The organism is Rhizorhapis sp. (assembly GCF_035276005.1).
GTDB lineage: Bacteria > Pseudomonadota > Alphaproteobacteria > Sphingomonadales > Sphingomonadaceae > Rhizorhapis.
Window position 1 is genome coordinate 1 of sequence record NZ_DATEMB010000004.1, and the last position, 57,671, is coordinate 57,671.

At 61.5% G+C, this 57,671-nt stretch carries 47 protein-coding genes and 2 riboswitches (1 of these 49 running past the window's edge); of the genes, 22 read left to right on the forward strand and 25 right to left on the reverse strand.

Features of this window, described 5'->3' with window-relative positions; all coding sequences use genetic code 11:
* The 3 genes from cas9 to cas2 all read left to right on the forward strand — a co-directional run.
* Positions 1-1,134, forward strand: a 1,134-nt coding sequence (cas9, locus tag VJS46_RS00715) for a type II CRISPR RNA-guided endonuclease Cas9 (protein ID WP_332844081.1), incomplete at its 5' end; no start/stop codon positions are given.
* The gene (gene cas1, locus VJS46_RS00720) at positions 1,092-1,994 is read left to right on the forward strand and encodes a type II CRISPR-associated endonuclease Cas1 (RefSeq protein ID WP_324057421.1); all 903 of its coding nucleotides are present in this window, start codon (positions 1,092-1,094) and stop codon (positions 1,992-1,994) included. The genes cas9 and cas1, both read left to right, overlap by 43 nt.
* 2 nt (positions 1,995-1,996) lie before the next feature.
* The gene (gene cas2, locus VJS46_RS00725) at positions 1,997-2,326 is read left to right on the forward strand and encodes a CRISPR-associated endonuclease Cas2 (RefSeq protein ID WP_324057422.1); all 330 of its coding nucleotides are present in this window, start codon (positions 1,997-1,999) and stop codon (positions 2,324-2,326) included.
* A 559-nt stretch (positions 2,327-2,885) separates the two neighbouring features.
* Here cas2 and VJS46_RS00730 read toward each other — a convergent pair.
* From VJS46_RS00730 to VJS46_RS00740, 3 genes are read right to left on the reverse strand one after another with little or no spacing between them, the layout of a single operon-like run.
* Complete coding sequence (locus tag VJS46_RS00730; RefSeq protein ID WP_324057423.1) at positions 2,886-5,510, reverse strand: AAA family ATPase; 2,625 nt, start codon at positions 5,508-5,510, stop codon at positions 2,886-2,888.
* Positions 5,507-6,631, reverse strand: a complete 1,125-nt coding sequence (locus VJS46_RS00735) for a DNA repair exonuclease (protein ID WP_324057424.1) — start codon at positions 6,629-6,631, stop codon at positions 5,507-5,509. The genes VJS46_RS00730 and VJS46_RS00735 overlap by 4 nt, the downstream gene beginning before the upstream one ends.
* Positions 6,632-6,633: 2 nt before the next feature.
* A complete protein-coding gene (locus VJS46_RS00740) occupies positions 6,634-12,630 on the reverse strand; it encodes a DUF3320 domain-containing protein (protein ID WP_324057425.1) in 5,997 nt (1,998 codons plus the stop codon).
* Between the two features lie 624 nt (positions 12,631-13,254).
* Positions 13,255-13,445, forward strand: a riboswitch (cobalamin riboswitch).
* Positions 13,446-13,503: 58 nt separating this feature from the next.
* Between VJS46_RS00740 and VJS46_RS00745 the strand changes: the two genes are divergently transcribed.
* Positions 13,504-14,157, forward strand: coding sequence for an energy-coupling factor ABC transporter permease (locus VJS46_RS00745; RefSeq protein WP_324057426.1), 654 nt, complete (start codon positions 13,504-13,506; stop codon positions 14,155-14,157).
* 35 nt (positions 14,158-14,192) lie between these two features.
* On the opposite strand, the gene VJS46_RS00750 is transcribed toward VJS46_RS00745, so the two are convergent.
* Positions 14,193-15,509, reverse strand: a complete 1,317-nt coding sequence (locus tag VJS46_RS00750) for a cobyrinate a,c-diamide synthase (RefSeq protein WP_324057427.1) — start codon at positions 15,507-15,509, stop codon at positions 14,193-14,195.
* Positions 15,510-15,562: 53 nt separating this feature from the next.
* Here VJS46_RS00750 and VJS46_RS00755 point away from each other — a divergent pair, with 53 nt between their 5' ends.
* Positions 15,563-16,687 (forward strand): cobalt-precorrin-5B (C(1))-methyltransferase, encoded by a 1,125-nt coding sequence (locus tag VJS46_RS00755; RefSeq protein ID WP_324057428.1) that lies wholly within the window; start codon positions 15,563-15,565, stop codon positions 16,685-16,687.
* Here the strand turns inward: VJS46_RS00755 and cobM are convergent.
* The 3 genes from cobM to cbiE are packed head-to-tail and all read right to left on the reverse strand — an operon-like array spanning position 16,654 to position 19,045.
* On the reverse strand, positions 16,654-17,418 hold the full coding sequence (cobM, locus tag VJS46_RS00760) for a precorrin-4 C(11)-methyltransferase (protein WP_324057429.1): 765 nt from the start codon (positions 17,416-17,418) through the stop codon (positions 16,654-16,656). The two genes, VJS46_RS00755 and cobM, sit on opposite strands and share 34 nt — an antisense overlap.
* Positions 17,415-17,798 (reverse strand): cobalamin biosynthesis protein, encoded by a 384-nt coding sequence (locus VJS46_RS00765; RefSeq protein WP_324057430.1) that lies wholly within the window; start codon positions 17,796-17,798, stop codon positions 17,415-17,417. Before VJS46_RS00765 ends, cobM begins: the two co-directional genes overlap by 4 nt.
* Complete coding sequence (gene cbiE / locus VJS46_RS00770) at positions 17,795-19,045, reverse strand: precorrin-6y C5,15-methyltransferase (decarboxylating) subunit CbiE (RefSeq protein WP_324057431.1); 1,251 nt, start codon at positions 19,043-19,045, stop codon at positions 17,795-17,797. Before cbiE ends, VJS46_RS00765 begins: the two co-directional genes overlap by 4 nt.
* Here cbiE and VJS46_RS00775 point away from each other — a divergent pair.
* A complete protein-coding gene (locus VJS46_RS00775) occupies positions 19,044-19,805 on the forward strand; it encodes a cobalt-precorrin-6A reductase (RefSeq protein WP_324057432.1) in 762 nt (253 codons plus the stop codon). The two genes, cbiE and VJS46_RS00775, sit on opposite strands and share 2 nt — an antisense overlap.
* Here VJS46_RS00775 and VJS46_RS00780 read toward each other — a convergent pair.
* The 12 genes from VJS46_RS00780 to VJS46_RS00835 all read right to left on the reverse strand — a co-directional run bounded on the left by VJS46_RS00780 (position 19,772) and on the right by VJS46_RS00835 (position 31,547).
* A complete protein-coding gene (locus tag VJS46_RS00780) occupies positions 19,772-20,533 on the reverse strand; it encodes a precorrin-3B C(17)-methyltransferase (protein WP_324057433.1) in 762 nt (253 codons plus the stop codon). The genes VJS46_RS00775 and VJS46_RS00780 overlap by 34 nt on opposite strands.
* Entirely contained in the window at positions 20,530-21,270 is a 741-nt protein-coding gene (locus VJS46_RS00785; protein WP_324057434.1) for a precorrin-2 C(20)-methyltransferase, read from the reverse strand. Before VJS46_RS00785 ends, VJS46_RS00780 begins: the two co-directional genes overlap by 4 nt.
* Complete coding sequence (locus VJS46_RS00790; RefSeq protein WP_349254905.1) at positions 21,267-21,893, reverse strand: precorrin-8X methylmutase; 627 nt, start codon at positions 21,891-21,893, stop codon at positions 21,267-21,269. Before VJS46_RS00790 ends, VJS46_RS00785 begins: the two co-directional genes overlap by 4 nt.
* Positions 21,893-23,107 (reverse strand): precorrin-3B synthase, encoded by a 1,215-nt coding sequence (gene cobG, locus VJS46_RS00795; RefSeq protein ID WP_324057436.1) that lies wholly within the window; start codon positions 23,105-23,107, stop codon positions 21,893-21,895. Before cobG ends, VJS46_RS00790 begins: the two co-directional genes overlap by 1 nt.
* Positions 23,104-26,358, reverse strand: a complete 3,255-nt coding sequence (cobN, locus tag VJS46_RS00800; RefSeq protein ID WP_324057437.1) for a cobaltochelatase subunit CobN — start codon at positions 26,356-26,358, stop codon at positions 23,104-23,106. The genes cobG and cobN overlap by 4 nt, the downstream gene beginning before the upstream one ends.
* Before the next feature lie 17 nt (positions 26,359-26,375).
* Complete coding sequence (cobW, locus tag VJS46_RS00805; RefSeq protein WP_324057438.1) at positions 26,376-27,410, reverse strand: cobalamin biosynthesis protein CobW; 1,035 nt, start codon at positions 27,408-27,410, stop codon at positions 26,376-26,378.
* Positions 27,407-27,766 (reverse strand): DUF1636 family protein, encoded by a 360-nt coding sequence (locus tag VJS46_RS00810; RefSeq protein WP_324057439.1) that lies wholly within the window; start codon positions 27,764-27,766, stop codon positions 27,407-27,409. Before VJS46_RS00810 ends, cobW begins: the two co-directional genes overlap by 4 nt.
* 96 nt (positions 27,767-27,862) lie before the next feature.
* Positions 27,863-28,069, reverse strand: a riboswitch (cobalamin riboswitch).
* Between the two features lie 50 nt (positions 28,070-28,119).
* On the reverse strand, positions 28,120-28,401 hold the full coding sequence (locus VJS46_RS00815; protein ID WP_324057440.1) for a zf-TFIIB domain-containing protein: 282 nt from the start codon (positions 28,399-28,401) through the stop codon (positions 28,120-28,122).
* 109 nt (positions 28,402-28,510) lie between these two features.
* Positions 28,511-28,942, reverse strand: coding sequence for a DUF488 domain-containing protein (locus tag VJS46_RS00820; RefSeq protein ID WP_324057479.1), 432 nt, complete (start codon positions 28,940-28,942; stop codon positions 28,511-28,513).
* Positions 28,943-28,967: 25 nt separating this feature from the next.
* Entirely contained in the window at positions 28,968-29,876 is a 909-nt protein-coding gene (gene yghU, locus VJS46_RS00825; protein ID WP_324057441.1) for a glutathione-dependent disulfide-bond oxidoreductase, read from the reverse strand.
* Positions 29,877-29,943: 67 nt separating this feature from the next.
* Positions 29,944-30,822: a TIGR00730 family Rossman fold protein gene (locus VJS46_RS00830; RefSeq protein WP_324057442.1), complete on the reverse strand. Its 879-nt coding sequence runs from the start codon at positions 30,820-30,822 to the stop codon at positions 29,944-29,946.
* 71 nt (positions 30,823-30,893) lie between these two features.
* A complete protein-coding gene (locus tag VJS46_RS00835) occupies positions 30,894-31,547 on the reverse strand; it encodes an extensin family protein (protein ID WP_324057443.1) in 654 nt (217 codons plus the stop codon).
* Positions 31,548-32,077: 530 nt separating this feature from the next.
* Between VJS46_RS00835 and VJS46_RS00840 the strand changes: the two genes are divergently transcribed.
* The 5 genes from VJS46_RS00840 to VJS46_RS00860 all read left to right on the forward strand — a co-directional run bounded on the left by VJS46_RS00840 (position 32,078) and on the right by VJS46_RS00860 (position 36,978).
* Positions 32,078-32,539: a phosphatase PAP2 family protein gene (locus VJS46_RS00840; protein ID WP_324057480.1), complete on the forward strand. Its 462-nt coding sequence runs from the start codon at positions 32,078-32,080 to the stop codon at positions 32,537-32,539.
* A 3-nt stretch (positions 32,540-32,542) separates the two neighbouring features.
* Positions 32,543-33,415 (forward strand): diacylglycerol/lipid kinase family protein, encoded by an 873-nt coding sequence (locus tag VJS46_RS00845; RefSeq protein WP_324057444.1) that lies wholly within the window; start codon positions 32,543-32,545, stop codon positions 33,413-33,415.
* A gap of 91 nt (positions 33,416-33,506) precedes the next feature.
* Positions 33,507-35,021: a CpaF family protein gene (locus VJS46_RS00850; protein WP_324057445.1), complete on the forward strand. Its 1,515-nt coding sequence runs from the start codon at positions 33,507-33,509 to the stop codon at positions 35,019-35,021.
* A gap of 144 nt (positions 35,022-35,165) precedes the next feature.
* Positions 35,166-35,981: a methyltransferase type 11 gene (locus tag VJS46_RS00855; protein ID WP_324057446.1), complete on the forward strand. Its 816-nt coding sequence runs from the start codon at positions 35,166-35,168 to the stop codon at positions 35,979-35,981.
* 88 nt (positions 35,982-36,069) lie between these two features.
* The gene (locus tag VJS46_RS00860) at positions 36,070-36,978 is read left to right on the forward strand and encodes a DMT family transporter (protein ID WP_324057481.1); all 909 of its coding nucleotides are present in this window, start codon (positions 36,070-36,072) and stop codon (positions 36,976-36,978) included.
* A gap of 62 nt (positions 36,979-37,040) precedes the next feature.
* On the opposite strand, the gene VJS46_RS00865 is transcribed toward VJS46_RS00860, so the two are convergent.
* The 3 genes from VJS46_RS00865 to VJS46_RS00875 all read right to left on the reverse strand — a co-directional run bounded on the left by VJS46_RS00865 (position 37,041) and on the right by VJS46_RS00875 (position 41,807).
* Entirely contained in the window at positions 37,041-38,306 is a 1,266-nt protein-coding gene (locus VJS46_RS00865) for a glutamate-5-semialdehyde dehydrogenase (protein ID WP_324057447.1), read from the reverse strand.
* Positions 38,307-38,417: 111 nt separating this feature from the next.
* Complete coding sequence (locus VJS46_RS00870; protein ID WP_324057448.1) at positions 38,418-38,900, reverse strand: YbaK/EbsC family protein; 483 nt, start codon at positions 38,898-38,900, stop codon at positions 38,418-38,420.
* Positions 38,901-39,164: 264 nt separating this feature from the next.
* Positions 39,165-41,807: a ribonuclease E/G gene (locus VJS46_RS00875; RefSeq protein ID WP_324057449.1), complete on the reverse strand. Its 2,643-nt coding sequence runs from the start codon at positions 41,805-41,807 to the stop codon at positions 39,165-39,167.
* 523 nt (positions 41,808-42,330) lie between these two features.
* Here VJS46_RS00875 and VJS46_RS00880 point away from each other — a divergent pair.
* The 4 genes from VJS46_RS00880 (at position 42,331) to VJS46_RS00895 (ending at position 48,437) form a co-directional block, all read left to right on the forward strand.
* Complete coding sequence (locus VJS46_RS00880; protein WP_324057450.1) at positions 42,331-43,536, forward strand: N-acetylmuramoyl-L-alanine amidase; 1,206 nt, start codon at positions 42,331-42,333, stop codon at positions 43,534-43,536.
* Between the two features lie 260 nt (positions 43,537-43,796).
* Entirely contained in the window at positions 43,797-46,307 is a 2,511-nt protein-coding gene (locus VJS46_RS00885; protein WP_324057451.1) for a PBP1A family penicillin-binding protein, read from the forward strand.
* Between the two features lie 223 nt (positions 46,308-46,530).
* Positions 46,531-47,658 carry a peptide chain release factor 2 gene (gene prfB, locus VJS46_RS00890; protein ID WP_324057452.1) on the forward strand — a complete coding sequence of 376 codons (1,128 nt, stop codon included), beginning with the start codon at positions 46,531-46,533 and terminating at the stop codon, positions 47,656-47,658.
* Positions 47,658-48,437, forward strand: coding sequence for a class I SAM-dependent methyltransferase (locus tag VJS46_RS00895; protein ID WP_324057453.1), 780 nt, complete (start codon positions 47,658-47,660; stop codon positions 48,435-48,437). Before prfB ends, VJS46_RS00895 begins: the two co-directional genes overlap by 1 nt.
* Here the strand turns inward: VJS46_RS00895 and VJS46_RS00900 are convergent.
* A complete protein-coding gene (locus tag VJS46_RS00900) occupies positions 48,430-49,305 on the reverse strand; it encodes an AraC family transcriptional regulator (protein ID WP_324057454.1) in 876 nt (291 codons plus the stop codon). The two genes, VJS46_RS00895 and VJS46_RS00900, sit on opposite strands and share 8 nt — an antisense overlap.
* Positions 49,306-49,758: 453 nt before the next feature.
* Here VJS46_RS00900 and VJS46_RS00905 point away from each other — a divergent pair, with 453 nt between their 5' ends.
* Positions 49,759-50,271, forward strand: coding sequence for a hypothetical protein (locus VJS46_RS00905; RefSeq protein ID WP_324057455.1), 513 nt, complete (start codon positions 49,759-49,761; stop codon positions 50,269-50,271).
* Positions 50,272-50,341: 70 nt separating this feature from the next.
* On the opposite strand, the gene VJS46_RS00910 is transcribed toward VJS46_RS00905, so the two are convergent.
* A complete protein-coding gene (locus VJS46_RS00910; protein WP_324057456.1) occupies positions 50,342-51,304 on the reverse strand; it encodes an isoaspartyl peptidase/L-asparaginase in 963 nt (320 codons plus the stop codon).
* A 224-nt stretch (positions 51,305-51,528) separates the two neighbouring features.
* Here VJS46_RS00910 and VJS46_RS00915 point away from each other — a divergent pair, with 224 nt between their 5' ends.
* The 3 genes from VJS46_RS00915 (at position 51,529) to hppD (ending at position 55,241) form a co-directional block, all read left to right on the forward strand.
* Positions 51,529-52,827, forward strand: a complete 1,299-nt coding sequence (locus tag VJS46_RS00915) for an OmpP1/FadL family transporter (RefSeq protein ID WP_324057457.1) — start codon at positions 51,529-51,531, stop codon at positions 52,825-52,827.
* Between the two features lie 105 nt (positions 52,828-52,932).
* A complete protein-coding gene (gene ispG, locus VJS46_RS00920; RefSeq protein WP_324057458.1) occupies positions 52,933-54,063 on the forward strand; it encodes a flavodoxin-dependent (E)-4-hydroxy-3-methylbut-2-enyl-diphosphate synthase in 1,131 nt (376 codons plus the stop codon).
* A gap of 92 nt (positions 54,064-54,155) precedes the next feature.
* Positions 54,156-55,241, forward strand: a complete 1,086-nt coding sequence (gene hppD / locus VJS46_RS00925) for a 4-hydroxyphenylpyruvate dioxygenase (RefSeq protein WP_324057482.1) — start codon at positions 54,156-54,158, stop codon at positions 55,239-55,241.
* Positions 55,242-55,344: 103 nt separating this feature from the next.
* Here hppD and VJS46_RS00930 read toward each other — a convergent pair whose 3' ends face one another.
* Positions 55,345-56,046 carry an SAM-dependent methyltransferase gene (locus VJS46_RS00930; protein ID WP_324057459.1) on the reverse strand — a complete coding sequence of 234 codons (702 nt, stop codon included), beginning with the start codon at positions 56,044-56,046 and terminating at the stop codon, positions 55,345-55,347.
* A gap of 151 nt (positions 56,047-56,197) precedes the next feature.
* On the opposite strand from VJS46_RS00930, the gene VJS46_RS00935 reads away from it, so the two are divergent.
* The 3 genes in view from VJS46_RS00935 to VJS46_RS00945 are tightly spaced (at most 13 nt apart) and all read left to right on the forward strand, a layout consistent with a single transcriptional unit that may run on beyond the window.
* Positions 56,198-56,446, forward strand: coding sequence for a hypothetical protein (locus VJS46_RS00935; RefSeq protein WP_324057460.1), 249 nt, complete (start codon positions 56,198-56,200; stop codon positions 56,444-56,446).
* A 13-nt stretch (positions 56,447-56,459) separates the two neighbouring features.
* Positions 56,460-57,329, forward strand: a complete 870-nt coding sequence (gene coxB, locus VJS46_RS00940) for a cytochrome c oxidase subunit II (protein WP_324057461.1) — start codon at positions 56,460-56,462, stop codon at positions 57,327-57,329.
* Positions 57,329-57,671, forward strand: the start of a protein-coding gene (locus VJS46_RS00945; protein WP_324057462.1) for a cbb3-type cytochrome c oxidase subunit I. Its footprint extends 1,376 nt past the window's final position; the window shows 343 of its 1,719 coding nt (coding positions 1-343); the start codon lies at positions 57,329-57,331; its stop codon lies off the right edge, out of view. Before coxB ends, VJS46_RS00945 begins: the two co-directional genes overlap by 1 nt.

The window sequence follows — 57,671 nt, forward strand, 5'->3', positions numbered from 1 at the left end:
GAGGCCGTGAAGCTGTTCTACCCGGAAGGCGAACGACAAGAAAAGGGCGGCAGTCGCCGCGTGTTCACGCGTCCCGGCGGACTGACAGCGGCCCTGCGCCATGCCTGGGGCGTGGAATCGCTGAAAAAGGTTGATGGCAAACGCATCGAAGATGCCCGCCATCATGCCCTCGATGCGCTGGTGGTGGCCGCGATCGGCGAAAGGGAGGTGCAGCGGCTCACGCTTTCCTATCAGGAATGGGAGCAGCAGGGTCTTGCCCGACCGCTGCGACAGGTTGATCCACCGTGGGGTGATCCGGCCAGCTTCCGTCGGGAAGTGCAGCAGGCTTACGACAACGTTTTTGTCGCCCGGCCGGAACGCAGGCGGGCGCGAGGTGAAGGCCACGCCGCGACTATCAGACAGGTGAAGGAGCGGGATGGCGCTCCGGTCGTCTACGAGCGCAAATCAATCATTGAGCTGTCGGAGAAGCGGCTGGAAGACATCAAGGACCCTGAACGCAACCAGGGCGTGATCGAGGCCATTCGGCAATGGATCGCCGAAGGGCGGCCCGCTGACAGACTGCCGCGCTCACCGGCTGGCGATGAAATTCGCAAGGTCCGGCTACGCACGAAGGGCAAGCCGGCAGTTCAGGTTCGCGGCGGCTCGGCAGATCGCGGCGAGATCGTCCGCGTCGATGTGTTCGCCAAATCTAGCAAGCGCGGGAAAGACGAGTTCTACCTTGTGCCAATTTATCCCCATCATGTCATGAATAAGCGCGAATGGTCGGGGCCGCCGATGCGTGCCGTGGTGGCCTATAGGGAGGAAGAAAGTTGGTCCCAGATCGACGATAGCTTTACCTTCAAGTTTTGCCTCTACCCTAGAAGCTACGTCGAGGTGACTAAGCCCACCGGCCAATTGCTGGCAGGATATTTCCAAGGATTGAATAGATCGACTGGCGCTATCAACCTGTCTAGTCACAGGGACTCCCGATCGATGGTCGATGACAACGGAAATTCAACGCAGAGCATTGGCGCAAAGACCTTGTTAACCATAAAGAAATACAATGTGGACCGCTTCGGCGCACGTTCCGAAGTGAATTCCGAGGTCCGCACATGGCATGGCGTGGTCTGCACATCTCCAACCCAGCCCGGCTGACTCACCGCAGCCGTCAGATCGTTGTCGATCCTGAAAATGACGGCGAAGCGCTGACCTTTCCGGTTGAGGACATTGCCTGGATCATCCTCGACACGCCGCAAGTCTCCGTCAGCGGTTCTTTGCTCAGCGCGCTGGCCGAGAATGGTGTCGCTATGGTTGTGCAGGATGCAAAGCACCATCCCGCCGGAATGCTGATGTCATTCCACCAGCATCATGCCCAATCGGCCATCGCCCATTCGCAGATTGCGATGAGCCAACCGCTCAAGAAACGGCTGTGGCAGAAGCTGGTCTGCGCCAAGATCGAAAACCAGGCTGCGGTTCTGCGCGGCATCGGCTGTGACTACGCTGCCGCCCTTTCAACCATGGCGGGCCGGGTGGGTTCGGGTGATCCCGACAATCTGGAAGCCCAGGCAGCCCGTGCCTATTGGCAACGGCTGTTCGAGGGCTTCCGACGCCATGAAGAGGACCGACGCAATGGTTTGCTCAACTACGGCTACGCTGTCGTTCGCGCCGCACTTGCGCGATCCTGCGCCGCTTCTGGTCTACTCCCCGCCTTTGGCATTCATCACCGATCCAAAACCAACCCATTCAATTTGGTGGATGATCTGATCGAGCCGTTCCGGCCGGTCGTTGACCGAATGGCGCGCACGCGCGCAGCGAGTGAGGAACGTGATGAGCTTGATGTCGAAGACCGCCGTCACATGGCCGGCATTCTGAGCGAGAACATTTCGATCGGCGAAGAACGCATGACCATGCTCGCCGCGACTGAGGCAGTCGCCGCAAGTCTGGTCAGAGCAATCGATGGTGGCAATGCCGCATTGCTCAACACGCCCGCACTGCCGCTGGCGCGGCGCAACTGAACATGGAAGCCGATGAGGTTCGTTTCATGTGGCTGATGGTATTTTTCGACCTGCCCGTGAAGACCAAGCCGCAACGCGGCAGGGCCAGCCGATTTCGCCAGTTCCTCAAGAAGGACGGCTATATCATGCTGCAACTTTCTGTTTACGCGCGGGTCTGCCGGGGGCAAGATGCTGTGGATAAGCATATCCGTCGGGTGCGTACCAGCCTGCCCAAAGAGGGCAGTGTGAGGACGCTGCAGGTTACCGACAAGCAGTATGGCAGGATGGAATTGATGCTGGGAACAGCGCCAAAAACCGAATCAATCGGTCCATCTCAGATGGTTCTGCTGTGATTTCGGCGGTGCTCAAACCGCGAAAATCACAACAGTTCCAATCCGTTACCGTAGAGCAGTCCTACCATGGGCAAATCGGTAGGGAAACCACGGCAGAAGATGCCAGAGACGTCCTTGAAGCGGTGTCCTACCATGGGCAAATCGGTAGGGAAACCACGGCGACCATTCGCGCGCCTGGTTCTGAACTGTGGTCCTACCATGGGCAAATCGGTAGGGAAACCACGGCAATCGACCTAACAGGCCAAAGATGGCCTGTTAGGTCGATCGGCGCGGAACGCGCCGAATGCTTCCAAGAGAGCCTCTACGCGGATGGTACGCCGCTGCTCAAGCCACCGCTTCAAGACCCTTGGGTTGGAAAATTGGGAGCAACCTCAGCGCAGGTCCACCTGGCCGCTTTTTGCCCCGCTCCCAATCGGGCACGAAGTTTTCGATACGTTGAGATAGCGCGCAAACCCCGGCCACGAGACGTGCTGCGCGTCGCGGATTGCCTTGATCTCATTGGCCTTGAGCGGTTTCGCGTGGGCAAAATTCCAGCAGTGTTTCAACAATAACCGCGATGCTATGGTTGCCAATCCGTCATTTGAAGAACATTTCCGCCTAATCTTTGGAAGGCACGCTGCCGGCAAGAGAAGACGATGATCTGTTGATCGCGCGACTGGCGATGGAGAGCGTCGAACATCTTTTCGATGCGATCATCATCCGAATATACGAGCGCATCGTCCAGTATAACCGGGGCAGGACGTCCGTCGCGGGCGAGGAGACGCGCAAACGCCAAGCGAGTGAGAACGGACAGTTGCTCCCGCATACCGCCGCTGAGGCGATCGATCTCTTCTTCCAGGCCATTGCGCAAGATCGTCTGGGGTAACAGCGTCTTGTCATCGAAAGTAATCGAGACGTCATCGAACAGGAGCCCCAGCAGTGGCTTCAATTCCGCCATGACGGGCTTCAGATAGAGTTCGCGGGCTTGAGATCGGGCAGTATCCAGAGCGCCAGACAAACGCTGCAGGATCGAAACCTCTCTCTCGAATGCGGCGACGCGGTTGTCGGCTCCGGCTAAGGCGTCCCGGGTTTCCTGCCACTTCTCTTCTACCGCATCGTCAGAGCGCGTGCGAATCTGCGCGCTCAGGCCAGCCAGCGTCTCGCGAAGCTGACCGATTTCCGTATCGACGGCCTGTTCGACTGAGCGCGCCCGGTTGAGCGCAGCTGCAACGGATTCCATATCGACGGCGGTGTCGAGAAGCTCCGTCACCTGTGCTTCAGTTTCTGCCAGCCGCTCCTCCAGCGGCACGAGCCTTTCGGTCAGACCCCGCCCGCGCTGCTCTCGTTCATCCTCAGGGCCGAGGACCGCCGCGACCTGCTGCGCCTCGGCCTGGATTTTGGCTAGCTCGGTCTCCGCCTGAACGAAGGCATCCTCCGCGCTGGCACGACCAAGCTCAAGGTCACGCAGATCCTGGCTAGCTTGCTTGCGCCGCTGGCGCGCCACATCGAGCGCCGACTGGGTCTCGATCGGATCCGCCTTGATTTCGAGCGGCTCTGCCTCCGCCATGGCGTGCGCTGCTACTTCTTCTCTTAGCTTGGCGATGCCATCGGGTGCCAGCAGGATCATCTGCGCACGGCCTTCTCGTGCCTCGGCTTCGAATAGCTGCGCCTGTTCCTGCTGTGCCCGCGCAGCGGCGAGATCGCCAACCCCCATCGACGCGAGCAGTATCCGCCGCTTCTCCTCGACCTGTTCCAGCCGATCATCGTCGTCTTCCGGCCGGTTCGACCGAAGCGTGATCGTGCCGATGCCCGGTGCCACCAGGTGGGCCTGTCCGTCATAACCGCGCTCTTCGCCATCGACGAGCGGTTCGCCGCCCATCGTAACACGACCGGCACCCCCTTCCTCGTAGGTGATCGTGACGGATGGGCGCCCCGCTTCTTGCAGAGCGCGGATTCTGGCAATCTCGACGCCCAGATCAACGAGTTCGTCGATAGCGCCGACAGGGATGTTCGCCTGCGCGAATTGCGCTTCGCTTTCCTCGATCCCGTGCCGGACATCTTCCGCTTGGCGCAGGCGGTCCCTGAGGCCAGCGAGGCGCTCGGAGGCATCGCGTGCCTTGGCCGCAGCATCGAGGCGATCCAGCAATTCGCGCGCTGCGGCCTCGTCGGCTTCGGCGGAGTCCGCCTCGGCGCGCGCCTTCTCTATAGCTTCGGCGGTGGCGCGGCGCCGATCCACCGCTTCGTCACGGCGACGACCCGCCGCTTGCTCTTGTTCACGTAGCTCCTTCGCCTGGTCCAAAGCGTCGCGAAATTTTCGCTGGTCGCGAGCCGCGGTGTCGTGACGCTCGCGCGCGAGGTCGAATTCGGCTTGCGCTGCCTTGAGCTTGTCATTCTGCGTTCGCGCGGCATCGAACGCTGTCTGGGCAGCCTCCGTCGCCAAGCGCCGAGCCTCACGGTCTTCGACGACTTCGAGTTCGGCCAGTCGCCGGATGGCCGTCGCGCGCCGATCCAGCGCATCGCGTAGCGCGGCCACTTCCTCGGATAGTCGCTGCTCCTCCGATACCAGCCTGTCACGTTCTTCGATCGCGGCAGCGTAGCGTCCGCCTGCCTTGGCACGGCCCGTGGGGGTCACCAACGCGAAGCAGGCTTCGGACGCGGCGGCCATGACTTCGGCCATGCGCCGTCCGCCAGTTACTGCTTCCACCTCGCCCTGCACGGATTCGAGCAGGCTGGCGCGAACCTGTTTTTCGCTTTCCTCGTCCGCTCGGCTGCGCTTTTCGAGCCCCGTGGTGCCTTGCCTTACCCAGAGCAGCCCCGCTGGACCACCCGCCCCTCCCTTGACGAGTTCGGCAATGAAGTTCTCCGCTTCGTCGGCCTGGGCGAGAAGCCGTCCGGATTCCAGTTCGACGATCCGCGCGGATCGGCCGCCATAGAATTGCTTGGTGATCCGATAGCGGCCTGCATCGGTCGCGACGTCCGCCTCGATCAGTGGATTACCGCCGCTGTAAGGCCGGATGGCGCGCACATCTCCGGCCGTGCTTGAATGGGGCTGGAAGAACAGCGCGTGCAACGCTTCGAAGCTCGTCGACTTCCCGAATTCGTTGGCGGCACAGAGCACGTTTACGCCGTCGCCGATTCCTTCGATGGCAACGCCGCGGCCAGCAAAGCGCTTCACATTGAACAGGCGGAGAGCGGATATCCTCATTGTGACACCGTCTGGGCATAGGAATACAGGCGTGCCAGCGCGCCGCTGGCGATGTCACGCTCGGTGACTGAGAGGCTTTCGTCGCGGGCTTCGGCGAATAAGGCGTTGGCCGCTTCGCGCAGTGCCCCGCCTCGATCAATCGCATCGAGGTCATCGACTTCGCATTCGGTCGCAAGGCCACTGTCATCGAGTTCGAGCCATGCGAAGTCAGGTGCGGCAATCTCGATCTCGCGGGTTAACGTCGAACGCTGCGCCAAACGGCTGCGACCGGTCGCGATCACTCGGGCCAGTGTCTGGCGCCGGTCTCGGACCTCCGGCAGCAAGGACGTAAGCACCGTCGCGGGGTCGTCGCCATCAAGCAAGTGGAGATCAAACGACCTCCATGCAAAGCTGGCGGTGCCCAACGCTTCCACTTCGGGCAAAGCGGAACTGCTAGCAATGCTCACGAGCAGTGCCTCACCAGGGCGATCGTGCTTGAAACGGTCCTGCTCGGGTGTCCCACTGTACCAGGTGCGTGGGTCGACCCGCATGGCGCCGTGCCAGTCCCCGAGCGCCAGATAGCTCAGACCTGCCCGATCAGCGCGGTCTGGCGCGATGACGTCCGATGCAACGGTATCTTCCGAAAAATCGCGGATCGCGCCGTGGGCGAGGCCGATGCGGATCGCACCGTCGGGCGTGCCTGCAGCATCCATCCATTCGGTCAGATCGCGGCCGGGACGGCGCGTCGTACAGGGGGCTGGGAGGAGAGCGACGTTAGTCGCGAGTTCCATCGGCTGAGGCTGAGTAGCCAGCACGACGTTCGGAGGAGCCTCGCTGCCGAGCTTGTCCCATAGCTCAGTCGCTTGCAGCGAATCGTGGTTGCCGGGAAGTATCACCCACCGGATTTCCGAATGGTGTGACATTTCGGTCAAGGCCTGCCGGCGGACGTCGGCGGCGGGAGTTTCGGTGTCGAACGTGTCGCCAGCGAGGAGGACCGTGTCGACCCCACGCTCGCGCGCCTGTCGTGCCAGCGTGGTGATGACGACATGGCGAGCCTCGCGCAGCCGGCTCGGCAGATCCCCGGAAAAATTGCCGAAGCGCTTGCCAAGGTGCAAGTCACTCGAATGGATGAAGCGAAACATAGCTACTCCGGAGAGGTGGGGGCTGCCGTCACACGGGCCTTGGCAATGGCCTCGTCCAGCCGCGCGCGGGATGCGGCAGCGAGGCGCTCCACGCCGAGCAGGCGCGCCAGTTCGCGCGCGGGATCCGGCTCATCAAGAAGACCTGTGTTTTCCACCACGATCCACGCCAGCTCGGCAAGCGGAATGTCCGCGATCGCCCTGCGCGCTTCCTCGCCGCTCGGCGCGCGATAAGGTTGGATTTCCAAGACAGCACCCTGCCTCCAGATGAATTCGCCGCTTGATTCGTTGGTTCGGTCGAAGTCGCGCAAATGCATCTCGATCCGCTCCCGGATCTTGCCACCCGTCCGCAGCCACCCATGAACCCGGGCGATCCGCTGACACAAAATATCGGTCCGCAAGGGACTTTCCGTGTCGATGACGGCCTCGATCATTCCACGCAAGACATCACGATAGCCGAACTCATAGAAGCGTTCAGGCGCGACCGGAAAGGCCGACAGATCAGTGATGTGGTAAAGCGCGCTCGAACTATCGGCCGTCGTCGGTATCGACTCCGTCTGGCGCTCTGCGAGAGCTTGCGGCGCATGCGAGGCCAGGGCGGATACCAGTTCCCGTTCGGCGGCCACCAGAACCGGCGTCTGTTCTTCCAGTGCCGCCGCGCTGTCGTCGCGGATTTCCTCGATCCCTTCGATTTTGTGGCCCATGTCCCAATGCGCGGCGCCACTAGCGTCGGTTGAGCTTTCCGCCTGAGCATCGCGATCGGCTCTGCTGCGCTCCAGCAGGCTTTCCAGATCCGCATGCAGTCGATCCGCACAGCCTTGCGCATCAAACCACCAATCTGTCGACCAGACGCGCAGGATATCCCAGCCCAGACCTGTGAGCACTTGCTCGCGTACCTTGTCGCGATCACGCGCCGTCGCGGCGCTATGATAGGATGCCCCGTCGCACTCGACCCCGGCCAGATAGGCACCGGCGAGGTCTGGATGACGAATGCCCAGATCGATTCGGAAGCCAGAAATCCCGACCTGCGGCACGATCATCCATCCGCGACGTTCGAGTTGCTCGGCAACGGCTTGCTCGAATGGTGAATCGAAGCCCCCAAGCGATCCGGCGTCCTGCGCCGGCAGGGCGATCGCCCCCCGCTCGGCATAATCGAGGAAGGTCTTCAGATGATGGATGGCTAGCGCCTTCGTGCGGCTGGGATCTATCTGGTCCGCAGTGAATCCTGAGAAGACAATCAGCTCCTGCCGGGCGCGGGTGACGGCGACGTTGAGACGGCGCTCGCCACCATCGCGGTTGAGCGCGCCAAAATCCATCGTCAGCTTCCCGGCAGCATCCTTCCAGAAGGTGATCGAGAAAAGGATGACATCACGCTCATCGCCTTGCACATTCTCCAGGTTCTTGACGATAGTTGGTTCCACCCGCTCGTCGGCAAAGAACCATTCCAGATCCGGATCATCCCGCCGTGCCGCGTCCAGAAGATCCATGATGAGCGACTGCTGCTGCGCATTGAAGGTGATGATGCCGAGGGTCGGGCGGCTCTTTTCGGGCAGCACCAGCCAGCCCTTCATGCGCGTCACTGCCTCGTTGGCGACTGCCTCCGCTTCGATCCGGTTTGTCCGGCTCTTGCCGCGATCGTAGACGCCACTAGGCACCTTGTGCAACCGCACCGCCCGATCCTCTACCGAGGGCGACGGAAAGGTGACCAGGCGATTCTGATAATAATGATGGTTGGAGAAAGCGATCAGCGATTCGCTTCGACTGCGATAATGCCACCTGAGATCGCGGACCGGAATGCCCGAAGCCTTCGCCTCGTCCAGGATGCTCTCCAGGTCCTTTTCGTGATCGGCGATGTCTTCTTCCTCTTCGTTGCGGCCGAAGAAGTTGGTCGGCGGCAATTGCTTCGGATCGCCGACAATGATGGTCTGCCGCCCGCGTGCAATCGCGCCGACTGCATCCCAGGTTGTGATCTGCGAAGCTTCGTCGAAGATGACCACGTCGAAAAGCGCTTGGTTCGTAGGGAAATACTGCGCAATCGACAGGGGCGACATCAGCATGCAGGGAGCAAGCTTGGCGAAGGTCTCGGGCATTTTGCCGATCATGTCCCGGATCGACTGACTTGGCCTCTGCAGTTCCATCTGGTGCCGCAGTAGGCCCAATTCGGAATTGCGCGGAACGCTCTGGACCGAGGGAAGTCCATGCGCGATCGCGTCGATCACGCGCCGGGTAGCGTGCGAGCGCACCAGATCGTCGATCTCACGAAACTCGGCGATGGCATTCTCGTGCTGGAAACGCCGAAAATCCCTGAGAACCGGATCACCATCCAAAACCCCCGGTAGCCACCAGCGCGCGTAGCCCAAGCGAAAGGCGGCGCGGGCGTCACTGGTCGGAATTATTCCCGTCTCGATCAGTTGCACCAGAGACGCCAGCCCCAGTGCAAGTGCCCGGCTCCTGACCTTGCACCAGACCGACCAGTCGCGAAGCAAATGCTGCGCATCAACGAGCGCATCGAGGGAACCCGCGAGCTCGCCTAGGTTGCTCAGGTCTGCCGTGACCACGTCACGCCCGGCCTTTTCACCGAACTGTCGCCGCGCCGCGTCGAAACCGCGGGCTGCGGCCAACAACTTGCCACCGGCTTGTCGGAGCAGATCATCATCGTCGTCCTCGCGCAGAGTTTTCGCGACGATATCCTCGATCGCCTGGAGCTCTTCCTGGCTGCGGTCCGGGAAACGAAGCACGCTCCGAAGCCGCCGCGCGCACTCAAGGATGTCGGCGACAGATTCGGGATCGGTGTCGAGCCCTTTGATGGGCAGCGGCTTGCCGATCAGGGCGGTCTGGTCGACCACCGCGAGTTGTTCCTGCATCAGACGCAGTTGCGGCAAGTCCTGCTCGGGCTGCGTCGTGCCTTGACCGGCATAGCTCTGTAGCAGTTTGGCGACCTTACGCCGGCCCAAGGCCGACATAGGCCAGAACGATGCGTTCGCCTCACGCCATTGGCGATCCAGCGTGGCGATATCGATGTCGCGCACGGCTTGCTGGTCGAAGGTTGCCGCCAGACCGGATTCAGCGGCGCGATAGGCCTTGATCGAGCCAGCGAGTTTTGCCAACTCCTCGGAACAGCCCGCGAATTCGGGATCGAACGCGATTGTGACATCGCGTCCCCGGGCCTGTTCCAGAGTATCGGCCAGACCGGTCAACGCATCGATCTCTTGCTGCGAAGGACGTTCTGGGGACCTGAGTCTTAGGCTGGCACGATAGGCCGCCAGCGCACCCGCGAGCAGGTCGGCCGCGTTGCGCAACGACGAAGCGGCGGCGAGCAAGTCAGCCTGCCAATCCGAGCTCCACTCGTCGCGATCGACGAAGTCCAGCGCTGGACGCCGCTCGATAGAGGCGAAGACCTGACCGACTTCCGCTGCGAGATCCTCCAACGCAGTCAGTGCTTGTGCGTCATGGGCATCGCGTTCACGCCACGAGAGATCGGGCGCCGGCGCCTCGGCCGCCTGCAACGCAATGCCGAGCGCCAGATAGGGTGTCCAGCCGTTGGGGTAGCGCGTGTGCAGTGCCGCGACGTAGGCGTTCAGCACGTCACGCCGCAGCTTCAGTCGCTCGTTGATCTCGATCCATTGCGACTCGTCGCTTCGGCCGCCATTCTCCCAGGCGGCCTTGAGCTGCGCGAGGAAATGGCGCCGATCGGCCTTGTTCGAATGCAGCTCGATACAGTGATCGCCAAGGCCGTGCTCGCGCAGCCGGCGATAGACGACATCGAGCGCTGCGGTCTTTTCGGCAACGAACAAGACCGTCTTCCCCACCGCCAGGCAATTGGCGATCATGTTGGCGATGGTCTGGCTTTTTCCGGTCCCCGGCGGCCCAACGATGACGAAATCCCGGCCCTCGGCAGCGGCGAGGCTGGCGGCCGTCTGCGATGAATCCGATGGCAGCAGGCAAACGATGTCCGCCGGCGCATAGACGCGGTCGAGCTCGGTTTCGTCGCGGAACGCGGACTGGGAACCTTCCGCCGAAAAGGCCTGCTCGGGCGTGTCGATGAGATGCCGCACGACCCTGTTCTCGCGCAGCGCATCGGTCCGTTCGACCAGATCCTTCCACATCAGGAACTTGGCGAAGGAGAATGTCGACAGCGCTGTTTCGTCCAGCACTTCCATGCCTGGAACGTCGCGAACCGCTTGGCGCGCCATGGCCAGCACGCGCGGCACGTCGATCCCGCTGTCGTCCAATGGCAGCTCGCCGCTGAACTGGGACAGTTTGAGATCGAATTCACGCTCGAGAAATTGCAGTAGCGTGGCATTGAAACGCGGTTCGTCCTCGTGGAAGCGGAGGGTGAACGACGAGCTCGCGCTACGCCTTTCCAACTTCACAGGGACAAGCAGGAGAGGAGCACGGTAACTGCGCTCATCCTCCGGCTTCTTCTTCCAGCGCAGAAAGCCGACCGCAAGAAACAGCGTGTTAGCCCCGCCTTCAGCGAAGTCGTTGCGCACCTGGCGATGGAGATCGATCAAACGCGCTTCGAGCTGACGCGCATCGAGCGGAGAAGGCAGCTCGTCGCGCTGGAGCGCTTCCGCGGCGAAGCTCCGCTGGATGTCGCGGCCATGGACTTCGCGGTAGAGACCGGCGTCGCGCTCCCCCAAGGGGTTCTGTTCGGGAAGCGAGATCAGACGGATCGCCGCGCCATTCGCCAGCCGGTCTTCAAGATAGGCGACGTCGGTGCACAGGAAAGGTATTGTCTTCTTCGTGACCGGAAAGTTGAGGAGCCGGTTCCTGAGCGTCAGGTCTAGCAGCTTTTTCTGCCAGCGATCGATACGGCCGGCCGCAGTCGTGGGCTTTTCCTCGACGACGTTAGACGGCAGCTCGTTGAATGCAGGGACAGCGGGCAAGGACAAGCCTTCAGTCGGCCGGTCTTCGTCAACAAGGTCGCCCGTTGCGCCACGCCGTATCGGTTCGTGCGAGGCAAGCGGCGTAATCCCGCCGCTTCGCGCTCGCCGAACGTCGATCGCAGCCACGAAGTTGCCCGCCTCTTCCTCGCTCATGCGATGATCTAGCGCGTGCTGCGCGGCCTCCATTGTCATCGCTGGCCGATGAGCGACGCCGGTCGTCTCGAACACGATCAGTTCACGAGACGCCAACGCCTTGCGTACTTCCATCTGATCGTTCTCGATAGCGTTGGCGAAAGTTCGCTTGACCAACCACACGCCTACCGCCGCGTGCCCCTGGAACATCAGCAGGACCGGATGGAGCCCGGCGGCTTCAATCGCCGCAGCGAAAAGGAGTGTGGTGTCGAGACACGTGGCGAGCCGATCCTCTTCGATGGCGCCAGGACGGCGCACCTTTTGCCCTCGGCTCTCGAAGCTTGCCGGTGGTTCGGCATAGTGCAGCGCCAGACCGGCAATGGCAGAATAGATCGCGGCGCTGAGCAGATAAGCGCGCTGCGGGTCGGCAGACTGGTAGCCGTCCAATCCGCCAGAGTGCCCGTTCGCCAGAAGGCGTTCCGCCGCTGCCCGAAGAATGCGCGCAATGGCCGGATCGTTGGGCATCGCAAACGCGGGCAATAACTGAACCATGTCTGAGACGCCGCCCCATTCGTCGCGTGCCAGGAGCCTGACTGGAAAATGGCGTTCGTCGACAACTTCTCCGTTGGCCGTAAGGCGCAGCGTCATCTCACCGCGTTCGGCTTCATCGAGGCCGGCAAGATAGGCCGCGTCGAGCTCTACCTTCCGATCGCTCAATGACAGGCTGTCGCCCGGGGAGAGCCGATCCACCGTCCAGGATTTGGGGCGGACGAAGGACGGCGAGGACGAAAGCTCGACCAAGCAGTTATGGAACTGTCTGCCAGTATGATTTTCGATTACGATCGAGCGAACGACCGGAATGGCGTTCTGATAGGAGGCATAGGTAAAGCTCCCAGCAATATCTGCGGAAAGCGTCGGACTATCGACATTTGTCTCGGTATTGCTGCCGTCATCAAGACCATCTTCGTGAAAATCGCCCATGCTCGCCCCCTATCGCGAAGGTTAACTAAGCATCTCACCATTAAAAAGACCTTTTCGCCGATGTTCCTTCGATTCGGTGGCTCTCACTTCGCGGTCGCCGATCTTGCCGACCTCCCTGCCCCCAATTCAACTGCTCAGCATCCGGTAATTTCGGGAGGAACAGCTGGAACGCCGTGCTGCAATTATGACTGCGCTGGCGAATGAAAATCGGCAAAGCGTCGCATGTGGAAGACCGTATCCCGTTTACGGTCGTATATATCAGACCTTATGGTCGAAGCGACCGACAGGCATCGCATGCAGGCCAACCTTTGCAGATTTTCGACAATCGCGTCATGGTATCGAGAACTGCCCGTGGGAGCGTCCGTGGGAGTATGATGGGATTCTAGGGGATTGAGCGGGATTCGAAATGGCGGTTTTCCGCCGTTTCCCTCCCCTCCAGTCCCCTGCAATCCCTTGCGGATCAGGTTCGATTCCCGTAGGGGTCACCATCTTTTCTGCCAACCTAGGCAGGCTCGATCTTCGCTCGAATGATCAACTCTTCTGCCCTTCGGACTTGCGCGAATCCGTCCTTCTGAGAAGACACCGAAAATCATTGGCGGCCCTTGTCCGCGCAGCCGAACTGCCCTACCGGTAGGCTATCCAGGCCGGAGCTTAGCTCCAAGGGAATATGGTGCGATTCCAAGAATCAAGGCCATAGCCGCCCCCGCGACCGTAAGCGGTTGGCGAAGCGCAACATGCCACTGGCAGCCATGCCGGGAAGGCGCGCCGAGCCGATAACCGCAAGCCGGGAGACCTGCCTGGATCGGCAATGCCCGGCATTGCCGTCATCCTTGAACCCATTTGCTGCGCGGCGGGCGCAGGGAAGGAACAGATATGCATATCGAAATCGGGATCATCGATCCTGTCAGAATTGCCGCAGCCAATGCCACGGCACTATCCCTTTTTTTGGCGCAAACTCCGGCGCTGATCCGTGAGCCTGCCGTCATCATCAAGACGGCGGCGGCGGCGCTGGTCTTTTCCGTGCTGATGCAGAGCTGGCATCTGCCGGTCGGACCCAGCGAATTGCATCTGATTGGCGCCACGACCATCTATCTGCTGTTCGGGTTCCGGGCCACGATGATGGGCTTTGGCCTTGGCCTTGCGCTACAGACGCTGATGGAGCCGCAGGACCTGTTGCATATCGGGGTGAATTCGCTGTCCCTGATGGTGCCGCTGATGGCGGTGCACTTGAGCTATGGCCGCCGTCTATTCGGGCAGGGCGTCGCCGACCGCTTTACCTTCGCCCGCGTGCTGCGGCTGGACGCCATTTATTATGCGGGCGTTGCAACGAAGGTCGGGTTCTGGCTGCTGCTGTCGAACGCGGCGACGCCCTTTGCCGACTGGGCGCGCTGGGCGATTGCCTATATGCCGGTGTTCGCACTGGAGGCGATGATCACCTTTGCTGCGGTGACGCTGTTCGGGCGCAAGCGGAACTTGCCAATGCTCCAGCGCTTCTCTGAGCTTGGCAGATTGAACTTCGCGCGTTGAGCGACCAGGCGGGCCTTGCGAGGGGCCCGCCTTTCTCATTGCTGGGCGATGACGTGGAAGAAAGTGCCGGTCACCTTGTTCCGCCTTCCTCCCGAGGGTCCGATAAGGTTTCCCTGTCCGTCAACCAGGTCCACCAGCGGCTCGTCATTGCCGGGCGTTACTGTTGCATAATGGAATTCATGTCCGCGCATCATGCCGCCCACGGGGCCAAGCGGGCATTCGGCCATCAGCCTTGCTTCACGATAGCCGAGATTGAGCTTGCGGCGGGCGAAGCTCGTTTCATGTCCCATGAGGGCGGCCATGGCATGCCGAACCCCCTGCTTGTCCTCCATGCCCTGCCCCAATAGCATGAACCCGCCGCATTCGCCGTGCACAGCCCCTTTGCGAGCGAAAGCGCGCAGGCCGTTCAGAAATATGTTCGAGGCGGCCAGCCTTCCCGCATGCAGTTCGGGATAGCCGCCCGGCAGCCAGCACAGATCGCATGAGGGGTCGGGCGCTTGATCGGCAAGCGGCGAGAAAGGCAGGATTTCCGCGCCTGCCCGCCGCCATTCGGCAAGAATGTGGGGATAGACAAAGCTGAACGCCTCATCCTGGGCCAGTGCAATGCGCTGAGCGGGCGGCGGCAGGGCCACGGAGAGATTCGACGAGAGCGGGCCTGACTCAACCGGCTTCGCTGCGGTCAACAGCCCATCAAGATCGGCCTGCCGCTCTATCGCGTCGGCGAGTTGATCCAGCAGCAGCTCCAGATTCTGATGCTCGCTCGCCTGAACAAGCCCCAGATGCCTCTCCGGCAAGTCGGGTGCACCCGAACGCATCAATGCGCCAAGAAGCGGAAGACCGGTCCGTTGGAGCGACTGCTCCACCAGCAAGCGGTGACGGCCGCTGGCGACGCGATTGGCGATCACCCCTGCGATACGGACTCTGGGATCATAATGGACAAAGCCGCACGCTACTGCCCCTGCCGTTTGCCCTTGCCCCGAGACGTCCATCACCAGCGCCACCGGAATGCCGAACAGCGCAGCAAGATCGGCCGCTGCACCGCGCCTTCCGTCCACCTCTCCTGCCCCGTCGAACAGGCCCATTGCGGCTTCGATGATGAGAAGATCGGCGTCCTCCTGCGCCTGCCTCAGAAGGAAGGCGAGCAGATCGGGCGGCATCGCCCAGCTATCGAGATTGACGCTGTCTCCTCCGCAGGCTGCCGCGTGAAAGGCTGGATCTATATAATCTGGCCCAGCCTTTGCCGCCTTCACCTGAACCCCTCTGCGGCGGAATGCCCGCATCAGCCCCAGGGCGACGGTGGTCTTGCCCGAGCCGGAACGCGGCGAACCGATGATGATCGCACGAGCATTCATACCTGTGCCTCCATCCATGTCAAAGGCGGGACGGCTCGCTTATGGAGGCTTTCATGCAATCGGACGATTCGCCCCTCCGCACTGGCTGGACCACCGGTGCCTGCGCCACGGCCGCGGTGAAGGCGGCCTGTCAGGCACTGGCGACGGGGGAATTTCCTGATCCGGTCTCGATCCGCCTGCCGCAGGGGCAGGAACCAGCCTTTGCGCTCGCCCTGCATCATATGGCTGATGGCGCCGCAACCGCGGGTATCGTGAAGGACGCAGGAGACGATCCGGACGTCACCCATGGCGCCCTGGTGCTGGCAAGCGTGCGTCCTTTGGCCGCCGGTTCGGGAGTCCGGTTCAAGGCGGGAGCAGGCGTTGGCACGGTGACTCGGCCGGGCCTGCCGGTGGCGGTGGGGGAGCCCGCCATCAATCCCGCGCCCCGCAAGATGATGCGCGCTGCTGTTGCCGAAATCGCTGCGCTGCACGGGGGACCTACCGATGTTGAAATCGAACTGGGCGTGGAAAATGGTGAAAGAATCGCCGAACGCACGCTCAACCCGCGCCTCGGTATCATCGGCGGCCTTTCCATCCTGGGCACGACGGGGATCGTAAAACCCTATAGCTGCTCGGCCTGGATCCATGGCATCCATCGGGGTGTGGACGTCGCGCGTGCAGCGGGGCTGACGCATATCGCCGGGGCAACGGGCAAGACCTCCGAACAAGCGGTGCTGCACCATCACAACCTGCCGGAACTGGCGCTGATCGACATGGGCGATTTCGTGGGCGGCATGCTGAAATATGTGCGCAGCCACCCCCTGCCCCGCGTCACCATTGCGGGCGGGATCGCCAAGATGGCGAAGCTGGCTCAGGGCCTTCTCGACCTTCATTCCAAGCGGGGAGAGGTCGATCTGGAAGCGCTTGCCACTCGAAGCCTGAAGGCGGGAGGAACGGAGCACCTGGCGGAGCTGATCCGCGCGTCCAACACCGCCGCCGAGGCCTATGGCCATGCGGAGGCCGAGGGCGTGCCGCTCGGCAATGCAGTAGCCTTGGCGGCGTGGGAGACGGCGGCGGACGTGCTCGACGATCCGGCGATCATGCTCGACGTTCTGCTGTTCGATCGTGAAGGAACGCTCAAGGCCCATACGGAGCCGCTACCCGCCTACAGACCGGCACGGCCGCGAAAGCGGCGCTGATAGGCGGCGTCATAAAGGGCGCTTTCCCTGAAATCGGCGCTCCCAAGCGCAGGACCAACCAGGATGATCGCCATGCGCTCTACTCCGGCCTCGGTCACTTTCTGGGCAATACTGGAGAGGGTGCCGCAAATCAGCCTTTCGTCGCTCCAACTGACGCGGATCGCGACGGCTGCGGGACAGTCTTCGCCATAAAAGGGCAAAAGGCGCTCCACAATCTCCTCCACGCGGTGAATGGCGAGATGGATGGCGAGGGTTGCGCCTGTAGCCGCGAAACTCTCTAGCCTTTCCCGTTCCGGCATCGAGGAAGCCCGGCCGGACAGACGAGTGAGGACGACGCTTTGCGCAACTTCGGGAACCGTGAGTTCGCGTCCGAGCAATGAGGCCGCAGCGGCAAAGGCGGGGACGCCGGGGGTCATGGTATAGGGAATGCCCCGCCGCTCCAGCCTGCGTATCTGTTCGGCGCAGGCGGAATAGACGGACAGGTCGCCCGAATGCAGCCGGGCGACGTCCAACCCCGCCTCATGCGCCGCCACATATTCGGCGTCGATCTCGTCGAGTGAAAGGGGCGCGGTGTTCACCAGACGGGCATCGGGCGAACAATAGGCAAGCAGCTCGGGCGGCACTACGGAACCGGCATAGAGGCACACAGGACAGCGCGCGAGAATGTCGCGTCCACGCACGGTGATAAGGTCGGTCGCACCCGGACCTGCGCCAATGAAATGGACGGTCATGAACTGGAATCTCCTGTAGCAATAGCGCAGGCGACGCTGCCGCGGGTCCGGCGTGGAAAGAGGAGGCTGGGTGAACGGCTGTCCGTGCCTGCAAGCGCGCAGGCTTCCGAAATCGAGGCATGGCCACGATGCGCAAATGCGTGAACACTGCCCGTCGGGCAGAGATGCTGCCAGGCGGAAAGATTTGCTTCATCGACCCAGACCAGTTCGCACCCGAGATGAGCGGCAGCCTCGACTATTCCAGGTTCAGAGGCTTTGAAATGGGGAGCGGCCAGGCGGTCGATATGGTCCAATCCGGCTTCTGCCATGATCGCCGTGACCAGGTCCGAAATGGCTTCTGCTGCCGTGTGTCGGCGGCATCCTATTCCGGCGGCGATCATGATTTCGTCCAGCTCCAGATGGCGACGGGCCGCGCCGGGCGCCATCCGGTCATGTTGCCCAGCGGTTCGGCGCGGGAGATTTCGACACGCAGCAATTGTCCTCCATGGGCGCCATGCAGGCTGGCAAGCAGGCTTTCGGTTTCCAGGGTGACTGCAGCGACAGCAAGACGGCCACCGGACCGAAGCGCCTCCATGCAATGATTGATTACCCCAGGAACGGTAGCCCCGCCGCCGATGAAAATGGCATCGGGCGCGGCCAACGCCGTAAGCGCCGCCGGAGCCGGTGCTTCGACGACTTGAAGGCCGGGCACGCCCAGGCGAGCGGCATTGCGCCCGATCCGCTCCGCCCGTTCGAACTTCGCTTCTACGGCTGTGCACCGCATGGAAGGATGAGCGAGCATCCATTCAATGCCGATCGAGCCGGACCCCGCCCCGACATCCCAGAGATATTCACCGCGCCGGGGAGCAAGCAGGGCCATGACGACGGCGCGTACTTCATATTTGGTGATCTGGCCGTCATGCTCGAACATATTCTCCGAACGTCCGGCGGTCAGCGGAATGATCGGGGCCTCCCGCTCCGCCCTCACCTCGACAGCTAGCAGGTTTAGGGGGTGGATAACGCCCAGCCCGAAATCCTTTGCTTCGGCCACCCGGACCCGCTCGTCGGGACCGCCCAGCGCTTCCAGAAGGGTGATGCGAGAGGGACCAAAACCAGCTTCAGTCATTAGCGGGGCGATGGCGGCAGGAGATTCGGCATCCGAGGTCAGCACCAGCAGGCGGCGGCCCGGATGAAGCAGAGGCCGGATGAGGTCGAGCGAACGGCCGTGGAGGCTGAGCATCTCCACCTCGGCTAGCGGCCAGCCCATGCGCGCGGCGGCAAGGCTGAAGCTTGAGGGGGCCGGGATGATCTCCATTTCCTCGGCGGGAACGGAGCGGGCAATGATCGCGCCTATGCCAAAGAGCATGGGGTCTCCGGAAGCCAGCACGCAGACCGGCTCGCCCCGGCGGGCCAGGAGCTTGCCGATCGCTGTGGCGAAGGGCCTTGGCCAAGAGCTTGCATCACCCCGAATGAGGGGAGCGGCGAGTTGGAGATGGCGTTTTCCGCCGAAAATGGTGCTGGCTTGCCGGATATATTCGGCGGCGCGGGGCGAAAGGCCCGCTACGCCGTCTTCGCCAATACCGACGATGGTCAGCCACGGCCGGGATAGTGGCGCAGGGCCAGCCAGGTTGCTACCTCGCTCAGCCATGCACAACATCCTGATTCTGGGCGGTACGACAGAGGCGCGCCAGTTGGCCGAGAGGCTCGCGGGCTGCAAGGACCTGAACGTCACGCTTTCGCTGGCGGGCCGCACCCGTTCGCCCATAGCCATGCCAGTGCCGGTGCGAAGCGGTGGCTTTGGCGGGGCGGAGGGGCTGGCGCGCTGGGTGCAGGACAATGAGGTCGGCCTTCTGATCGACGCCACGCATCCCTTTGCCGCCAATATGTCCCGCAATGCGGCCGAGGCGAGCGGAAGGGCTGGGATTCCCCTTCTGGCCCTGCGCCGCCCGGCCTGGCAGCGCCAAAAGGGGGACCGCTGGATCGAAACCGAGAGCCCTGCAGCGGCCATTGCCGCACTTGGCAAGTCTTCGCGCCGCGTCTTCCTGGCCCTTGGGCGGCAGGAGGCGCATGTAACGGAGAATGCGCCCTGGCATCATTATCTGGTCCGGTCGGTCGAGCCCATTGATCCCCCGCTTTCGGTCCCGCACGCATCCCACATTCTCGACCGGGGACCGTTCGATGAAAGAGCCGACCTCAAGTTGCTGCGTGACCATCGAATTGACGCCGTGGTCGCGAAGAATAGCGGCGGGACGGCGAGCTATGCCAAGATCGCGGCTGCACGCGCGCTCGGGATTGAAGTGATGATGATCCAGCGGCCGGATGTGCCGGACGTGCCCGCCGCGGCCGATATCGATGCGGCGCTTGAGGCTATCGGTCATGCGCTCGGCCTCGCGTTTCGGGGGGTATAGACCAGCGGCTCTCTGCCCGGCCGCTTGACGATGCGCGTTTCCGCCGATCCGATGAGCACGCATGTCGCCATGTCGGCAAATCCGGCATCGGCCTCGTCCAATGCCGTGATGATCACGCGCTCATCGGCACGGCCGACCGCCCGGCCGAAAACAACCGGCGTCGTGTCAGGCAGGTGGCGGCGAAGAAGGTCAAGAGCCGCCGGAAGCTGCCACGGACGGGCGCGGCTCACCGGGTTGTAGAGGGCGAGGACGAACCCCGCTCCTGCTGCCGCCGCCAGCCGTTTTTCCACCAGAGTCCAGGGCTTCAGATTGTCCGACAAGTTGATGGCGCAAAAATCATGACCAAGCGGAGCGCCGACACGGGCGGCGACGGCGAGCATCGCGGTCACACCGGGCAGAATATGGAGATCGACCTGCCGCCAGCGTTCCGGCCCCCTCTCTATGGCTTCGCACACGGCGGAGGCCATGGCGAAGACGCCAGGATCGCCGCCTGACACCATAGCAACCCTTTGGCCAGCAACCGCGCCCTCCAACGCCGCCGCCGCGCGGGCAAGTTCCTCGCCATTGTCCGAGGCTTCACGGAGTTGCCCCGCCCTTTCCGGCACGCGCGCGAGATAGGAGCTGTAACCGAGCAGCACTTCCGCTGCGGCAAGCGCTTCCGCCGCTTCGGGAGTAAGCTGAGCCGGATGACCAGGACCAAGGCCGACAATATAGACGGCGCCGGTCATGAACGGCCCTCCCATCCCGGCACCAGGACGATGGAGAAATAGGGTGCAGGTTCGTCGCCACGTTCCGGCAGGCGCATCGTGAGCGCCTCCGGCATGGTCGCGCGCTCCACATAGAGCGCCCGGGCGAGCCGCCCTGCCCTTTTGAGGGCGCGGCGGATCTTTGGCAGGTTGCGCCCGACCTTCATGACCACCACTGCTTCGGCCCCGGAGAAGCGTTCCACCAACGCCTCTTCAGAAAGCGTGCCGGGCACGATGCTGAGCACATCATCGCCCTGCGCGATCGGCACGCCGCTGCCCGACCAGCAGCCAGCCATGCCAGTCACTCCAGGCACGACCTCAGTTGGGTAGCGATCGGCGAGGCGGACATGGAGATGCATGTAGGAGCCATAGAAGAGCGGATCGCCTTCTGACAGGATCACCACATCGCGTCCGGCATCGAGATGCGCCGCCACACGCGCCGCGGATATATCGTAAAAACAGGCGATCTGAGCTTGATAGGCCGCGCTGTGCCGGGGAAGCTCTGTGGTGACGGGATAGAGCAGCGGCAGTTCGATGCTGCCTGACCCCAAATGGGCGGAAACCGTGCGCCGGGCATGGCTGTCATTTCCTGCCTTGGCGAAATGGGCGACCACAGGCGCCGAAGAAATGAGCCGAGCCGCCTTCAGCGTCAGCAACTCCGGGTCGCCGGGCCCCACGCCAACGCCATAGAGGCGGCCTTTGTTGCTTGTGCCGGTCACAATCCAGCCTTCGCTAGCGCATTGATGGCCGAGGCCGTCATGGCGCTGCCGCCCATGCGGCCCTCGACAATCGCCCAGGGGATGCCCGCAACGTGGATCCGCAGCGCCTCTTTCGACTCCGCCGCGCCGACGAAGCCCACAGGCATGCCAATGATGGCAGCAGGACGGAAACCGCCTGCATCAATCATTTCGAGCAGATGGAAGAGCGCCGTAGGCGCATTGCCGACCGCGACGAGAGCACCCGACAGCCGCTCGCGAAGCAACTCCAGCCCGGCGGCCGATCGCGTTGTGCCCAGCCTGGCGGCAAGCTCCGGCAGGCGAGGATCGCCAAGCGCGCAAAGCACCTCATTTTGCGCAGGCAAGCGGGAGCGGGTGACGCCGTGCGCCACCATCTGCGCGTCGCAAATGATGGGCGCGCCGCCAGCAAGGGCATGGCGGGCAGCTGCGACGAAGCCGGGCGCGAAATGGATGTGGCGGGCGGCCTCGACCAGACCGCAGCCATGGATCATGCGAAGCGCAATATCCGCTTCTTCCTGAGGGAAGCGGGCAAGGTCCGCCTCCGCACGGATGATCGCGAAGGAGCGTTCGTAAATGGCAGTGCCGTCACGGATATAGTCGTAGATCAATGGACGTCCTCTTCGACAAGCGCGGCTCGAAGGGCTGCGGCCGCGCCCTCGGGGGAGCAGATGCGGGTTCGGGCGAGGTTCAGATCGTCCGGGCCGCCCGGACCCATGGCTATGGCGCCGCCGGGCAGGCCAACCAGCGCAAGGCGGGATGGACCCTGATGCGCACAGCCCTTCGCGCAGCCGGACACGTGGACAAGGCCCCTTTCGGGCATATGGGGAATGAGGGACCTGGCAATGTCGCGAGCAGCAATATGGGCCGAAGCGCAGGCGGGCGCTCCGCTGCAGGCGAAGAGCCGGTGACGCGGATCGTTTTGCGCCGTGATGAAGCCGCTTTCCTCAAGGTGACGGCGCAGGTCCCGGATTGCGCCCTCGCCAAGTCCGGCAAGCAGAATGACACGGCCCGGGGCGGGGCTAATATGAGCGCCATTGTCCTGGGCCAGCTTGGCGAGTGTCTTGAGCTGGCCCCATTCAACCTGCCCGAAGGGAACGCCAACGGGTAGCGCCATGGAGCCGCCGCGGCATTTGTAAATAGCGGGCGGCGCGCTACTGCGAGCAATCTGGGCCACGGGAGGCGCAAGACCCTCCTTCTCCAATAGGCGCAGCAGAGCTTCTCCTGGAAAATCCTCGAGCAGGGAGGCGGTTCTGACGGCGGGCGAATATTCCGTCAGACGGCCAAGGAGCCTGCGAAGAATCGGAAGCACGTGCTTTTCCTCCGCAACGCCGACAGGTCCATGGCCGCCAAGAGAGAGTTGCCAGCATTGTCGCGCTACGGCGGAGAGGCGGATGTCTGCGGAACGTTGACCAAGATCGAACTGGCCGCCGCTATCCAGCAGAATGCCGGTTTTGGGATGCAACGAAAGCTGCTGCATTTCATGGCGAAGCTCTGCCGCGAGTGGGCGCGGGTCGGACATCTCGAAGGGGTCCAGACCCGCAAGCGGGCTCATCGCCACGGCGGGGCCGGTCTGATGCCCTATGCCCAGCCGGCCAATCTCTCCGGTGAGAGAGGCGACGCCTTTCTCATCAAGCCCTCTCAGTTGAATATTGCCCCGGGCAGTAATGTCGAGAATCCCATTGCCGTAACGGAAAGCGGCTTCCGCAAGACCAAGGACCTGCCCCGGTGCAAGCATGGGTTCGGCAAGTTGCAGGCGCACAAGCAGGCCGTCTCCCGTCGCCATGGGCCTTTGGAGCGAGGGACAGGCGCCACGGATCATGCGGCGGCCTTTCTCAGCCGGGCAAGCGCGCCATCCACGTCGTTGCGGCGGGGATGCCAGAAGCCCCCCTCCCGTGCGGCGGCAAAGCGCTCCGCCATCGTGCGGGCCGCTTCGGCGTTGTTTTCCAGCAAAAAGGCGGAGACGTTCGCATCCGCCACATAGGCTTCGAAGACGAGATCGATGAGGTGGGAGGGCACGGCTCGGGTGGTCGCCGCAAATCCGATCAGCCGGTCGGCGACCTCCAGCAATTCCGCCGCGCCTCTGGGGCCATGCCGCATCTGTCCGGCAATGAAGCGCTCATCCAGCGCTCTGCCATGGACGATCCGGGCAATGGCTTCGGGGAGCAGCCGCGCCTTTGGCCGGTCAAGGCGGCTGGTATCGAGCAGTACGAGCGTCGCGTCCTTCCCCGCTGCGGCTGCGAAACCGGCTATATGGGCAAGGTCGCTGACGCCGTCGAGCAAGTCGCGGTCGGGGCTATCGCTGACATGGACCAGGACATCGGCACTTTGAACGCGGCGGGCGAAAGCCGCGCTATTGGGCAAGGTACCCGCCTCTTCTCCGCCGAAGCTGTACCCTGCGAAGGCGCGATAAGCATCAGCCAAGGCGGGTCCATCCCAGTCGGCGGCGTTAAGCCGGTCTTCCGTTCCAGCTCCATAGGTTCCGGGGGCAGAGCCAAAGATGCGGGCGCCGCAATCCCCTGCCCTGACCGCTGCGGCAAGAGGGTTCTCCTCATCGTCCTCCGGCCTTTCCGCCACCGCCTTTGCGGCAAGGTCCAGGAGGGCAATGAGGCCGGGGAACATGTCGCGGAACATGCCCGATATGCGCCAGGTGACGTCGACGCGCGGGCGGCCCATCACGGCCGGCGGAAGCACCTCAATGCCGGTAACGCGCCCCGTTGCAGCGTCCCAGACGGGCCGGCACCCCATAAGCGCCAGGCCCTGCGCCACCTCTTCGCCGCCCGTGCGCAGCGTGGCGCTGCCCCAGAGATCGAAGAGGATGGAGCGAGGCATCTCCCCATGCTGCTGAAGGTGGAGCCTGATGATCTCGTCAGCGGCGGGCCGGGCAAGCTCCACGGCGGTGGATGTGGGGAGCATGCGCGGATCGGCGGCATACAGATTGCGCCCGGTCGGATAGACATCCTTCCGCCCCCTGAGCGGCGATCCGGCGGGACCGGCTCCGACCCTGCGGCCGGAGAGGGCGGCAAGCAGCGCTTCACGCTCCGCATCGGCGCTGCGATCCCGGTCGGGATCGCCGCTCGCATCGCGGCCATAGACATGCTGGCCATCGCGAACGGCCATATCCTTCACGTCGCAAAGCCAACCATCGATAGCCCGCAGCTTTTCGCCAGTATTCCCAATGCGGCCTAGCGCCAGCGTTTCAGCAAGGCCGCAGGCGGCGGCCCTGCCCAGGATGAGGCGGGAAAGCCGATCCCGCCTTCTCTGATCAAAACCATCGGCCGCGGCATATTCGTCGACCAGCTGCTCCAACTCCCTCAACGGGCCGTTTAGCCCGTCCGTGAAGGCAGCAGGCGGCAAGTGGCCGAGCGTCAGCGCGCCGATGCGCCGCTTCGCCTGGGCGGCCTCACCCGGATTATTCACGATAAAGGGATAGATGACGGGCAGCGAACCAATGACAATGTCCGGCCAGCAAGTCTCCGACAGGGCGACGGCCTTGCCCGGCAGCCATTCCACCGCGCCATGCGCGCCCAGATGCACGACCGCATCGAACCGCCCTTCCTGCTGCATCCAAAGCCCGAAGGCGAGCAGGGCGTGGCGAGGCGGCAGGATGGGATCATGATAATCCGCGCGCCGCTGGTCCAGCCGCCCCCGGTCGGGCGCTAGAGCGATGGTCACATTGCCGAAACCCGTCCCGCGACAGTGAAAGTCGCCCGCCGAAACATCGGGATCGGCAGAGGGCGCTCCCCATGCTTCTCTGAGCGCCTTGCGCGCGCCGTCCGGCAAATTCGCGGCATACCGGTCATAGTCGGAGAGCGGGAGGAGGATTGATCCGGTGGTCACTTGGTCGAGCAGGCACTTCGCCGACGAGGGGATTGGCCCGATCCTGTAGCCCTGCGCCGAAAGATCGTGCAGCAGAGCAAGCGCGCTTTCGGGAACGTCTAGCCCCACGGCCCATCCCGTCCGGCCGGGCGCGCCCGGATAGTCTGGAAGAACGACGATGAGGCGTTTTTCGCTATTCGGCACGCTCTGAAGCGCGACCAGCCGCGCAGCGCGTTCCGCGATCCGCTCCACCCGGTCCGCCACCGGCAGGTACGCCGTTCCGCCAAAGCCGGAGTGCTGCTTGAAAGCGGCAACGCCCGCAAGGATACGGCCATCCAGTTCCGGCAGTACGACGTTCATGGCGAGATCCGCCGCACCAAGGCCCCGGTCACTTTCCGCCCAGGCTGTCCCATAGGTGACCGCAAAAGGCACTTGCAAGACGGGCACGCCCAACCGGTCGAACAAGCCGTCACTGGCGGCAAAGCCGGTGGCTGTCAGGATAAGCGCGGGCGCGTGACAGCGCACGGCATCGGCAAGGAAAGCAAGGCTGTCCTTGTCCTTCAGGCCCGCCGCATAGACCGGAATAGTGCGCAGACCATGCCGGGCAAGCGCCTGCGCAAGGGTTTCGACCGGCGCGACGTCGTTCGAGAGCAAGACCGAACGGTAGAAAATAAGCAGTACGACGGGCGCCTCTTGCGGTAGCGTCTCGCCTCCGCCGCAGGCCCATATCCCTGCGGCAGGCACCGGCTGGGCATCGGCAAACTCCGGCACATCGCCCCCGGCGAGTCCCGCTGCGGCCAATCGGGCTGCTCGCATATTGTCCGGTCCTCCCCTGCGGAAGCAGGCCAGCAGGTGCCGGGCCGCTTCAGCGGGAATAGTGGAGAGAGAAAGCAGCCGCTCGTCGTCTGCGTCTTCTCCCGGCAGAACGGCGAGCGCTACACCCCTGCCGCGTGCGAGATCGGTCAGCCGGTCGAGCCCATAGCGCCAATAATCCTGCCCTCCCAGGAGCCGCAAAATGATGAGCTTCGCATGCTGGGCGGTCCGCTCAAGCCACAGGTCAACCGACATGGGATGCCGCAAATGCCGCAATTGTATGGCCGCAACGGAAAGCCCGGAGACATCCTCTTCCGCTCCGAAAGCCAGAAGGTCGCTATCGGAAAAGGACAGAAGCACTATGTCGGCCGCCGCCACGGCCAGATCGACCGGCTCTGCAAGATCATCGAGCCCCGCCGAACTGGTGTTGAGAAGATGCACGTGGCGGCGCTCCCCGATCAGCCGCGCAGGGCCTGCGCGACCGCCTCGCGGTCCATGCCGTTAAGGCCGATGACGACGAGCCGCCCGGAACGCTCGCCTGCTTCCCAAAGGCGGTCGAACTGGTGCGTCACGCGCGCGCCCACTGCCTGAACCTGAAGGCGCATCGCCTTCCCGGTGACGGCCAGGAAGCCTTTGACGCGCAACACGCCATGATCACGCGCCGCAGCATCGATCCGCTGAACGATGGCCTCCGGGTCGAAGATTTCCGGTAGATCGACAATGAAACTGTCGAAATCGTCATGCTCATGATCGCCCTCCGCATCGTGCAGCGTTCGCCGCGCTTCAATGCTCTCCTGCGCGTCAAGGCCAAGGCCGAGCATCACCGACGGATCCACCCCGCCCCGGCTTTCAATGACCCGGACGGCGGACGGCAGCGCCTTCCCGACCGCATCATGCGCGCCTTGCCGCTCGGCCTCGGATGCGAAAAGATCGGCCTTGGTCATGACCACCAGGTCGGCACAGGCGAGCTGGTCCAGAAAAACTTCTTCCACCGGATCATCATGGTCCAGTGTCTCGTCTGCCTCTCGCTGCGCGGCGAGGGCCTCCATGTCGGCAGCAACCCTGCCTTCCGCCAAGGCCGCGCCATCGACCACCGCCACCACGCCGTCGACCGTCACGCGGCTCTTGATGCTGGGCCAGTTGAACGCCTGCACCAGCGGCTTCGGAAGGGCGAGGCCGGAGGTTTCGATAAGGATATGATCCACCCTTGGCTCCCGGGCCAAAATGGCGTCGATGGCGGGCACGAAATCGTCGGCCACCGTGCAGCAGAGGCAGCCATTGGCAAGTTCGACGATATTCTCTTCGGGGCAGCTTTCAATGCCGCAGCCCTTCAGCAGGTCGCCATCAATGCCAACGTCACCAAATTCATTGACGATCACGGCAAGGCGCCTGCCCCCAGCCTTGGCAAGGATATGGCGGACGAGCGTCGTCTTTCCTGCTCCAAGAAAGCCGGTGACGATCGTACAAGGCACGCGAGCAAGCGAAAGGGTCATGGCTGTTCTCCGGCAAAATCGAGGGGAGGAATGCGCGCAATCATGCCGCGCTTGAGGCAATCGGGCCGCCCCCGCCAGGGCAGCAGGCCGTCGATGGAGTCCTTGAGAAGCGCCGCCCCTGCAATGAGGCTGGATGAATCGTCGGGCGAGAGCGACCCGAAGATGTAGGACCAGCTTCCTTCCGCACGGATGACAGCGCTGGGACCGCGAGTGCAGTTGGCCAGACAGTTGACGCGCAACAGCCGAGCGCCACTCCCGTCGGCCGCAAGCCCAGCCTCGACGGCATCAGCCAGCCGGGCGCCCGCGGCCTCGCTTTCACCCTTGCAGCTTGTGCAAACCAATATTGTTGCGGTCACAGCGCCCCTTCCATTCCGGGGCGCTGGGAAAAGACTGACGCAAGGCGCTAGATCGCCTGTCCGCCTGTCCGACATACCGGGGCACCCCGCCCGTTCGTCCGATGCAAGACGAGGGCGGGTCTCCTGGCTTGCGGCTCGATCGTCCTGGCCGCCTTCCCAGGACCCAAGTCCCAGTGGCTAATGGCCTCGACTCGCCGCTTACAGTTGCGGGGGCAGCCGCAGATTGGCGCTTGCTTCGCGCTTCACTGCATTCCCCTTTAACCCCGGCAGCGCCTGCCGGGGACCGTCGTCTAGAGATGACCTAAAAGACGGTTTGCGGCGCAAAGTCAAGCTGAGCGCCGAGTCTGCCGGGCCTAATCGAAGAGTTCTTCTAGGAAAGACTTCTTCCTCTTATACGGCTTCTGCCCCCAGGGCTGTGAACGCTGATCGCCATAATGGGGCGCGGGTTGCACGGGCTGGGGCGCTGCCGCAGGGGCGCTTTGGGCGCTGCGTTCCAGTATCTTGTCGAGCTCGCCCCGGTCGAGCCACACGCCCCGGCATTGCGGGCAATAATCGATCTCCACGCCCTGGCGTTCGCTCATCACAAGCGGAACACGGCATACTGGGCAAGGCATTCCGGCGGCGGCATTTGTCATCAGAAAAACCCTTCTGGATCAAACCATAAAAATCAGTGCGTTATTGCCAACAAGACATAGGTCGGAGACGCGGGGCTTCAATCCCGCAGGCCGCAAGGCGGGGCGAGGTTCAGACGAAGAGGTGCACCGTCTCGGCCTGCGGCATCACGGCCTTGATGAGCAGCGAGCGATGACAGGCACAAGGGTCCCGTTCAAAGCAGAGCAATGCCGTTGGCCGCTCTCTCGCCATGTCGACCAGTTGGGCCGCGGCCAATTGCGCCTCCGGCAATTCCAGTTGCGCGGCATAAACCCGCGACAAAATGTCACTCCGTCCCTTGCGCGCGGCCTCCCTGCCCTCCGGCGGCGTGCCGAGCGCCTTCAAGCCCACATAATCGATCCCGGCTTCCTTCAAGGCGGCCGCCAGCACATTTTTGGAAAAGCCAGGCCGGCGGGAGAGCGGCACGGCCCTGACATCGGCGAGCAGTTCAATCCCCGCTTCCGCCAGCCGGGCGATGAAGTCCGCCTGCGTCGCGCCCTCATAGCCGATGGTGAATATCTTCAGCCCGGCCATGGCTACACGCTTATAGTCATATTCGCTCTCCGCCGCGGGCCTCCACCATATCCTGACGGTTCCGTTCGAAGTCGCTGGCCGTATGCCGTTCGCGCAGTTGCGTTTCCGGAGCGCCAGCGGTGCGATTGACCATTTGGCCCCGTTTCACGCCCTCCCGATTGCCGATCAGGTCCGCCCAGCGATCGACATTGCGATATTCATGCACCGACAGAAATTCCTGTGCACCATAGCCATCGCGCATGAGCGAGCCATACCAGGGCCAGATCGCCATGTCGGCGATCGTATATTGGTCCCCTGCCACATATTCGTTCCTGGCAAGCTGCGTGTCGAGCACGTGGAGCTGCCGCTTCGTTTCCATGGCGTAGCGATTGATGGGATATTCCATCTTGAACGGAGCATAAGTGAAGAAATGACCGAAACCTCCGCCAACAAAGGGGGCAGAACCCATCTGCCACATCAGCCAGTTCATCGTTTCTGCACGCTTATGATGTTCCCTGGGCAGGAAGGCGCCAAATTTTTCGCCTAGATAGAAAAGGATCGAGCCGCTTTCAAAAAGGCGGGTGGGCGGGTTGGTCGAATAGTCCATCATTGCGGGGATCTTTGAATTGGGATTGATCTCCACAAAGCCGCTGGAAAACTGATCCCCTTCACCGATCCTGATCAGCCAGGCGTCATATTCCGCGCCTGAATGGCCGAGCGCCAGAAGCTCTTCCAGCATGATGGTGACCTTGATCCCATTGGGCGTCCCCTGGGAATAGAGCTGGAGCGGATGTTTGCCCACCGGCAGCGCTTTCTCGTGCGTGGCCCCGGAAACCGGACGGTTGACGCTGGCGAATTGCCCCCCATTCTCCTTGTCCCATTGCCATATCTTTGGCGGGACATAGCCTGCGGGCTGGTTCTGTGCAGCGTCCAGGGTCTCTGTCATTTCATTCTCCAGTGATGCAGTTTCAACAAGCAAATCAAGGATCCGCGCGTTGGCATTGCCTCCAGGGCTACCGGTAGCCGGGCATGCCTGCTTTCTCATAGAATGTCTGAACGATGTCCCAGGCATCATCGGCGGTTTCAACGAAGTGGAACAGGTCCAGATCCTCCGGGCTGACCGTACCCTCCTCGGCCAGAGCCTCGAAATTCACCACCCGGTTCCAGAAGTCCTGGCCAAAGACAAGGACGGGGATCGGCTTCATCTTTCCGGTCTGGATGAGGGTCAGCGTTTCAAAGAATTCGTCGAACGTCCCGAACCCGCCGGGGAAAACCGCCAGCGCCCGCGCCCGCAGCAGGAAGTGCATCTTGCGGAGCGCGAAATAGTGGAACTGAAAGCTCAATTCCGGCGTCACATAATGATTGGGCGCCTGTTCATGTGGCAGGACGATGTTGAGCCCGATCGACAAGGCCCCCGCCTCATGCGCGCCCTTGTTCGCCGCCTCCATGATCGAAGGGCCGCCGCCTGAGCAGACCACGAAGTTGCGGCACCCGTCGTCCGTCATCGGAAATTTGCTGGCCTTATAGGCAAGCTTGCGGGCCTCGTCATAATATTTGGCCTTCTCGGCAAGGCGCTCTGCGACCTTGCGGTCATAATCGGTCTGCGCCTTTTCGATCGGCACATGCGCCTGATCGGGATGCGGAATGCGCGCCGAGCCATAGAAGACGAAGGTCGATTCAATCTGCGCCTCATCCAGCAGCAGTTCCGGCTTCAGCAACTCAAGCTGAAACCGCACCGGCCGCAAATCCTCCCTCAGAAGGAATTCTGTATCCTGGAACGCCAGCTTATAGGCGTCGCTTTCGGTTTGCGGTGTGGAAACGGCCAGTTTGGCGGTGCTGGCATCATCTGAAGCGCGGCGAAATTTTCGCTCGGCAATTTCTTTGTTTGTCATTCAGCCCATTTAAGCAGCAATTGTGGCAATTCCAATATCATGGGTTCAGCTTGTCCCGGAACGGAGCGGGATTAGCGGCAATAGATTCCCTTGCCGCCCATATCGAAATGGAAATGATCGCGGTGGGCAGCATTATAATCGGGGCTGAGCACTGTGCGGAACCGCTTGCAGGCGCTCTCATGGATAACCCGAAGGAATCGCCGCGACTGGTCATCGCCATTCCACTGGTCCCTCACCGTGATCCGCCGCCCGTCGGCAAGCACGAAGGCCGCAACGTCCACGGCATTGCTATGCGCATGTTCGGACCGGTTGCCGGACATGTTGCCGTTGATGTTGCGGCAGGCATAGGTGCCGTATGTTTCGATCCTGACCAGTTCGGACCCCAGAATGAGCCGCGCCGCGGGCTGCACCCCATAACGCGCCCACGCGGCGAATTTTCCCGCCAGCGGGCATGTCATCGCCCCCAAATTGGTCACCGGCGTACCGATGTCGAGCAACTTCACACTGTTGATGGCATGGCACCCGCCGCCAAAATGCTGGTCGGGCAGCGGAGTGAAGCGAACGGAGGCGGAACGAAGATCCGCCAGACACTGCCGCGCCTCAGCCGACGAAGGAGCAGGCACGGAACGGCCCGGCCGCCGGTTATCCGGCCCCGACCCGCACCCGGCCAGCAACAACACCAACGCCCCCAGAGCGCCCCATTTGAACCGACGATTCCAGCCCATCCCTGAAACTCTTTTCCTCATGCGGGCGGTGTTAGGCGCGCCTGCATGAATGTGGGGTGACATATCGTGGATATTGAGGGGGTTGGCAAGGGTGAGAAGTAGATGTCGATTCTCTATTTTAGGCCCGCCTTGAGAAATTATTAACCCTATTGAGCCACGTTAAAAAGCCAAACGATCGACTGGGTGACGCATGATCAATATTGGAAAAATCTCTCCCGAAATATTAGTCACAATTGCAATTGTCCTATTCATGCTTATTCTTTCGTGGACATTTAATTTACCTATAATATATCCCTCCGGGGAGCGAGCACAATTCGTTGGCATCCACTACATATATCCCCTTATCGGTGTCGCAGCACTGGGCGTCATCACTTTTTTCGCTGGACGAAAAGATGTAGCTTTACGATTTCTATTAGCTCTCCCTTGCTATATAGCAATTCTTTTTGCACATTTTAATATAAAGTTATGGATTCCCCATATTAACCCTACAAATTTCGACTATATTTACTGGGAATTTGATAATAGCCGCGTTGCTTCTCCAGGTTATCGGCACCATAGGATATCTGATTGCTCCAGCTCTTGGACCGTTCATTTATGAAGCAGGGGTCGACCCCACGATTTCCGGGGGACAACGTAGCATGCTTGAATTTTACAGAATTTCCGTCGCGGAGGGGCCAGAGTGGCTTTCCAAACATGGGGGGGCTAATTTCACGGTCGGCTTAGCAGCCATGCCGTCGCTGCATTCGGCAAGTGCATTCTTATTTTTTCTGTTTGCCTGGCATCATGGTAAAATACTCGTTCCACTTTATTCGTTTATTTTGTTCTTCATTTTGATTACTGCCGTTGCGAGCAGGTGGCATTATCTGATCGATGTGCCAGTGGGTATGCTCATAGCATGGGCAAGCTACGCATTGGCAGAACGCCTTGCCAAAGGACAGGCGGCAACGGCTGAAATTGATGGCGCGAACGTTCCATATCCTGCAACGGCCTGAATCATGCTTCGCAAGCGGCAAAATACCCCTCCGGTTATACAAATCTTTGCCAATCCCTCAGCTGGCGGGTTTAGGACCAAGCGCCTTGTAGAATTTCAGGATCAATTGGTGCGTTGTGGCGCAAGGGTGTCCGTTTCGCCAAGTATGCCCGGTGCGACATTATGCGTGAACTCTGCGACAACCCATATATGGGCATTCGGAGGTGATGGGACTGCCAGACATGTAGCCGGCGCTGCCGCAGATTGTGGGCGGCCGATCTCCGTTGGTATCTATCCGGCCGGTACTGTCAATCTTCTCGCTCGCGAAATGGCTCTGCCTTACAAGAGAACTCCGGCCCTGACGACGCTCGACGAGGTTAATCCCCGCCAACACTTCCTTGGAGAATTGAACGGAAAAATCTTCCTGACCTGTGCCAGTGCCGGACCCGATAGCCGCATTGTGGCGAGACTGCCATCGCGCTTGAAGCGACTTTGTGGAAAATACGCCTATGGCGTGATGTTCCTTGCGGAGCTGCTGAGTTGGCGCCGAAATCCTATTACATTGACTTGGGAAAACGGAAGCGCCGAATGCGAAGCATTCTACGTTGCCAAAGGTCGCTTTTACGCTGGCCCATGGAGCTTCGCGCCCTATGCCAGCGTCACCGATCCACATCTTCATGTTGTGATGCTACCCATCGCCAATCGGAGGAGATATCTTCGCTTTTTAGTTGCCCTGTTATGCAACAGTGTCGAACGTTGTCCTGGCTTGATCAGGTTTTCCTGTTCGAACCTGGAAGCATCCGCCGAAAGATCTGTGCCAGTGCAAATTGATGGCGACGCCGTGGCGATGCTACCAGTCAAAATTGGTGTAAAGCCAAATCCTCTAACCTTCTGCTAAGGCCCATTAGCACTTTCTCAAAGTTTCCGCCCTATTCACCAACTCCATCACCATCTCACTGGCGAAAACCAGCCACAGGCGGCGGAGAGATATGAGCGCTTTCGGACGGAAAAATGGACTTGGCGGGCGGCCGGCTTTTGGGGTGGCGCGGCCGATGCATGGGGGTGGGGTTCGGCCTTCGCAGGAGCCTGAGGCTCGCGGCGGGGAGCAGTTTCCTCCTATCGATCCATTCGCCCTTCCCCTTGCCGAAGAACCGGCGCCGCCGCTCAGCAAGACGGATGAGGCGCTGGCGCGGCTTGATGACCGGGCCAACGCCGACCATGTGCAGGTGAAGGCAGAGGGCTTTGAGGCTTCGGTTCACAAGATCAAGGAACAGGTGCTCCCCCGCCTTTTGGAGCGTGTTGACCCGGAAGCCGCCGCGACGCTCACCAAGGATGAACTGGCGGAGGAATTCCGGCCGATCATCATGGAGGTGCTCGCCGAGCTCAAGCTGACGCTCAACCGGCGCGAGCAATTCGCGCTGGAAAAGGTGCTGGTCGACGAGCTTTTGGGCCTGGGTCCGCTGGAGGAGCTGCTGGCCGATCCCGACGTCACCGACATCATGGTCAATGGCCCGGAGCAGACCTATATCGAAAAGAAGGGCAAGCTGCAGATCGCGCCTATTCAATTCCGCGACGAGGAGCATCTGTTCCAGATCGCGCAGCGTATCGTGAACCAGGTCGGCCGCCGCGTCGACCAGACGACGCCGCTCGCCGACGCCCGCTTGAAGGACGGCAGCCGCGTCAACGTGATCGTGCCGCCGCTTTCGCTGCGCGGCACCGCCATCTCGATCCGTAAATTTTCGGCCAAGCCGATCACGCTCGACAATCTGTGCCAATGGGGCGCGATGAACGCCAAAATGTGCACGGCCCTCAAGATTGCGGGGGCGAGCCGCTTCAACATCGTGATTTCGGGCGGCACCGGTTCGGGCAAGACCACCATGCTCAACGCCCTGTCGAAGATGATCGACCCCGGCGAGCGCGTACTGACCATCGAGGACGCGGCGGAACTCCGCCTGCAACAGCCGCACTGGCTGCCGCTCGAAACGCGCCCCGCCAACCTTGAGGGCCAGGGTGAGATCACCATCGGCGACCTTGTGAAAAACGCCCTGCGTATGCGCCCGGACCGCATCATCCTGGGCGAAATTCGCGGCGCGGAGTGCTTTGACCTGCTCGCCGCGATGAACACGGGCCATGACGGGTCGATGTGTACGCTCCACTCAAACTCGCCCCGCGAGTGCCTGGGCCGTATGGAGAACATGATCCTGATGGGCGACATCAAGATTCCCAAGGAAGCCATTTCCAAGCAGATCGCCGACTCCGTCGACCTCATCGTGCAGGTGAAGCGCCTTCGCGACGGTTCGCGCCGCGTCACCAACATCACCGAGGTCATCGGCATGGAGGGCGAGGTCATCGTCACCCAGGAACTGTTCAAGTTCGAATATCATGACGAGGACGAGAACGGGAAGATCATCGGCGAGTATCGCTCGATGGGTCTGCGGCCCTATACTCTGGAAAAGGCGAAGCAGTTCGGCTTCGACCAGCCTTTCCTGGAGGCTTGCCTGTAATCGTCCCTGCGCAGGGACGACGATTTCGGGGCAAAGAGCTCTTAGTGCAAAGATTACTCACATTGGAAATACCATAAGTTTAGCGCTGGACTTTAGCGCACCAGGGCTCCAACTATCGGCCACCAATCGTAGAGGAGCCGATCCATGCGCACGACCACCGTCCTTGCAACCGCCCTGTCTCTTGTTCTGACGGCATCCGCCTCGCAGGCGCAGGATCATTCCGCTCATCACGGCCAGCCGGCGGATGCGATCGCCGGGGCCGTGGCTGATCCGGGCAGGACAGAAAGCAATCGCGCGCGCGACAAATATCGCCATCCCGTGGAGACGCTCAGCTTCTTTGGCGTGAAGCCAACCGATACAGTCGTGGAGATCTGGCCGGGCGGCGGATGGTACAGCGAAATTCTGGGGCCGCTTACCAAGGCAAAGGGCAAACTTTACCTGGCAACGGCGCCGCGTGGATTGGAGGCGACGCAAAAGCTGGTAGCGGGCAAGCCATCGCTGGCCCACGCCACCGTCGCGTTGTTTCCAAACAGCGACGGCCAGATGAAGGTCCCGGACGGCACGGCTGACATCGTCCTGACCTTCCGGAATGTGCATAATTGGCGCTTCGGCGGCAGAGATGCGGCTCAGGCAGCCTTCAACCAGATGTTCGCCATGCTGAAGCCCGGTGGGGTGCTGGGCGTCGTCGACCACCGCTTGCCCGAAGAGATGGACAGCGCGCTTCAGGAAAAAAGCGGCTATATCAAGCGAAGCGAGGTCATTGGGCTCGCCAAGGCCGCAGGCTTTGAATTGGCGGGCGAGAGCGGCATCAATGCCAATCCCAAGGACAGCCACGACTGGCCCGAGGGCGTGTGGGTTCTGCCTCCGACGCTCAGAAAAGGTGAGGTGGACCGGGAGAAATATCTCGCCATCGGTGAAAGCGACCGGATGACGCTGAAATTCCGCAAGCCCCCGCGTTGATTCCAAGTTAGCTTGCATCGGTGAAGGCTTTGGCTAAAGGCGGGGGGTGACCTCACCCTCCCCTTCCGTTTCCCCTTCCACTGGCCGGATGGACCAGCCGTCCATTGCGCCCGCCCGTGCGGAACGGCGTCAGACCGCGATCATTTTGCGGATCGTCGCTGTAGCTTGCCTTGCCGTCATGCTGGCAGCGGCCAAGCTGGCGGGAGAACGGGGCGTGCATGTTGTGGAAGCGCTCTTCTACCGCCAGTTCCTGTTCTTGCCCGTCCTGCTGGCCTGGCTTTGGATGGGGCCAGGCCTTATGTCCGTTCGAACCGCGCGGCTCGGCGCGCATGCCAGCAGGACGGCGGTCGGTCTTGCCGGAATGGTCCTGAACTTCCTCACAGTGACTTTGCTCCCGCTTGCCGAAGCCACCACCATCGGTTTCACAGTTCCGATCTTCGCCACCATCCTTTCCGCGCTGGTGCTGAAGGAAGCCACGGGCCTTCATCGCTGGGGCGCCGTGCTGGCCGGATTTCTGGGCGTTCTCGTCATGGTTCAGCCTGGCACCATGCATTTTGAACCTCTAGGCCTTTCCGTTGCGATCGCGGCCGCTATGGTTGTTGCTGTGGTCAGCATTGTGTTGCGGCAGATAGGGCGCACGGAAGCTGCCCCGACGACGGTCTTCTGGTTCACCCTCTTTTCCCTGCCCCCGCTCGGCATGGCCATGCTGTTCTTTGGCCAGAGCCATGATTTGCTAAGCTGGATATTGCTGGGGATCATAGGCCTGGCTGGAGGGGCCGGGCAGATCTGCCTCACTGCGTCGCTGCGTCTGGCTCCAGTCTCGCTGGTGATGTCAATGGATTATACCAGCCTGCTCTGGGCGACCCTTTTGGGCTGGCTGATCTGGGATCATTGGCCGGGCCCGTCAACCTGGGCGGGCGCTGCGCTGATCGTGGCGAGCGGGCTCTATATTGCCTGGCGGGAGAGGGTCAGGGCCATCAGGCGGGAAGCAGCTTAGCCTCAACCCCTTCCGCCCGAGCGTGGCCGTGGACATTGGCTCATCCGAGCACGTCCCGGCCCTCAAGCCCGCGTCTGGCCTGTGCCACGCACGATCCACTTATAGGTGGTCAGTCCTTCCAGTGCGACCGGTCCCCGGGCATGCAGGCGCCCGGTGGAAATTCCGATCTCGGCACCCAGGCCAAATTCGCCGCCATCGGCAAACTGGCTGGATGCATTCCACATGACGATCGCGCTGTCGACGCCGTTCAGGAACGCTTCGGCCGCCGCCGCGTCCTCTGTGATAATGGCGTCCGTATGATGGCTGCCATGGGCATCGATATGCTCCATCGCTTCCTCAAGGCCGCTCACAATGCGCGCTGACAAGACGCTGTCCAGATATTCGGTGTCCCAGTCGGCATCCGCTGCGGGCCTGACCCGAGTGTCGAGCGCACATATGCCTTCGTCTCCGCGCACTTCGCAGCCTGCATCGATCAGCGAGGAAATAATGGGCGCAGGATCGGCAAAATCCTTGTCGATCAGCAACGTCTCCATCGCTCCGCAAATCCCCGTCCGCCGCATCTTGGCATTGAGCGTGATCTGCCGCGCCATCGCTGCATCCGCGGTTCTGTGGACAAAGGTGTGGCAGATGCCGTCAAGGTGCGCGAGCACCGGTACCCGCGCTTCTTCCTGCACACGCGCCACCAGGCTTTTTCCGCCACGCGGAATGATGATGTCGATGAGACCCGCTGCCTTCAGCATAGCGCCAACCGCCGCCCGGTCGGTAATGGGCACCAGTTGCACGGCATCGGCAGGAAGTCCGGCTGCCCTGACGCCCTCGGCCATCGCCGCATGAATGGCGCGGTTGCTTTCCAGAGCCTCGCTGCCGCCGCGCAATATCACGGCATTGCCCGAACGCAGGCAAAGCGCGGCGGCATCGGCCGTCACATTGGGCCTGCTCTCGTAAATGATGCCAATGACGCCCAGCGGCACCCGAACCCTTTGCAGCACCATGCCATTGGGACGCCTCGCCTCATCGATGACGGCTCCGACCGGATCGGCCAGCCCGGCGACCGCCTCAACCGCGTCGGCGATCCCTGCTATCCGGCCGCTGTCCAGTTTGAGCCGGTCAAGCATGGCTGGCGAAAGGCCGTTCTGGGCGCCATTGTCCATGTCCCTGGCATTGGCAGCGACAATTTCCCGCTCCCTTTCTCGCAGAGTGCGCGCCGCCGAGCGCAGTGCTTCGGCCTTTTGCGCGTCAGTGGCGCGTGCAAGCGCCACCGCGGCCTTGCGGGCGCGCTTGGCCATGTTGGAAATGAGCATCTCAGGCGTCTGAGTCATATCGTTCATGCAGCCGCCCTAGCATTATCCGGCTTCGCGCAAAAGGCATGGCAGGCCCTTCGTCCGGAGCGAAGCGATATCTCTGCTTCGCTCGGCAGCGGCCGGTACATGAAGGCAGTTTTAGTGCAGCATCGCCTCATGCACGCTGAACCGGCCATGCCGCGCACCTTCCGTCAGCCGGGCGAACTCCTGATGCGTCATATGGATGAGCGACTTGTGATCGCCCGCCTCAAGGTAAACGTCCGACTGGCTGTCAATGCTGTCATCGACGATCATGGGCACGTCATAACCAGCGCCGAGCGCCGGGATCGCGCCCATGGCGCAGTCCGGGAAAATCATGTCCAGATCGGATTCCTCGACCAGATTGGGCCGGGAGCCGAATTCGTCGGCAAGGTCCGACAGCATGATCCGGTGATTCGCCGGTAGCACCGCCAGCAGATAGCCTTCATCAGTGTCGAGAAGCACCCCCTTGGCGATCTTCTCGGCGGGAACATGCGAGGCTATGGCGCTTTGCAAAGAGGATGTGGTCGGCACGTGCAGAATCACATCATATTGAGCGTGCTGCTCGTACAGATAGCTACGCAGTCGTGGGGCAATGGACATGGCAATTCTCCTGCTTTCGCGCCCTCTCGGGCGTGCGCCGGATGCCGGAGCTGCCAAGCGACAGGCTCTTGAAACGATGCCGGCGCTCATGGCCGCATCATACGCCGATGCGCGCGCAGCGGCCAGCCCCAAGGGAGAAGGGAGGAATGGCGGCAGTCCGGCTTTGCCTTTTGTCATTCCCACGGGAACGGGAACCCAATTGCCCTGCTGGTTGTAAAAACCGCTAGGCAAAAAAAGAGGCGGGACTTGCCCGCCTCTCTTCCGTCAATTCCCGAAAGTACGCTGCCACCAGCCCCTTCGCGGCGTGCCGTCCTCTTCTTCGGCGGCTTGGCCGTTGGCGTCATTGGCAGGCGCAGGTTCCGCCGTGGCAGGCGCAGCTTCTTCCGTAGCAGCGGCAGGTTCCACGACCGGCGCAACCTCTGGGGCCGTCTCAGCGAAAGCAGGCGCGGCCGTTTCGGGCTCGGCAGCTTCGGCCTCAACCTTTTTCCGCCGGGTGCGCTTTGGCTTTTCCACAACCGTTTCAGCTTCGGTTTCCGCCGGAGCCACTGCCTTCGGGGCAGCCTTGCGGCGGCCGCGCTTTGGCTTTTCCTCGACCGGAGCCTCTGCGCCGATCTCTGGGCTCGCTTCGGCGACCGGAGCCCCGACGGCATCTTCCTTGCGTGCACGAGGGCGGCGGCGGGTCTTCCGGGGCTCGGCTTCAGCAACAGGCTGTTCGGCAGCGTGCACCACTTCAGGAGCAATCGCCTCAAGAGTAGCCGCTTCGGGGGCTGCCTCGGCTTCGGCTTGCTCAGGTAGGGCCTCTACCTCCGCCACCGCTTCTACCGGCTCGGCATGTTCCTCATGACCGGCGGCATGCTCACCGGCACGGCGGCGGCGTCCGCCGCGGCGTCCGCGACGGCCCCGCCTGCGACCCTCGCCTTCTTCAGCAAGGACAGCTTCATGAGGCTCCTGGCCTTCATCAGCCGCTTCAGCCTCCTCTTCAGTTCCTTCCAGAACCGCAGGCTCGCCCTCAGCCACATGTTCGGGGTGATCCTCCCTGCGGCCTTTCCGGCCGCGGCGGCGGCGGCGGCGGCGGCGGCCATCTTCCCGTTCGCCTTGCTGGGCCGGCCGCTCGGAGGCCAATTCTTCCTCAGCCTCTTCCTCGAGCGGCTCTTCGAAGACCTCCTCTTCCTCTTCCACGATGGGCGCATAGCTCACAAGGTTCGCCGGACGCGGACCCGTGGCCTCCACCGACATGCGTGCGCCTTCCGTTTCCCCGTCAGGCAGGATGGTGATCCGCACGCCATAGCGTGTCTCGATCTCATCGATCTCTGCACGCTTGTTGTTGAGGACGTAGAAGGCCGCCTCCTGGCTGGCGCGCAGCGTGATGATGCTGCCGCGCCCGCGCGCCGCCTCTTCCTCTAACAGCCGCAGCGCCGAAAGTCCCGCGGAAGAGGCTGTGCGGACAAGGCCGGTACCCTCGCAATGGGGACATTCGCGAGTGGACGCTTCCAGAACGCCCGTGCGCAGCCGCTGGCGGCTCATCTCCATCAGGCCGAAGCCGGAAATCCGCCCCACCTGAATACGGGCGCGATCGTCCTTCAGCGCCTCCTTCATGGCCTTTTCGACTTTGCGGATATTGGAGTTCTGCTCCATGTCGATGAAGTCGATGACGACCAGGCCCGCCATGTCGCGCAGCTTCAACTGCCGGGCGATCTCCCGCGCTGCCTCCAGATTGGTGGCCACGGCGGTCTGCTCGATCCCATGTTCGCGCGTGGAGCGGCCCGAGTTGATGTCGATGGACACCAAGGCTTCGGTCGGGTTGATGACCAGATAGCCGCCGGACTTCAGTTGCACCACCGGATGATACATGGCGGCAAGCTGGTCCTCGACGCCGAAACGCTGGAACAGGGACACGGCATCGGCATATTGCTTTACCCGCCGGGCATGGCTGGGCATCAGCAGCTTCATGAAGTCCTTGGCTGCTTTGTAACCGTCTTCGCCCTCGACCAGCACTTCCTCGATATCGCGATTGTAAATGTCGCGGATCGCGCGCTTGATGAGGTCGCTGTCGTTATGGATCAGCGCCGGCGCCGCAGCCTTCAGCGTATTTTCGCGGATCTCGTCCCACAGGCGGGCGAGATAGTCGAAATCGCGTTTGATCTCCGGCTTGGTGCGCTGCAGCCCTGCCGTACGCACGATGCAGCCCATGGTGCTCGGTAGCTTCAACTCCGAAATGATGGATTTGAGCCGCTTGCGGTCGGCTGCATTGCTGATCTTGCGCGAAATGCCGCCGCCATGGCTGGTGTTCGGCATTAGCACACAATAGCGCCCGGCAAGGCTCAGATAAGTGGTAAGCGCCGCGCCCTTGTTGCCCCGCTCCTCCTTGACCACCTGCACCAGCATCACCTGCCGGCGGCGGATAACGTCCTGAATCTTGTAGCGGCGGCGCAGCGCCATGCGCTTGCGGCGCAGATCCTCGGCGGCGGCGTCGTTGCTGCGCGGCTTCGGTTTGGCCTGCACCTCGCCGTCCTCGTCCTCATGCACGTCTTCGTCTTCGAGTGCGGCGGGGGCAGCCATATCCTCGACGTCGCCGTCCATGTCCTCCGCTTCGGCGCGCAGCGCGGCTTCCTCTGCGGCATGCTCGGCCTCTTCGGCGAGCAACGCTTCGCGATCCTCCTTGGGAATCTGATAATAGTCCGGGTGGATTTCGGAAAAGGCAAGGAAGCCATGGCGATTGCCGCCATAGTCGACAAATGCCGCCTGAAGCGACGGTTCGACCCGTGTGACCTTGGCTAGATAGATATTGCCTTTGAGCTGCTTGTGCTCGGCAGATTCAAAATCAAATTCCTCGATCCGGTTTCCCTTGACGACGGCGACCCGGGTTTCCTCCCGGTGGCGCGCGTCGATCAGCATGCGCATTGTCATTAATGATACTCCGTGCATGGCGTCCCGCCGGTATGCGGCGGGGGGCCACGCGATATGAAAAGGGCGGACGCGGCGCTGCGCGCCTTACATCCGCCGGGGTTTGAAGATGAAAATGTGCCTCTGCTGCAACGGCATGGCCGGCAATTTCGCCCGGCCGCGACACGCGCATCCAAGCGCCAAGGCCCGGAAGCGGGCGTTGGTCAGTGGATGAAATATGCCTCATGCAGCGTCAACCTGGTCTGATCGTCATTCAACATGACGATTCGAAAAGCCCGGCATGCTTCCAGCGGAGATGACGGGACCTCCTATGGCTAGCACTGGAAACGGAACCGGGCAATGTCCCCGCTAAAAATATTGCGCGGACGTGGAACAAAAAAGGGTTAATCGAACATTTACCTTCGCGATTTAGAGGGGGGATATGGCTTTACGGTTCAGGCCGCCTTCAACAGCACATTATCGGCCGAAGGCGAAATCAAAGAAATTTGGCTGGACCTGCGTCCGCAGGGGACGCAAATATGCGCCCATGAACGCGCTCCTCGCCTGTGCCGCCATATTGCTTCCCGTAACCGCCCAGGCAGGCAGCATCAGCGGCGTCCGGGTCGATGGCGACAAGGTTATCCTGAATTTCGATGGCGGCGTCAAAGGCGCATCGGCCTTTCTTCTGGACAGTCCGCGCCGGATCGCACTCGATATCAGCGGCGCTCGGCCGGGGAACAATAGCGTGGCGCATGGCCCAATCGCAGCCATCCGGCAGGGCCAGTTCGATGAGGCAACGGCGCGCGTCGTTTTTGACCTTGTCCGGCCAGCCGTCATTTCCGAGGGCGCCTTCGCAGCCGATGGTACTTCCCTTACGCTTTCGCTCAAGGAAGCGGACGCCAGCGGCTTTAAGGCAGCGGTGAAGCAGGGGCGCAACAGCTTCGATTTCCCCGCAGCCAATGCCGCCTCCCCGCCAAGACGCACTCATGGTATCACCATTCCCATTCCAGCGCCCGCCAAGGGCGTTGAATTGCCGAGGGTTTCAGGTCCCTCCGACGACAGCCGTCCGCTTGTCGTCATCGACGCTGGCCATGGCGGTCATGATCCCGGCGCACTCAACAAAGAACTGAATGCGCGAGAGAAGGACATCACGCTGGCGGTCGCGCGCGCCATCAAGCGGGAATTGCTGAAGTCCGGCCGTGTAAGGGTTGCGCTCACGCGCGATGACGACCGGTTCCTGGTCCTGGAAGAACGCTACGGCATCGCCCGCCGGATGAAGGCCGATCTTTTCATCTCGGTTCATGCCGACGCCGCGGAAAATGAGGACGCGCGCGGCGCCACGATCTACACATTGTCCGAAGTCGCCTCAGACCGCGAAGCCGCCCGTCTCGCAGCACGGGAGAACAAGGCCGACATCATCAACGGCATCAACCTTGGCGGCCAGAGCAACGACGTCTCATCGATCCTCATTGATCTGACACAGCGCGAGACGATGAATATTTCGGCAAGCTTTGCCAAGTTGCTGCAACGCGAAGCCGCTCCTTATGTGGACTTCCGAACCGCCTACCACCGTTTTGCCTCGCTGGTGGTGCTGAAGGCGCCGGACACGCCCTCTGTGCTGTTCGAAACCGGCTATATCACCAACGCCGACGACGTGCGCTTCCTCAGTTCGCCGGAAGGGCAATCGAAAATCGCAAAGGGCGTAGCCAAGGCGGTCGAAATCCATTTCGCACGGCAACTAGTCCAGAATTGAGGCCATTGAAGTGCGCCCCCTCTCCCATAGGAAGAGAATGCAGGCTTGGCTGCGTGCAGCCTAGCCGGAGTTGGTGAGGGGTTGTGCCCTACCAGCAGCGTGGAACCCCTCACCCAACTTCGACTAAGACCGACTACGTCGGCCTAAGTCTGCGTAACCCTCTCCCTCCGGAGAGGGAACCCAAAACGGCAACCCCATCCGCGCGCGCCCTGCACTTCCTGGCTGGCAATCGCCGCAAAAGTTGGTAGAGCCAATCAGTGATGGTCGAGGCCGAAGAAACGAATTTGCGGTTCAAGCTGCAACGCAATGCAGGCGGGATCGCCGCCTTTTTCCAGAATTTGTGGCGGAAATGGTGGGTCAGGCTGCTCGCCTGGTCGCTTGGCGCCGCGATATTGCTGCTGCTCTTCATCTGGTTCGTGTTCGCGCGCAACCTGCCCAATGCGGACGCGCTGCTGGAATATGAACCGCCGCTTCCCACCATCGTTCGCGACATCAATGGGGAACCGGTGCAAAGCTATGCCCGCGAACGGCGGGTACAGCTCCAATATGCCGATTATCCGCCGCTGCTGATCCGCGCCTATATGGCGGCGGAGGACCGCACCTTCTTTCAGCATCATGGGCTGGATTATCCCGGCATCATCGGCGCGATGATCACCAACCTGACGCATAGCGGCCGCCCCATCGGAGCGTCCACCATCACGCAGCAGGTGGCCAAGAATCTGCTTCTGACCAATGAGGTCAGCTATGTGCGCAAGGCAAAGGAAGCGATCCTTGCCTACCGCATCGAAGCCGTCATGTCGAAGCAGCAGATCCTGGAGCTGTACCTGAACCAGATCTTCCTTGGCCGGAACGCCTATGGCGTCCAGGCCGCCGCCCGCGCCTATTTTGACAAGGATGTGGGCGACCTCAAGCTCCATGAAATGGCTTATCTCGCCATCCTGCCGAAGGGCCCCTCCAATTACCGCCCCGAGGTCCATTATGACCGGGCGATCGAGCGGCGGAACTGGGTGCTCAATGAAATGCGGAAGAATGGCTGGATCAGCCGCTCGCAATATGAGGAAGCCGCCGCCCAGCCGCTCGGCACCGTACGGCAGCAGAGCGCAAGCCGGTTCGAACGCGTCGGCGGCTATTATATAGAGGAGGTCCGCCGCCGCCTGATCGAAAAATTCGGCGAAACCGCCAAAGATGGTCCACACAGCGTTTATGCCGGGGGTCTGTGGGTGCGTACGCCGCTCGATACCGGTATGCAGGATCTGACGCGCAAGGCGCTCCGCACCGGCCTCATCCGCTATGATCAGGGCAAGGGCTGGTCGGGGCCGGTGAATACCATCCAGATGGATGAGGAATGGGCCAAGCGGCTCTCCTCCACTTTCATCGGCATTGACTATCAGAGCTGGAAGATCGCTGTTGTCGTCAGCAAATCCGGCAGCAGCGCAACCATCGGCTTTGCCAATGGATCAACCGGCACCTTGTCCGAAGGCGCGGCTTCGATGTCCTATCGCAAAACCGGCGGAACCGCCTTTGACGCGATGCGGCCGGGCGACCTGATTGCGGTCAGCCCCGAGGGGAGCGGCTGGAGATTGCGGAACATCCCCGGTGTCTCCGGCGGCATGATCGTCGAAAATCCGCATAATGGCCGCATTTATGCGATGCAGGGCGGCTTTGATTCCCGCCTCAGTTCCTTCAACCGGGCGACGCAGGCGGAAAGGCAGCCGGGTTCCACCATAAAACCATTCGTTTATGCAGCAGCCCTCGATCATGGGATGACCCCTGCCTCCATCATCGTTGATGGCCCCTTCTGCGTCTTCCAGTCCGTTCGCCTCGGCCAGAAATGTTTCCGCAACTTTTCTGGTAAGAATGCCGGGCCGCAGACGATGCGCTGGGGCGTTGAACAGTCCCGCAACCTGATGACCGTTCGCACTGCCTCCCAAACCGGCATGGACAACGTGGTGAAGACCTTCAAGACCATGGGCATCGGCGACTATACGCCTTACCTCTCCTTCGCCCTGGGCGCGGGTGAGACAACCGTGGAGCGGATGGTCAACGCCTATGCCATGCTGGCCAATCATGGGCGGCAGTTGACGCCCAAGGTCATGGATTTCGTGCAGGACCGGCGGGGCAAGGTGATCTGGCCCGAAAAATGGAAGCCCTGCGAAGGATGCAATATGGCCGATTGGGACGGAAAGCCAATGCCGCGCTTCCGGCCATCAGGAAAACAGCTCATGAACCCGATGACCGCCTATCAGGTCGTTCATATCGGCGAAGGGGTGATCACACGCGGCACGGCGCAGCGGCTGCGTGACATGAACCGCCCACTCTTTGGCAAGACCGGCACCACCAACGGCCCCACCAATGCGTGGTTCATCGGCGGATCGCCCGATCTCGTGGCGGGCGTGTATATCGGCTATGACCAGCCCCGTCCGCTCGGCGGCTATGTTCAGGGCGGCAATACCGCTGCACCCATCTGGCGCCAAGCCGTGGAGCCCGTGCTTGAAAAAATGCCCAAGCGGCCCTTCGTCGCTCCGCCAGGCATGCGCCTGGTGCGCATCGACCGCCGCAGCGGCCGGCGCGTCTATGGCGCCTGGCCGACCGACGAACCCAAGGCGGCAGTGATCTGGGAAGCCTTCAAGCCCGAAACCGAACCCCGCCGCACCATAAGACGCGAGGAAATCGTGATCCGCCAGGGAAGCGGAGCCGAAGGGGCGGAGGGCGCCTCCGGCCGGAGAGCGGCGGACAGCGACTTCCTGCAGCGGGAAGGCGGCATTTATTGAAGGATTGCGACAGGGTGGAATTGCAGGACTTTCTGCATCCGCCGTCCCTGCCCAGATAGGGACCCGCTTCTACCCGACGGAGACGAAGAAACAGCGGAGCCCGCGATCGCCGGGTCGGCGATCTGTTCCTTAAACCTCCGCCAGCAACCCGCCTTTAGCTTTTGCCAAGGCGGCAAGATAGCTATATCGGGCAAGCCCATTGCCCCAGACTGGAGAATGAACAATGCGCGCTGAAGCGCAGCAACATGTTGATCGTATCCAAGCCGCGCTTGAACTGCTGCGCCGCTTCCTCGACTGGGACCGGGCGCTTCGCCGGCTGGACGAGCTGAATGCCCGTGTCGAGGACCCGACCTTATGGGACGATCCCAAACAGGCGCAGGAAGTAATGCGGGAACGCACGCGCCTTGACCAGGCGATCGGCGCCACCAAGGCCATTCAGCAGGAAATGGACGACACCGTCGAGCTTATGGAAATGGCCGAAGCCGAAGGCGATAACGCGCTGGTGGACGAGGGCGTCGCTCAATTGGCGGCACTTTCTGAGCGGGCCGATGAGGACAAGGTGAAGGCGCTGCTTGCTGGCGAGGCAGACGGCAATGACACTTATCTCGAAATCCATGCAGGTGCAGGCGGTACGGAAAGCCAGGATTGGGCCGAGATGCTGCAGCGCATGTATATGCGCTGGGCCGAGCGGCGCGGCATGAAGGTCGAAGTCGTCGATTATCATGCGGGCGAACAGGCCGGGATCAAATCCGCGACCCTACTGCTCAAGGGCGAGAATGCCTATGGCTACGCCAAGACCGAAAGCGGCGTGCACCGGCTCGTCCGCATTTCGCCCTATGACAGTTCGGCGCGGCGCCACACCAGCTTTTCGTCCGTCTGGGTTTATCCCGTGATTGACGATAACATCGACATAGAGGTCAATGAAAGCGACCTGAAAATCGACACCTATCGCGCATCCGGCGCGGGCGGTCAGCACATCAACACGACCGATTCCGCCGTTCGGATCACGCACGTCCCGACCGGCATCATCGTTGCCTGCCAGAACCAGCGGTCGCAGCACAAGAACAGGGCGGAGGCGATGAACATGCTCCGCGCCCGCCTTTATGAGGCTGAGCTGCAGCGTCGCGAAGCAGAGGCAAGCGCCACTCATGCCGCCAAGTCCGACATTGGCTGGGGCCATCAGATCCGTTCCTATGTGCTTCAGCCCTATCAGATGGTGAAGGACCTCCGTACCGGAGTGGTCTCCACCTCGCCGGACGATGTGCTCGATGGGGCGCTCGATCCGTTCATGGCCGCCGCCCTGTCGCAGCGTGTGACCGGCGAAACGGTTGAAGTGGAAGACGTCGACTGATGCGGGTTCCGGCACTGGCCTCTATCGCCTTTGCCGCCCTGCCTTTAGCGGCCTGCGACCAATTTTTTCCTAACGCCAATAGCAACCGCCCTGAAACCGCGCGCCAATTTCCCAGGGCCGACCGGCCCGTGGCTCTTATCGAATCGACCCGATGGTCGAATGAGGAAAGCCGGGATCGCGTGAACGAAGCCGAGGAGGTCATGGACCGGGCGGGCATAAAGGCCGGCATGACCGTCGCCGACATTGGTGCCGGAGAAGGCTATTATACCGTTCGCCTGGCCCGCCGTGTGGGTGCCGAGGGCCGCGTGCTGGCGCAGGACATATTGCCCGAAGTACGCGACAGCCTGGCCATGCGCGTCTCCCGCGAAAATCTTGAAAATGTCAGCGTGAAATTGGGCGCGGCGGACGATCCGATGCTGCCCGAGCGCAGCTTCGACCGGATTTTCATGGTGCACATGTATCATGAAATCACCGAGCCCTATGCATTTCTCTGGCGGCTCTATCCCGCACTCAAGCTCTCCGGCGAGGTGATCGTGGTGGATGCCGACCGGCCGACAGAACAGCATGGAACTCCCCCGCGGCTGTTGAAATGCGAGTTCGAGGCGGTCGGCTACCGCCTGATCGCCATCAGCCCAAAACCCTCGGCTGGCGGATATATGGCGCGCTTTACAATCAGTGGAAACAGGCCGGCGCCGGAAAACATCCGGGCCTGCAGCATCAAGCGGGGGGCCGCCTCCCCCACCCCACATCAGCGGCCGGTTGACCAGGCGATCAGCTGATCCTCGAAATATGGGGGAAGCGCCCTCCCAACTGGCGCCTCAAGAGTGTGAGCCGAGGTACGATGCTGAGCTTGTTCTTGATCTGGTGCGGCGTTGCGCCGACAAAATGCTTCAGCTCGCGAATGAAATGCGACTGGTCGTAAAAGGCATCGCCAATGACGTCGCGCCAATCCTCATCCGAGGAAGCGATCAGCGAAGCCACCCGCAAGGCCCTGTATTTGCGCGCGAGCAATTTGGGCGGCGCGCCGTACAGGCGATTGGTCAGCCTCGCCACTTGGCGGGCGGAAAGCCCCGTCGCATCGATGAGTGCTTCCACGCGGGGCGAACTTTCTCCCGAAAGCCATTCGTCAGCGGCAAAGACGAACTCCCGGGTGGCCTTGCTTACCGGCTGAAATTTCCTGCGCAGGAACTCCCAAAGCAACTCCACAGCCACAGCCGGATTGTCAATGCCTCGCAGAACCGCAAGTGTCTCATGATAGTCGCTGCCAAGCGTGGTCCCGTCGAAGAGCGAGTCGGCATGATCGCAGGCATCCAATTGCGTCAGCGCGTACCAACCCAGTGGCAAAAGCGCCACACCCAAGGTCTGCAGCGGTCCATCCACGTCGAAATGAATGGAGGACATGGTCGGCCCCAACATGCACACGCCGGGCGTATCCATTTGACGGCCATCGTGAAATGTATAGTGGCCCACGCCCGAGAGCATGAACCTCAACTGGGCAAAATCGGCCCGCGTCCCGTCCGAAACATAAGGCATATTGGCGGTGAAAAGATAGATTGATCCCACCAACTCGATCAGATCAGACGGCGGCTCATAATAGCGGAGCGCGACCATCCCCTCGGGAGTCGGAGTTGGATAGTCATGAAACATCGCAGCACCCAGGCAAAGGCAAAGACCGGGCCCTGAATTGCCGCCCACGCGCTATTGACGCCAAGCCCCCGATTACCATTGCCTCCCCTTTGCGGACTTTCACAAATCCACGCTTGTTGGCGAAACTGGGCCAGTTTTTCGATTTTTGCAATGTAAAAGAATGGCCTGGGCGGAAAATCCGGCCAGGCCATTTAGGAAAAGGTCTCTTTGTCGTCCGACCAAGAGCCCTTCGGGTCGCAGTTCGCTACTACGACGATTCGAGTGTAAATTTATTGGACAGAATCGACATCGCTCGACGATTTCTGATGCACGCGGGCCACAGTGAGCTTGAGAACGGTCGATAATGGACGAAATCGCTTACCTCACAGACGGGCGAACCGCGTTCAGACCCAATTCAACTCGCCCGTTCTAGTCTCCCGACATGGTAAAATTCATGTTTAAGGAGAAGGACCCATGGCAGCGCCTCTTTCGCGCGCCCTGCTAGCCGGACTGGCTGGCCTTTTGGCCTTGGGGGGCTGCTCGGCCTATGATGACGGCTATGGATATGGGGGCGTATCCGTGGGCTATGGCGCAAGCCGCTATTATGACCCCTGGTATGATGGCTATTACGGCTGGTACGATGGTTACTACTACCCGGGCAGCGGCTATTTTATTTACGATCGCTACGGCAAGCGGCACCGCTGGAGCGATAGCCACCGCCGTCACTGGGAAGGACGCCGGCACCATTACCGTGACAATGACCGCAAGGAATGGCGCGAAGGGCGCAGCGATCGCTGGCGTGAATGGCGACGCGATGGCCGCGGCGATCGCCGCGAATGGCGTTCCGACCGCCACGACGACCACAAGGCATGGCGTGAAGGCCGGCTTGAGCGGCGCCAGGAGTGGATGCAAAGGCGGCAGGACCGGTCAGAGTCCCGCGGCCGCGAGCGCGGTGACCGCCTGAACAGGCACCATCGCGAGCAATAATCGCTGGATCAGCGGACCGGCACAAGGGCGAGCCGGTCCGCTGAAATCCATCTGGGGCGCAAGCAGGCAATCATTCGTCGCCGAAAATCGCGACCTGCTTTGGTTGCGAGCTGCCTATCCTGCCGCGATACATTCCTGGCGCATTGAAGGACCAGATCATCTCTCCCTGGGGGCCTGTGGCGATCACGCCTCCTATCCCGCCTATTTCGGTGAGTTCCGCGATCACCATATCCGCCGCCTTCTGAAGGCTTTCTCCCTTCAGCCGCGCCCGCGCACAAATTTCGTGCGCGACGCCCAGCCGAATGAAATATTCGCCAGCCCCGGTTGCAGAGATGGCGCAGGCCCGGTCGTCGGCATAAGTGCCTGCCCCGATTACCGGCGAATCTCCGATACGGCCCCACCGCTTGCCGGTAAGTCCCCCTGTCGATGTCGCGGCCGCGACATGCCCCTCTTTGTCCAGGGCAACGGCACCCACCGTCCCATATTTCATGTCCACATCGAAATAGCCGACCTTGCGGGCCCGGAACTCCTGCCACTGCCGCCGGCGCTCGGGCGTTTCGAAATAGGAAGGATCGACCTGCTCCAGGCCCTGCTCCATCGCGAACCGGTCCGCGCCCTTGCGGCCGAGGAACACATGCGGGCTGGCCTCCATCACCCGCCGCGCAAGCAGAACGGGGTTTTTAGTGGTCGACACGCCGGCTACCGCCCCCGCGCTCCGCGTGCGCCCGTCCATGATGGAGGCGTCAAGCTCGATCTCGCCATCATAGGTGAGCACCGACCCGCGGCCGGCATTGAAATTGGGATCGTCCTCCAGCACCTTGACGCTTTCAGTCACTGCATCCAGGGCCGATCCGCCCTTCGACAGAATGGCAGATCCGGCATCCAGCGCGCGGCCAAGCGCGACCCTGATCTCGCGATCCTGTTCAGGCGTGATCCGGTCACGCGACATGGTGCCAGCTCCACCATGAATGACCAGGCGCCAACCGCCCTCACGGTTCGTCTCATGTCCAGTTGCGGAGTCTGGATTAAGCATTATGAAAATTCCGGCGAATAAAAGGACATATCGGACTAACATCTACGGCCTCTCTCCGTTCATCCCAAGCGCATTTCTCTGCCATCCTTCCCGTATCTTAAGTTCGCAGACGGCGCCCGAGATATTGGGACGGCTATTGCAAATGACTTGAAGACGTTTAGAGGGACCGCCGGGTAGCTCATATGCAGCTGAGCAGCTTCAGATAAGTGGGGGAACTGAAATTCATGCCGTCCTTACGCAGCTACCGCCTTGTTATTGGACTATTATCGGCCACAACTGCCGTTACTCCAGCGATGGCCGGCGGCTTTTACTTGCAGGAACAATCGCCTAAGGAAACCGGCCGCGCCTTTTCGGGCGGAGCCGCCGCTGCAGACGATCCTTCCACCATTTTCTACAATCCCGCCGGCATGGTCGAGTTGGAAGGTCTTCAGGTTTCGACCGGCGGAACCCTGATCTTCATCAATAGCAGACAGGCCAATGAAGGGTCCACCCGCACCTTGCCGGGACAGAGCGGCCCAATCGCCATAGCAGGAAATGGCGGGGGAAATCCCTTTGCGGATGTGGTGCCAATTCCTTCCTTTTATGCTTCCGCTCATGTGGGCGGAACGCCGCTGTGGCTGGGGCTCGGCATCAGCGCGCCTTTTGGGCTGAAGCTTGAATATGATTCCGATTTTTTCGGCCGTTATGATTCGCTGCGCTCCGACCTGAAGACCTATAACGTCCAGCCGAGCTTTGCCCTTCGCCTGAACCAATCCTTGTCCGTCGGTGGCGGGATCGACATCCAATATGCTGATGTCGAGCTTACAAACGCCCTGCCCAACCTGACCGCGTCCGCACCTGATGCACGATACAGGGTGGAAGGTGACGACCTGTCGGTAGGCTGGAATATCGGCGTTCTTGCCAGGATCGGTCCTGCTCGACTGGGGGTCCATTACCGCTCGGGGATGGAGCACCGATTGTCCGGAAGCCAAAGCATAACCGGCCTTCTGGGATCGCTCTCCGCTGCTAATGGCGTGCAGGCGGTGGAAGCTCCGCTCAACCTGCCCGACATTGTCACCGCCAGCGCGACATTCAGCCTCGATGCGCGCACCCGGCTTATGGCCACGGGCCGCTTCTATAACTGGTCCGTCTTCAAGCGTCTCGAGATCCGTCCCGAAACCGGCGGCAAGCTCATCAAGGAAATGGGCTATAAGGACAGTTGGAGCATCGCGCTCGGAGCGGAGCATCAGCTTTCAGAAAGGCTGACCCTTCGCGCGGGGGCGATGTTCGACAAGACGCCCACCAACGCCGATCTGCTCAGCACCCGTGTGCCCGATGGCGACCGCACCTGGGCAACGGCGGGCGCGACCTATGACCTCAACGATCATCTGTCGATCAATGTCTCTCTGGCCCATGTCTTCATCGAGAAACAGTTGATGGACCGGACGGACAGCTTTTTTGGCGGCTTGGCCAGCGTTCATACATTGTCCCGCAGCAGCGGCAATGTCGACATGGTGGCAACCTCCATCACAGCGCGCTTCTAAACCGAGTCGGCAACCGGCTGAAGCCGCTCCAGAGCATTCGAAGGTTGGATTAGGGGATTGGCGCGTCTATATGGCGCACTAGGTAGCAAAGACGAGCCAATTTCCATGTCCCTACGTCCCTGGCGCGATATTGAACGGCGGAAGTCCCGCCAGATCATGGTCGGCACTGTTCCGGTCGGCGGCGACGCGCCGGTCACGGTCCAGACCATGACCAATACGCTGACCTCCGACGCGAGGGCTACGATCGATCAGATCCGCCGCTGCGAGGAAGCTGGAGCCGACCTGATCCGTGTCTCCTGCCCTGACGAGGAATCGACAACAGCGCTCAGGCAGATTGTCCGCGCTGCCCGTGTGCCTATCATCGCCGACATCCATTTCCATTATAAGCGGGCGCTGGAGGCCGCCGATGCGGGGGCTGCCTGCCTGCGCATCAATCCGGGCAACATCGGCAGCGAGAACCGGGTCAAGGAAGTGGTGGATGCCGCAAAGGCAAATGGCTGCGCCATTCGCATCGGCGTTAATGCGGGCAGTCTGGAAAAGGACCTGCTCGAAAAATATGGGGAGCCCTGTCCGGAGGCGCTGGTCGAAAGCGCTCTCGACCATATCAAGCTGCTGCAGGATCAGGACTTCCACGAATATAAGGTGGCGGTAAAGGCCAGCGACGTCTTCCTAGCCGTCTCAGCCTATATGGGCCTTGCCGAAGCCGTCGACTGCCCGCTCCACCTGGGCATCACAGAGGCGGGCGGTCTTATCGGCGGCACTGTGAAGAGCGCCATCGGCATAGGCAACCTCCTGTGGGCGGGCATTGGCGACACGATCCGCGTCTCCCTCTCTGCCGAGCCGGAAGAAGAAGTACGGGTCGGCTACGAAATCCTGAAGTCGCTCGGCATCCGCACCCGCGGCGTGCGCGTCGTGTCCTGCCCCAGTTGTGCCCGCCAAGGCTTCGATGTCATCCGTACGGTGCAGGTGCTCGAAGAGCGGCTGAAGCATATCCACACGCCCCTTTCACTCTCGGTCCTTGGCTGCGTGGTCAATGGCCCCGGGGAGGCCCGTGAAACCGACATCGGCATCACCGGCGGCGGCAATGGCAAGCATATGGTCTATCTGTCGGGCATCACCGACCATCATGTGCAGGATGCCGAAATGGTCGACCACATCGTCAGCCTGGTGGAAGCCAAAGCAGCGGAGATCGAAGCCGCATCCGCGGCTCCTGACCTCGATCAGGACGCCGCTTAGCGCAAGCCGCCCAGTACGAGCGGAGGACTGCTCGACAAATGTGCAAATTGGCCATATAGTTACATTTGCAACCATTTGAGTCCCGCGACATGATGTCTGACGAACATAATCCCATCGGCCTTGACGGCTTCGAGTTCATTGAATTCTGCGCGCCGGAAAAGGGGCTGCTGGAGCCCGTCTTCGAAGCAATGGGCTTCGTCCGCCTCGCCCGCCACCGGTCGAAGGATGTGGACCTCTGGCGTCAGGGGGAGATCAATCTCATCGCCAATTATGAACCCCGCTCGCCGGCGGCCTATTTCGCCGCTGAACATGGCCCCTCCGCCTGCGGCATGGGTTTTCGCGTGCGCAATTCCAAGCTCGCTTATGAACAGGTGCTGGAACGGGGAGCAGAGCCGGTGGAAACCCGTACAGGCCCGATGGAACTGCATCTGCCCGCCATCCGCGGCATTGGCGGGGCGATCATCTATCTGATCGACCGCTACGGAGATGCCCTATCCATCTATGACATTGATTTCGAATATCTGGAGGGCGTGGACCGCCACCCGCCGGGCGCTGGCCTCAAGCTCATCGATCATCTGACTCACAATGTTTATGGCGGGCGCATGGACCATTGGGCGCGTTTCTACGAACGCGTCTTCAATTTCCGCGAAATCCGTTATTTCGACATCAAAGGCGAATATACGGGCCTCACCAGCCGCGCGATGACCGCCCCGGACGGCAAGATCCGGATCCCGCTCAATGAAGAAGCCAAGCAAGGCGGCGGTCAGATCGAGGAGTTCCTGCGCGAGTATAATGGCGAAGGCATCCAGCACATCGCATTCCTCTGCGACGATCTCATCCATTGCTGGGATAGGCTAAAAGGCTTTGGCACCCCCTTCATGCCCCCGCCCTCCGCCACCTATTATGAGATGCTTGAGGAAAGGCTGCCCGGCCATGGCGAACCCGTCGCCGAACTTCAGAAGCGAGGCATTCTCCTTGATGGCACTACTGAAGGCGGCAAGCAGCGGCTTCTGCTGCAGATCTTTTCCAAGACGATGATCGGCCCGGTATTCTTTGAATTCATCCAGCGCAAGGGCGATGAAGGCTTCGGCGAAGGCAATTTCACAGCCCTGTTCAAATCGATAGAGCGCGACCAGTTGCAGCGGGGAGCGTTGGAGAGCGCCAAGGAAGACGGTTAGACTAATCTTATTGCCTATGCCCAAGCGGTCAATCCTGCCATTTTCTATGAGCATATAGAACCGTCGCCCCCGCGCAGGCAGGGAAGACGGTATGATAGGCGGCCTATGAGTAGCTCACTTCCCTAGCCGGAGAAGCCGTCTCGGCCTGTCCGCCTTCAGTCCCCGCTACGCCGCGTCGGCAGGCGGTATAGGATTTGACCAGGCCGAGCACCCGTTCCCGACGGAACTCCCCGTCCGGAAAAATGCTCTCCAGCGTCGATCTGCTCAACACCCGCGTACCCGCGATCATTGCGCCATAAGCGGGCCGTTTCTTTTTCCACCGCCGGATGAACGCCTGCTTCACCGCTTCCGGATAATACCACCAAAAGGGAAGCCCCGTATGGGCCTCGATCGGGAAATGGATAGAGGGCGTCTGGATGTAGTAGGAGGGCGCCAATCGCCGCACCTCTCGCGCAAAGGCGGCCTGCTTGCCGCTGTCGCCCACATGCTCGATGCAGCTATTGGAAAAGACGATGTCGAAGCTGTTGTCCTGGAAACCGGCGAGATCCGTCGCATCGCCGCGAGCAATGGTGAAATGATGCGCGCCATAAGTGAACTCATCGATCCGCTGGCTTTCCAGGTTCACTACGGTGACATTGACCGGCGTATCGACGAATTTCCAGATCTTGGTGCTGCCGCCCAGATCAATGATCCGCTGGCCGGGCTTCAACTGCATGAACTGTTCGAACTGCTTCATCCGGGCGGCGCGGGCGCGCGGCGAAACGGCCTTCAGCATCATCCTCAATATTCTGGAATGCAGGCTCATGACTTTCCCCTGAAACAGGGATCTCATCCCTTGAGAGAACAGCCGGACAAGAGCTGCAGACCGATGCTCAACGATATGAAAATGATCGAGAGTCTTAGCTGTTGAGCACTACAGAACCTGTCATTGCTATTGATGCGGCCCGGCTTGTTATATGGAATCTTTAGTAGAGGATTCAGCAATTCCGGTCCAGAATGCTCGCCGCCAGAGTGGAGCAACTATCCTTTATTTCCAAAAAGAAGGAGACCTGCGAATTGTCTTCACCGGCTTCGAACCGGTGCCCGACCAGCCCGGCTTTCATCCCATTGATTTTAGCTATATGGTCGCCACCGTAGTGATGGTTGTTTCCCGCGTGGCGAGTCGACGCAAGGCCGGGTTACATGGCATGGACCGCCCCGCATAGGAGGGGAGAGCCTGTGCCAATCGCGATTGCTATCGCCTTGCTTGTTCTGGGTTCGATTATCTTTCACCTGGTCAGCCCATGGTGGAAGACCCCGATTGCATCCAACTGGGGCTCGATTGATACGGCGCTTGACGTAACGCTGTGGATTTGCGCCGTCGCGTTCATCGTTCTCAACCTTTTCATGGCCTATGCGCTTTGGAAATACCGGCACAAGCCGGGCAACCGGGCGCATTATGAACCCGAAAACGCCTCGCTCGAAAAGCGCCTCACTTTCTGGACTGCCATAGGCATTGCCGGGATGCTGGCGCCGGGCCTCATCGCCTGGAGCCAATATGTGAACGTGCCCAAGGATGCAGCGGTGGTGGAGGCGACCGGCCAGCAATGGCAGTGGAGCTTCCGCTTTCCGGGGCCCGACGGGGTGCTGGGGACTGCGTCCGTCAAACATATCACGCCGGACAACAGCCTTGGCATCAATCCGCGCGATCCTTTCGGGCGCGACGATGTCGTGGTGGAGACCAACGAACTGCACCTGCCTGTAGGCAAGCCAGTGAAGGTGGTGCTCCGCTCAAAGGACGTGCTCCACGACTTCTACGTCCCCCAATTCCGCGCCAAAATGGATCTGGTGCCGGGCATCGTCACCTATTTCTGGATGACGCCAACCAAGGCAGGGACATACGAAATCCTGTGCGCCGAGTTGTGCGGCGTGGGCCATCATGAAATGCGCGGCACAGTAGTCGTGGAGCCGCAACAGGCCTTTGACCAATGGCTGGGCGAGCAGGTCACCTTCGGGGAAATCATGGCATCGGCTAGCCCCTCCAGCATTTCCGCCATCCTCGCCAGCGCGGACAGTTGCACGACACCGACCAGGGGGAGACTTGACTGATGGCAACGACGATCGCTGACGACCTTCGCCCGCTGCATCACCCAAAAACATGGATCGGCAAATATGTCTGGAGCCAGGACCACAAGGTCATCGCCATTCAATATGGCGTGACGGCGATCGCCATTGGTCTCGTCGCGCTGGTGCTTTCTTTCCTGATGCGGCTGCAACTGGGTTTTCCCGGACTGTTTCCTTCGATCCAGCCGGAAAACTACCTTCAATATGTCTCGATGCACGGAATGATCATGGTGGTCTATCTGCTGACCGCCCTGCTTCTGGGAGGATTCGGCAATTACCTCATCCCACTGATGGTGGGCGCGCGGGACATGGTGTTCCCCTTTGTGA

What these genes read in the sequence shown, in the direction of transcription:
- cas1 (WP_324057421.1), top strand. Translation starts at nt 1,092, where the DNA reads ATGGCATGGCGTGGTCTGCACATCTCCAACCCAGCCCGGCTGACTCAC.
- cas2 (WP_324057422.1), top strand. Translation starts at nt 1,997, where the DNA reads ATGGAAGCCGATGAGGTTCGTTTCATGTGGCTGATGGTATTTTTCGAC.
- VJS46_RS00730 (WP_324057423.1), bottom strand. Translation starts at nt 5,510, where the DNA reads ATGAGGATATCCGCTCTCCGCCTGTTCAATGTGAAGCGCTTTGCTGGC.
- VJS46_RS00735 (WP_324057424.1), bottom strand. Translation starts at nt 6,631, where the DNA reads ATGTTTCGCTTCATCCATTCGAGTGACTTGCACCTTGGCAAGCGCTTC.
- VJS46_RS00740 (WP_324057425.1), bottom strand. Translation starts at nt 12,630, where the DNA reads ATGGGCGATTTTCACGAAGATGGTCTTGATGACGGCAGCAATACCGAG.
- VJS46_RS00745 (WP_324057426.1), top strand. Translation starts at nt 13,504, where the DNA reads ATGCATATCGAAATCGGGATCATCGATCCTGTCAGAATTGCCGCAGCC.
- VJS46_RS00750 (WP_324057427.1), bottom strand. Translation starts at nt 15,509, where the DNA reads ATGAATGCTCGTGCGATCATCATCGGTTCGCCGCGTTCCGGCTCGGGC.
- VJS46_RS00755 (WP_324057428.1), top strand. Translation starts at nt 15,563, where the DNA reads ATGCAATCGGACGATTCGCCCCTCCGCACTGGCTGGACCACCGGTGCC.
- cobM (WP_324057429.1), bottom strand. Translation starts at nt 17,418, where the DNA reads ATGACCGTCCATTTCATTGGCGCAGGTCCGGGTGCGACCGACCTTATC.
- VJS46_RS00765 (WP_324057430.1), bottom strand. Translation starts at nt 17,798, where the DNA reads ATGATCGCCGCCGGAATAGGATGCCGCCGACACACGGCAGCAGAAGCC.
- VJS46_RS00775 (WP_324057432.1), top strand. Translation starts at nt 19,044, where the DNA reads ATGCACAACATCCTGATTCTGGGCGGTACGACAGAGGCGCGCCAGTTG.
- cbiE (WP_324057431.1), bottom strand. Translation starts at nt 19,045, where the DNA reads ATGGCTGAGCGAGGTAGCAACCTGGCTGGCCCTGCGCCACTATCCCGG.
- VJS46_RS00780 (WP_324057433.1), bottom strand. Translation starts at nt 20,533, where the DNA reads ATGACCGGCGCCGTCTATATTGTCGGCCTTGGTCCTGGTCATCCGGCT.
- cobG (WP_324057436.1), bottom strand. Translation starts at nt 23,107, where the DNA reads ATGATCCGTGGCGCCTGTCCCTCGCTCCAAAGGCCCATGGCGACGGGA.
- cobW (WP_324057438.1), bottom strand. Translation starts at nt 27,410, where the DNA reads ATGACCCTTTCGCTTGCTCGCGTGCCTTGTACGATCGTCACCGGCTTT.
- VJS46_RS00815 (WP_324057440.1), bottom strand. Translation starts at nt 28,401, where the DNA reads ATGACAAATGCCGCCGCCGGAATGCCTTGCCCAGTATGCCGTGTTCCG.
- yghU (WP_324057441.1), bottom strand. Translation starts at nt 29,876, where the DNA reads ATGACAGAGACCCTGGACGCTGCACAGAACCAGCCCGCAGGCTATGTC.
- VJS46_RS00830 (WP_324057442.1), bottom strand. Translation starts at nt 30,822, where the DNA reads ATGACAAACAAAGAAATTGCCGAGCGAAAATTTCGCCGCGCTTCAGAT.
- VJS46_RS00835 (WP_324057443.1), bottom strand. Translation starts at nt 31,547, where the DNA reads ATGGGCTGGAATCGTCGGTTCAAATGGGGCGCTCTGGGGGCGTTGGTG.
- VJS46_RS00845 (WP_324057444.1), top strand. Translation starts at nt 32,543, where the DNA reads ATGCTTCGCAAGCGGCAAAATACCCCTCCGGTTATACAAATCTTTGCC.
- VJS46_RS00850 (WP_324057445.1), top strand. Translation starts at nt 33,507, where the DNA reads ATGAGCGCTTTCGGACGGAAAAATGGACTTGGCGGGCGGCCGGCTTTT.
- VJS46_RS00855 (WP_324057446.1), top strand. Translation starts at nt 35,166, where the DNA reads ATGCGCACGACCACCGTCCTTGCAACCGCCCTGTCTCTTGTTCTGACG.
- VJS46_RS00860 (WP_324057481.1), top strand. Translation starts at nt 36,070, where the DNA reads ATGGACCAGCCGTCCATTGCGCCCGCCCGTGCGGAACGGCGTCAGACC.
- VJS46_RS00865 (WP_324057447.1), bottom strand. Translation starts at nt 38,306, where the DNA reads ATGAACGATATGACTCAGACGCCTGAGATGCTCATTTCCAACATGGCC.
- VJS46_RS00870 (WP_324057448.1), bottom strand. Translation starts at nt 38,900, where the DNA reads ATGTCCATTGCCCCACGACTGCGTAGCTATCTGTACGAGCAGCACGCT.
- VJS46_RS00875 (WP_324057449.1), bottom strand. Translation starts at nt 41,807, where the DNA reads ATGACAATGCGCATGCTGATCGACGCGCGCCACCGGGAGGAAACCCGG.
- VJS46_RS00880 (WP_324057450.1), top strand. Translation starts at nt 42,331, where the DNA reads ATGAACGCGCTCCTCGCCTGTGCCGCCATATTGCTTCCCGTAACCGCC.
- VJS46_RS00885 (WP_324057451.1), top strand. Translation starts at nt 43,797, where the DNA reads ATGGTCGAGGCCGAAGAAACGAATTTGCGGTTCAAGCTGCAACGCAAT.
- prfB (WP_324057452.1), top strand. Translation starts at nt 46,531, where the DNA reads ATGCGCGCTGAAGCGCAGCAACATGTTGATCGTATCCAAGCCGCGCTT.
- VJS46_RS00895 (WP_324057453.1), top strand. Translation starts at nt 47,658, where the DNA reads ATGCGGGTTCCGGCACTGGCCTCTATCGCCTTTGCCGCCCTGCCTTTA.
- VJS46_RS00900 (WP_324057454.1), bottom strand. Translation starts at nt 49,305, where the DNA reads ATGTTTCATGACTATCCAACTCCGACTCCCGAGGGGATGGTCGCGCTC.
- VJS46_RS00905 (WP_324057455.1), top strand. Translation starts at nt 49,759, where the DNA reads ATGGCAGCGCCTCTTTCGCGCGCCCTGCTAGCCGGACTGGCTGGCCTT.
- VJS46_RS00910 (WP_324057456.1), bottom strand. Translation starts at nt 51,304, where the DNA reads ATGCTTAATCCAGACTCCGCAACTGGACATGAGACGAACCGTGAGGGC.
- VJS46_RS00915 (WP_324057457.1), top strand. Translation starts at nt 51,529, where the DNA reads ATGCCGTCCTTACGCAGCTACCGCCTTGTTATTGGACTATTATCGGCC.
- ispG (WP_324057458.1), top strand. Translation starts at nt 52,933, where the DNA reads ATGTCCCTACGTCCCTGGCGCGATATTGAACGGCGGAAGTCCCGCCAG.
- hppD (WP_324057482.1), top strand. Translation starts at nt 54,156, where the DNA reads ATGTCTGACGAACATAATCCCATCGGCCTTGACGGCTTCGAGTTCATT.
- VJS46_RS00930 (WP_324057459.1), bottom strand. Translation starts at nt 56,046, where the DNA reads ATGAGCCTGCATTCCAGAATATTGAGGATGATGCTGAAGGCCGTTTCG.
- VJS46_RS00935 (WP_324057460.1), top strand. Translation starts at nt 56,198, where the DNA reads ATGGAATCTTTAGTAGAGGATTCAGCAATTCCGGTCCAGAATGCTCGC.